51 protein-coding genes, 1 tRNA gene and 2 pseudogenes (2 of these 54 cut by a window edge) are annotated in these 56,227 nt (G+C 72.7%); 24 read left to right on the top strand and 30 right to left on the bottom strand.

Annotation, left to right across the window (positions count from 1 at the left end; translation table 11 throughout):
- Positions 1-396, bottom strand: partial view of a DNA polymerase beta superfamily protein gene (locus EV567_RS06635; protein ID WP_130437718.1) — the 5' portion only. 333 nt of this gene lie to the left of the window's left edge; the window shows 396 of its 729 coding nt (coding positions 1-396); it begins with the start codon at positions 394-396; its stop codon lies off the left edge, out of view.
- A 317-nt stretch (positions 397-713) separates the two neighbouring features.
- Here EV567_RS06635 and EV567_RS06640 point away from each other — a divergent pair, with 317 nt between their 5' ends.
- From EV567_RS06640 to EV567_RS06675, 8 genes are all read left to right on the top strand, one after another.
- Positions 714-1,646: a hypothetical protein gene (locus EV567_RS06640; RefSeq protein ID WP_130437719.1), complete on the top strand. Its 933-nt coding sequence runs from the start codon at positions 714-716 to the stop codon at positions 1,644-1,646.
- Positions 1,647-1,706: 60 nt separating this feature from the next.
- A complete protein-coding gene (locus EV567_RS06645; RefSeq protein WP_130437720.1) occupies positions 1,707-2,861 on the top strand; it encodes an FAD-binding oxidoreductase in 1,155 nt (384 codons plus the stop codon).
- Entirely contained in the window at positions 2,858-3,157 is a 300-nt protein-coding gene (locus EV567_RS06650) for a (2Fe-2S)-binding protein (RefSeq protein WP_130437721.1), read from the top strand. Before EV567_RS06645 ends, EV567_RS06650 begins: the two co-directional genes overlap by 4 nt.
- On the top strand, positions 3,150-4,577 hold the full coding sequence (locus EV567_RS06655; protein WP_130437722.1) for an NAD(P)/FAD-dependent oxidoreductase: 1,428 nt from the start codon (positions 3,150-3,152) through the stop codon (positions 4,575-4,577). Before EV567_RS06650 ends, EV567_RS06655 begins: the two co-directional genes overlap by 8 nt.
- Positions 4,578-4,638: 61 nt before the next feature.
- Positions 4,639-5,535 carry a dihydrodipicolinate synthase family protein gene (locus EV567_RS06660; RefSeq protein ID WP_130437723.1) on the top strand — a complete coding sequence of 299 codons (897 nt, stop codon included), beginning with the start codon at positions 4,639-4,641 and terminating at the stop codon, positions 5,533-5,535.
- Positions 5,536-5,560: 25 nt separating this feature from the next.
- A complete protein-coding gene (locus EV567_RS06665; RefSeq protein WP_130437724.1) occupies positions 5,561-6,562 on the top strand; it encodes a proline racemase family protein in 1,002 nt (333 codons plus the stop codon).
- A complete protein-coding gene (locus EV567_RS06670; protein WP_130437725.1) occupies positions 6,559-7,257 on the top strand; it encodes a GntR family transcriptional regulator in 699 nt (232 codons plus the stop codon). The genes EV567_RS06665 and EV567_RS06670 overlap by 4 nt, the downstream gene beginning before the upstream one ends.
- A gap of 132 nt (positions 7,258-7,389) precedes the next feature.
- Positions 7,390-8,676 (top strand): NAD(P)/FAD-dependent oxidoreductase, encoded by a 1,287-nt coding sequence (locus EV567_RS06675; RefSeq protein ID WP_130437726.1) that lies wholly within the window; start codon positions 7,390-7,392, stop codon positions 8,674-8,676.
- 68 nt (positions 8,677-8,744) lie between these two features.
- Here EV567_RS06675 and EV567_RS06680 read toward each other — a convergent pair whose 3' ends face one another.
- The 8 genes from EV567_RS06680 to EV567_RS06715 all read right to left on the bottom strand — a co-directional run bounded on the left by EV567_RS06680 (position 8,745) and on the right by EV567_RS06715 (position 15,676).
- Complete coding sequence (locus EV567_RS06680; protein ID WP_130437727.1) at positions 8,745-9,926, bottom strand: tryptophan dimethylallyltransferase family protein; 1,182 nt, start codon at positions 9,924-9,926, stop codon at positions 8,745-8,747.
- 294 nt (positions 9,927-10,220) lie between these two features.
- Positions 10,221-11,564 (bottom strand): cytochrome P450, encoded by a 1,344-nt coding sequence (locus tag EV567_RS06685; protein ID WP_130437728.1) that lies wholly within the window; start codon positions 11,562-11,564, stop codon positions 10,221-10,223.
- A 9-nt stretch (positions 11,565-11,573) separates the two neighbouring features.
- Complete coding sequence (locus EV567_RS06690; RefSeq protein ID WP_130437729.1) at positions 11,574-12,167, bottom strand: ATP/GTP-binding protein; 594 nt, start codon at positions 12,165-12,167, stop codon at positions 11,574-11,576.
- Positions 12,142-12,519, bottom strand: a complete 378-nt coding sequence (locus EV567_RS06695) for a DUF742 domain-containing protein (RefSeq protein WP_130437730.1) — start codon at positions 12,517-12,519, stop codon at positions 12,142-12,144. Before EV567_RS06695 ends, EV567_RS06690 begins: the two co-directional genes overlap by 26 nt.
- On the bottom strand, positions 12,516-12,917 hold the full coding sequence (locus tag EV567_RS06700; RefSeq protein WP_130437731.1) for a roadblock/LC7 domain-containing protein: 402 nt from the start codon (positions 12,915-12,917) through the stop codon (positions 12,516-12,518). Before EV567_RS06700 ends, EV567_RS06695 begins: the two co-directional genes overlap by 4 nt.
- The gene (locus EV567_RS06705; protein ID WP_130437732.1) at positions 12,914-14,095 is read right to left on the bottom strand and encodes an ATP-binding protein; all 1,182 of its coding nucleotides are present in this window, start codon (positions 14,093-14,095) and stop codon (positions 12,914-12,916) included. Before EV567_RS06705 ends, EV567_RS06700 begins: the two co-directional genes overlap by 4 nt.
- A 438-nt stretch (positions 14,096-14,533) precedes the next feature.
- Positions 14,534-14,618, bottom strand: a tRNA-Leu gene (locus tag EV567_RS06710).
- A gap of 119 nt (positions 14,619-14,737) precedes the next feature.
- Complete coding sequence (locus EV567_RS06715; protein WP_130437733.1) at positions 14,738-15,676, bottom strand: beta-ketoacyl-ACP synthase III; 939 nt, start codon at positions 15,674-15,676, stop codon at positions 14,738-14,740.
- Positions 15,677-15,979: 303 nt separating this feature from the next.
- On the opposite strand from EV567_RS06715, the gene fdhD reads away from it, so the two are divergent.
- Entirely contained in the window at positions 15,980-16,828 is an 849-nt protein-coding gene (gene fdhD, locus EV567_RS06720) for a formate dehydrogenase accessory sulfurtransferase FdhD (RefSeq protein WP_130437734.1), read from the top strand.
- Positions 16,829-16,856: 28 nt separating this feature from the next.
- On the opposite strand, the gene EV567_RS06725 is transcribed toward fdhD, so the two are convergent.
- Entirely contained in the window at positions 16,857-17,384 is a 528-nt protein-coding gene (locus EV567_RS06725; protein ID WP_207228693.1) for an isochorismatase family protein, read from the bottom strand.
- Between the two features lie 19 nt (positions 17,385-17,403).
- Positions 17,404-18,459, bottom strand: a complete 1,056-nt coding sequence (locus EV567_RS06730) for a bile acid:sodium symporter family protein (RefSeq protein WP_130437735.1) — start codon at positions 18,457-18,459, stop codon at positions 17,404-17,406.
- A 142-nt stretch (positions 18,460-18,601) separates the two neighbouring features.
- On the opposite strand from EV567_RS06730, the gene EV567_RS06735 reads away from it, so the two are divergent.
- The 3 genes from EV567_RS06735 to EV567_RS06745 all read left to right on the top strand — a co-directional run bounded on the left by EV567_RS06735 (position 18,602) and on the right by EV567_RS06745 (position 22,523).
- Positions 18,602-19,468, top strand: coding sequence for a LysR substrate-binding domain-containing protein (locus EV567_RS06735; protein ID WP_130437736.1), 867 nt, complete (start codon positions 18,602-18,604; stop codon positions 19,466-19,468).
- A 281-nt stretch (positions 19,469-19,749) separates the two neighbouring features.
- Positions 19,750-21,576 (top strand): long-chain fatty acid--CoA ligase, encoded by a 1,827-nt coding sequence (locus EV567_RS06740; protein WP_130438291.1) that lies wholly within the window; start codon positions 19,750-19,752, stop codon positions 21,574-21,576.
- A 110-nt stretch (positions 21,577-21,686) separates the two neighbouring features.
- Positions 21,687-22,523, top strand: coding sequence for an aldo/keto reductase (locus tag EV567_RS06745; RefSeq protein ID WP_130437737.1), 837 nt, complete (start codon positions 21,687-21,689; stop codon positions 22,521-22,523).
- Positions 22,524-22,632: 109 nt separating this feature from the next.
- Here EV567_RS06745 and EV567_RS06750 read toward each other — a convergent pair whose 3' ends face one another.
- The 3 genes from EV567_RS06750 to EV567_RS06760 all read right to left on the bottom strand — a co-directional run bounded on the left by EV567_RS06750 (position 22,633) and on the right by EV567_RS06760 (position 26,392).
- Positions 22,633-23,559 (bottom strand): trans-aconitate 2-methyltransferase, encoded by a 927-nt coding sequence (locus EV567_RS06750; RefSeq protein WP_130437738.1) that lies wholly within the window; start codon positions 23,557-23,559, stop codon positions 22,633-22,635.
- A 160-nt stretch (positions 23,560-23,719) separates the two neighbouring features.
- Positions 23,720-25,450 carry a glycoside hydrolase family 6 protein gene (locus EV567_RS06755; RefSeq protein ID WP_130437739.1) on the bottom strand — a complete coding sequence of 577 codons (1,731 nt, stop codon included), beginning with the start codon at positions 25,448-25,450 and terminating at the stop codon, positions 23,720-23,722.
- A 51-nt stretch (positions 25,451-25,501) separates the two neighbouring features.
- Positions 25,502-26,392, bottom strand: a complete 891-nt coding sequence (locus EV567_RS06760; RefSeq protein WP_165430319.1) for a cellulose-binding domain-containing protein — start codon at positions 26,390-26,392, stop codon at positions 25,502-25,504.
- Between the two features lie 267 nt (positions 26,393-26,659).
- Between EV567_RS06760 and EV567_RS06765 the strand changes: the two genes are divergently transcribed.
- A complete protein-coding gene (locus EV567_RS06765) occupies positions 26,660-29,575 on the top strand; it encodes a glycoside hydrolase family 48 protein (RefSeq protein ID WP_130437740.1) in 2,916 nt (971 codons plus the stop codon).
- A gap of 256 nt (positions 29,576-29,831) precedes the next feature.
- On the top strand, positions 29,832-32,486 hold the full coding sequence (locus EV567_RS06770; protein WP_130437741.1) for a cellulose binding domain-containing protein: 2,655 nt from the start codon (positions 29,832-29,834) through the stop codon (positions 32,484-32,486).
- 25 nt (positions 32,487-32,511) lie between these two features.
- Here the strand turns inward: EV567_RS06770 and EV567_RS06775 are convergent, their stop codons facing one another.
- Positions 32,512-33,276: a class I SAM-dependent methyltransferase gene (locus tag EV567_RS06775; RefSeq protein ID WP_130437742.1), complete on the bottom strand. Its 765-nt coding sequence runs from the start codon at positions 33,274-33,276 to the stop codon at positions 32,512-32,514.
- 54 nt (positions 33,277-33,330) lie between these two features.
- Positions 33,331-33,636, bottom strand: coding sequence for a 4a-hydroxytetrahydrobiopterin dehydratase (locus EV567_RS06780; protein WP_130437743.1), 306 nt, complete (start codon positions 33,634-33,636; stop codon positions 33,331-33,333).
- Between the two features lie 148 nt (positions 33,637-33,784).
- On the opposite strand from EV567_RS06780, the gene EV567_RS06785 reads away from it, so the two are divergent.
- Positions 33,785-34,609, top strand: a complete 825-nt coding sequence (locus EV567_RS06785; RefSeq protein WP_130437744.1) for a helix-turn-helix domain-containing protein — start codon at positions 33,785-33,787, stop codon at positions 34,607-34,609.
- Positions 34,610-34,616: 7 nt separating this feature from the next.
- On the opposite strand, the gene EV567_RS06790 is transcribed toward EV567_RS06785, so the two are convergent.
- A complete protein-coding gene (locus EV567_RS06790; protein ID WP_130437745.1) occupies positions 34,617-35,069 on the bottom strand; it encodes a hypothetical protein in 453 nt (150 codons plus the stop codon).
- A 246-nt stretch (positions 35,070-35,315) separates the two neighbouring features.
- On the opposite strand from EV567_RS06790, the gene EV567_RS06795 reads away from it, so the two are divergent.
- Both EV567_RS06795 and EV567_RS06800 read left to right on the top strand, forming a co-directional pair.
- On the top strand, positions 35,316-36,179 hold the full coding sequence (locus tag EV567_RS06795) for a helix-turn-helix transcriptional regulator (protein WP_130437746.1): 864 nt from the start codon (positions 35,316-35,318) through the stop codon (positions 36,177-36,179).
- Positions 36,180-36,270: 91 nt separating this feature from the next.
- Positions 36,271-37,089, top strand: coding sequence for an SAM-dependent methyltransferase (locus EV567_RS06800; RefSeq protein WP_130437747.1), 819 nt, complete (start codon positions 36,271-36,273; stop codon positions 37,087-37,089).
- Between the two features lie 82 nt (positions 37,090-37,171).
- On the opposite strand, the gene EV567_RS06805 is transcribed toward EV567_RS06800, so the two are convergent.
- The 6 genes from EV567_RS06805 to EV567_RS06830 form a co-directional block, all read right to left on the bottom strand.
- A complete protein-coding gene (locus EV567_RS06805; RefSeq protein ID WP_130437748.1) occupies positions 37,172-37,597 on the bottom strand; it encodes an OsmC family protein in 426 nt (141 codons plus the stop codon).
- A gap of 192 nt (positions 37,598-37,789) precedes the next feature.
- Positions 37,790-38,824: an alpha/beta fold hydrolase gene (locus tag EV567_RS06810; RefSeq protein WP_130437749.1), complete on the bottom strand. Its 1,035-nt coding sequence runs from the start codon at positions 38,822-38,824 to the stop codon at positions 37,790-37,792.
- 252 nt (positions 38,825-39,076) lie between these two features.
- Positions 39,077-39,745 (bottom strand): 1-acyl-sn-glycerol-3-phosphate acyltransferase, encoded by a 669-nt coding sequence (locus EV567_RS06815; protein WP_207228695.1) that lies wholly within the window; start codon positions 39,743-39,745, stop codon positions 39,077-39,079.
- A 151-nt stretch (positions 39,746-39,896) separates the two neighbouring features.
- Positions 39,897-40,508 carry a TetR/AcrR family transcriptional regulator gene (locus EV567_RS06820; protein ID WP_130437751.1) on the bottom strand — a complete coding sequence of 204 codons (612 nt, stop codon included), beginning with the start codon at positions 40,506-40,508 and terminating at the stop codon, positions 39,897-39,899.
- Between the two features lie 313 nt (positions 40,509-40,821).
- On the bottom strand, positions 40,822-42,894 hold the full coding sequence (locus EV567_RS06825) for a phage holin family protein (protein ID WP_130437752.1): 2,073 nt from the start codon (positions 42,892-42,894) through the stop codon (positions 40,822-40,824).
- A gap of 108 nt (positions 42,895-43,002) precedes the next feature.
- The gene (locus EV567_RS06830) at positions 43,003-43,404 is read right to left on the bottom strand and encodes a hypothetical protein (protein ID WP_130437753.1); all 402 of its coding nucleotides are present in this window, start codon (positions 43,402-43,404) and stop codon (positions 43,003-43,005) included.
- Positions 43,405-43,489: 85 nt separating this feature from the next.
- Here EV567_RS06830 and EV567_RS06835 point away from each other — a divergent pair, with 85 nt between their 5' ends.
- Both EV567_RS06835 and EV567_RS06840 read left to right on the top strand, forming a co-directional pair.
- Entirely contained in the window at positions 43,490-44,263 is a 774-nt protein-coding gene (locus tag EV567_RS06835) for an MBL fold metallo-hydrolase (RefSeq protein ID WP_165430320.1), read from the top strand.
- A 35-nt stretch (positions 44,264-44,298) separates the two neighbouring features.
- Positions 44,299-44,952 carry a DedA family protein gene (locus EV567_RS06840; RefSeq protein WP_130438294.1) on the top strand — a complete coding sequence of 218 codons (654 nt, stop codon included), beginning with the start codon at positions 44,299-44,301 and terminating at the stop codon, positions 44,950-44,952.
- 142 nt (positions 44,953-45,094) lie between these two features.
- Here the strand turns inward: EV567_RS06840 and EV567_RS06845 are convergent, their stop codons facing one another.
- The 4 genes from EV567_RS06845 to EV567_RS06860 form a co-directional block, all read right to left on the bottom strand.
- The gene (locus tag EV567_RS06845; RefSeq protein WP_207228696.1) at positions 45,095-46,306 is read right to left on the bottom strand and encodes an MBL fold metallo-hydrolase; all 1,212 of its coding nucleotides are present in this window, start codon (positions 46,304-46,306) and stop codon (positions 45,095-45,097) included.
- Positions 46,303-47,550 carry an aminotransferase class I/II-fold pyridoxal phosphate-dependent enzyme gene (locus EV567_RS06850; protein ID WP_130437754.1) on the bottom strand — a complete coding sequence of 416 codons (1,248 nt, stop codon included), beginning with the start codon at positions 47,548-47,550 and terminating at the stop codon, positions 46,303-46,305. The genes EV567_RS06845 and EV567_RS06850 overlap by 4 nt, the downstream gene beginning before the upstream one ends.
- A 212-nt stretch (positions 47,551-47,762) precedes the next feature.
- Positions 47,763-48,767: a hypothetical protein gene (locus tag EV567_RS06855; protein ID WP_130437755.1), complete on the bottom strand. Its 1,005-nt coding sequence runs from the start codon at positions 48,765-48,767 to the stop codon at positions 47,763-47,765.
- A 212-nt stretch (positions 48,768-48,979) separates the two neighbouring features.
- Positions 48,980-49,810, bottom strand: a complete 831-nt coding sequence (locus tag EV567_RS06860) for an RNA polymerase sigma factor SigF (protein ID WP_130437756.1) — start codon at positions 49,808-49,810, stop codon at positions 48,980-48,982.
- 263 nt (positions 49,811-50,073) lie between these two features.
- Here EV567_RS06860 and EV567_RS06865 point away from each other — a divergent pair, with 263 nt between their 5' ends.
- Together EV567_RS06865 and EV567_RS06870 are read left to right on the top strand one after the other, a co-directional pair.
- Positions 50,074-50,454, top strand: a complete 381-nt coding sequence (locus tag EV567_RS06865) for a DUF2795 domain-containing protein (RefSeq protein ID WP_130437757.1) — start codon at positions 50,074-50,076, stop codon at positions 50,452-50,454.
- A 107-nt stretch (positions 50,455-50,561) separates the two neighbouring features.
- On the top strand, positions 50,562-51,110 hold the full coding sequence (locus tag EV567_RS06870; RefSeq protein WP_130437758.1) for a type 1 glutamine amidotransferase domain-containing protein: 549 nt from the start codon (positions 50,562-50,564) through the stop codon (positions 51,108-51,110).
- A 218-nt stretch (positions 51,111-51,328) separates the two neighbouring features.
- Here the strand turns inward: EV567_RS06870 and EV567_RS06875 are convergent.
- A pseudogene (locus tag EV567_RS06875) lies at positions 51,329-51,574 on the bottom strand (DUF6158 family protein); the annotation flags it as partial.
- Between the two features lie 58 nt (positions 51,575-51,632).
- Between EV567_RS06875 and EV567_RS06880 the strand changes: the two are divergent.
- On the top strand, positions 51,633-52,736 hold the full coding sequence (locus EV567_RS06880; protein WP_130437759.1) for a Vms1/Ankzf1 family peptidyl-tRNA hydrolase: 1,104 nt from the start codon (positions 51,633-51,635) through the stop codon (positions 52,734-52,736).
- Positions 52,737-52,766: 30 nt separating this feature from the next.
- Here the strand turns inward: EV567_RS06880 and EV567_RS06885 are convergent, their stop codons facing one another.
- Entirely contained in the window at positions 52,767-54,386 is a 1,620-nt protein-coding gene (locus tag EV567_RS06885; protein ID WP_130437760.1) for an ABC-F family ATP-binding cassette domain-containing protein, read from the bottom strand.
- A gap of 150 nt (positions 54,387-54,536) precedes the next feature.
- Here EV567_RS06885 and EV567_RS06890 point away from each other — a divergent pair.
- Positions 54,537-55,133 (top strand): annotated as a pseudogene (locus EV567_RS06890) (phosphatase PAP2 family protein); the annotation flags it as partial.
- A 119-nt stretch (positions 55,134-55,252) separates the two neighbouring features.
- Positions 55,253-56,104, top strand: coding sequence for a class I SAM-dependent methyltransferase (locus EV567_RS06895; protein WP_130437761.1), 852 nt, complete (start codon positions 55,253-55,255; stop codon positions 56,102-56,104).
- A 66-nt stretch (positions 56,105-56,170) separates the two neighbouring features.
- On the opposite strand, the gene EV567_RS06900 is transcribed toward EV567_RS06895, so the two are convergent.
- Positions 56,171-56,227 carry the final stretch of a gas vesicle protein K gene (locus EV567_RS06900; protein ID WP_130437762.1) on the bottom strand. It continues 228 nt past the right edge of the window, so 57 of the gene's 285 nt are visible here — the last part of the coding sequence; the start codon falls outside the window, past its right edge; its stop codon occupies positions 56,171-56,173.

The raw sequence follows: 56,227 nt of genomic DNA on the forward strand, positions 1-56,227 counted from the left end.
GCGGAACTGCTGGGTGGCGTAACCGAGATAGGCGTCGCGGATACGGCGGGCGCTGAGGAACGTCCCGCGGATGGCGACGAGTTCGTCGCCGAGCGGGGTGCGTGTCTCGTACAGGTCGTCGGGCAGCCAGACGAGTTCCATGACGGTGGGGTTGCCGCCGAGGGCGAGCCGGCACCACTTGGCGGCCTCGTGCAGGGTGCGGTCGGGCGCGGTGCTGACGTGGGACTCCTTCGGGCCGTGCAGGCCGAGCAGTGCCTCGGTGGGGGCCGCGAACATGCCGAGCCGGTCCACGTCGGATCCCGCGTGCGCGAGTCCGTAGGCGGTCGAGCCGACGACGCCGGACAACAGGATGTTCGGGACGGTCACGTCGTGGACGGTCCCGCTCTGGACGGTCATGGGAGCCCCCGGGTGGTGATCGGCCGCCCCGGCCCGGACGTGGACGGCGGGCGGGAGCGGCAGGCGACGGAACCGACATGATGCCCTGGCGACGGGCCCGTCCACCTGGCATTTACGGGCCGGGACGGCGGCCGCCCCGGCGAACGTCCACGCCGAAGCGCCCGGGCCCGCCCCGGGCGCCTTCCGTCACCCGGATGACCCAGTGCGCTGGTGACGCGGCCGGGCCGGTGGTGCGGTGGGAGGGCAGGGGGGCAGCCGCCACGCCGCCCGGCGCGCGCGGACGCGTCCGGCACCCGTTCCGTCTCCAGGAGGCACCTGTGACCACCTCTCGCCCGTCCCGCCCGTCACACCGGTCGCACCGGAGCACGGTCCGAGCGGCCCGTCCCGCCCGTCTTCTGACCGGCGCCCTCGCCGCCGGGGCGCTGCTGGTCACGGCGGCCTGCTCCGGTGGCGGCGACGACACGACGGCCGAGTCGGACACCGCGGCCTCCGCCGTGGCGGAGCGGCCCGTCGCCGAGCAGCCGATCGCCCGCCAGACGAGCCCGACCGCCACGGGCACGCCGTCGGGCAAGCAGTCCGGGAGCCCGTCGCCCGCCGCGAGCCTCACCGAGTCCGGCGCGGAGACCGCGCTGATCACCGAGGCCGATCTGGAGGGCGACTGGAACCAGGTGGACGACGCGCAGGACTGGCGCGACTCCCTCCTCATCGGCCAGGTGGACGTGAACGACTTCATCTCGGGCAAGGCGGACGCCTCCCAGTGCCAGCGCCTCATCGACACGCTCTACGACGAGGACCTGCTGGGCGACCCGTCCGGCGCGTCGGCGCTCAGAGGATTCCAGCAGGGGCAGTCCCGGCTGCTGTACCAGGTGGCCGCCTACGACCAGGCCGACCTGGAGAAGTCGATGGACTGGCTGGCTTCGCTGCCCGACAACTGCGACCAGTTCACCGTGACGGGCGGAAACGGCGGCAGCCGTACCGTGCAGGTCGTCGAGGCCTCGGTGCCCAAGGTGGGCGACGACGTCAAGGCGCTGACGATGACCATGAAGGGGACGACGGACGGCGACCCCGTCACGCTCACTCTGGACGTCGCCGTGGTGCGGATCGGCGCCGACGCCATCACGGTCACCAACGGCGGGCTCGCCGGCGTCGATCACGCCGCCACGGTGGCCGCGGTCCAGCAGGGCACGCCGCGACTTCAGGACGTGCTGGCCGGCCGCAGCCCGCAGTCCACTCCGAGCGGGATCAACTGACTTCCCGCTTCGGGTTCCTGAGGCATTCCGGCGCGCTGGACCATGTGACATATTACTGGCGTGACCAACCATCCCAGGGGTGACGTCGTGGTCGTGGGCGCCGGCATGGTGGGCGCCGCCTGCGCGTTCTACGCGGCGCGCGCCGGCCTGGACGTCGTCGTGGTGGACCGGGGTCCGGTGGCCGGCGGTACGACGGGAGCCGGCGAGGGGAACCTCCTCGTCTCCGACAAGGAGCCCGGCCCGGAACTCGAACTGGCGTTGTTTTCCCTGAGGTTGTGGGGTGAGCTGGCCGAAGAGCTGGGCGCGGCGGTGGAGTACGAGCCGAAGGGCGGCCTCGTCGTCGCCTCCACGCCCGAGGCGCTGACGGCCCTCGCGGAACTGGCGGCCGGGCAGCGTGCGGCGGGGGTGCGGGCGACCGAGGTCGATGCCGGTGAACTCGCCGACCTGGAACCTTGTCTGGCGGCGGGCCTTGCGGGCGGCGTCTTGTATCCGCAGGACGCGCAGGTCATGCCGACCCTGGCGGCAGCCCATCTGCTGCGGGCGTCGGAGGCCCGGCTGGAGACCGGCCGGACGGTGACGCGGGTGCTGCGCGGCCCTGACGGTCGCGTACGCGGCGTAGGGACGGACCGGGGCGATCTCCTCGCGCCGATCGTGGTGAACGCGGCCGGCGCCTGGGGCGGCGAGGTCGCCGCGCTCGCGGGCGCCGGACTGCCCGTGCTCCCCCGCCGCGGCTTCGTCCTGGTCACCGAGCCGCTGCCGCGCCGCATCCGGCACAAGGTGTACGCCGCCGACTACGTGGCCGACGTCGCCAGCGACTCCGCCGCGCTCCAGACCTCGCCGGTCGTCGAAGGCACCGCGGCAGGGCCCGTGCTGATCGGCGCGAGTCGTGAACGGGTCGGGTTCGACCGGTCCTTCTCCCTCCCGGTGGTGAGGGCGCTGGCGGCGGGCGCGACCCGTCTCTTCCCGTTCCTCGCCGACGTCAGGGCGATGCGCACCTATCTGGGCTTCCGCCCCTACATGCCGGACCACCTGCCCGCCGTCGGACCGGACCCGCGCGTTCCCGGCCTCTTCCACGCCTGCGGTCATGAGGGCGCGGGGATCGGACTCGCCCCCGCCACCGGGCGGTTGATCACCCAGGTCATGACCGGGGAGGCGCCCGCCCTGGACCTGGCGCCGTTCCGCCCCGACCGCTTCGCCGAGGAGGCCGCCTCGTGAACCCGCTGGATCTGGTCCGGGCCCGGCCCGGCGCCCCGTTCACCGTGACCTTCGACGGCCGGGTCGTGGAGGCGCTGCCGGGACAGACGATCGCGGCGGCCCTGTGGTCGGCGGGCGTCACCTCGTGGCGCACGACCCGCCGTGAGGGGCGGCCCCGTGGTGTGTTCTGCGGGATCGGCGTGTGCTTCGACTGCCTGGTGGCGGTGGACGGCCGCCCGGGTCAACGGGCGTGTGTGACACCGGCCTTGCCGGGCGCGGACATCCGCACGCAGGAGGGGACGGGTCACGATGGCTGAACGCGCCGCGGTGCTCGCGGTGATCGGGGCCGGACCGGCCGGGCTCGCCGCCGCGCTCGCGGCCGCCGCCCGGGGCGTCCAGGTCGTGCTGGTCGACTCCGCGGCCGAGGCGGGCGGGCAGTACTACCGGCAGCCCGCCCGAGCGCTCGGCGCCCGCCGCCCGCAGGCGCTGCACCACCAGTGGCGCACCTGGGAGCGCCTGCGCGAAGGGCTCGCCGCCCACATCGCCGCCGGACGCGTCACGCACCTGAGTGACCATCATGTGTGGTGCGTGGAGCGCCGGTCGGCCGGCTTCGAGGTGCACGCGCTGGTCGGCGCACGGCAGGACGAGTCGGTCGCCGTCCACGCGGACGGGGTGCTGCTGGCGACGGGCGCCTACGAGAAGGTCCTGCCGTTCCCGGGGTGGACCCTGCCCGGCGTGGTCACCGCGGGCGGCGCCCAGGCCATGCTGAAGGGCGGGCTCGTGCTGCCCGGCCGTGCGGTGGTCGTGGCCGGGACCGGCCCCCTGTTGCTGCCCGTCGCCACCGGCCTCGCGACGGCCGGCGCCCGGGTCGTGGGCCTGGTCGAGTCGGCCGACCCGAGGGACTTCGCCCGCCGGGCCCGCGCGCTGGGCGGCCAGGCCGCAAAGCTCGTCGAGGCGGCCGGTCACGCGGTCCGGCTCGCGTCGCGGCGCGTGCCGGTGATGACGCGGCACGCCGTGCTGGAGGCGCACGGCCGAGATCGCCTGGAGGCCGTCACCGTCGCCCGGCTCGACTCGGCAGGACGGGCCTTGCCCGGCTCCGGGCGGCGGCTGCCCTGCGACACCCTCGCCGTCGGCCACGGACTGCTCCCCCACACCGACCTCGCCGAAGGGCTGGGCTGCCGTCTCGAGGGGCCGAACGTCCATGTCGACGACGAGCAGCGCACCGACGTCCCCGGTGTCTGGGCCGCCGGGGAGGCCACGGGCGTCGGCGGCGCGGCCCTGTCCCTCGCCGAGGGCCACCTCGCCGGACGGTCCGCCGCCGCCCGGCTCCGAGGCGCCGCCCCCGACCTCCGGGGACGGGCCGCGCCCGCCCGGGTACGCGCTCGGCAGCGGTCCTTCGCGGCGGAGTTGGAGGGCGCGTACGCGGCGCCCGTGCGGTGGGAGGAGTCCGTGACCGACGCGACGGTCGTGTGCCGGTGCGAGGAGGTGACCGCCGGCGCGGTCCGCGAGGCCGTCGGCTCGCTCGGCGCGGGCGACCTGCGCACCGTGAAGCTGCTGACGAGGGCGGGCATGGGCTGGTGCCAGGGCAGGATGTGCGAGCCCGGAGTCGCGGGCGTCGCCGGCTGCGGACTCACGCCCGCACGACGCTCGTTGGCCCGCCCGGTGCCCCTCGGAATCCTCGCCGCGCCGCCACCCGGGACGGCCCCGCCGGACGGTACGGCGCCACCGCCCGGATGACCCTTCACCGCCGCCCGATCGACGAGCCAGTGCAGTCCCGACCGAGAAGAGAGGCCTTCGTATGACCGCCCCGACCGCCCGCCCCTGGCGCGGCGTCCTCGTCGCCACCGCGCTTCCCCTCGACGACGACCTCCGCGTCGACCACGACCGCTACGCCGAGCACTGCGCCTGGCTCGTCGCCAACGGGTGCGACGGCGTCGTGCCGAACGGCTCGCTCGGCGAGTACCAGGTGCTCACCCCCGAGGAGCGCGCCGAGGTGGTGAAGACCGCGGTCGCCGCCGTCGGCGGGGAGCGGGTGATGCCCGGCGTCGCCGCGTACGGCTCGGCGGAGGCGCGCCGCTGGGCCGAACAGGCGCGGGAGGCGGGCTGCGCAGCGGTGATGCTGCTGCCGCCCAACGCCTACCGCGCCGACGAGCGGTCGGTGGTGGCGCACTACGCCGAGGTGGCGAAGACGGGCCTGCCGGTGGTGGCGTACAACAACCCGATCGACACCAAGGTCGACCTCGTGCCCGAACTCCTCGCCCGGCTGCACGGGGAGGGACTGATCCACGGGGTGAAGGAGTTCTCGGGCGATGTGCGCCGCGCCTACCGCATCGCCGAACTCGCACCGGAACTCGACTTGTTGATCGGCGCGGACGATGTGCTGCTGGAGCTGGCGGTGGCCGGGGCGAAGGGCTGGGTGGCCGGGTACCCCAACGCGCTCCCCCGCGCCTCGGTCGAGCTGTACCGGTCCGCCGTGGCGGGGGACCTCACCGCGGCGCTGCCCTTGTACCGGCAGCTGCACCCGCTGCTGCGCTGGGACTCACGGGTGGAGTTCGTGCAGGCCATCAAGATGTCGATGGACGTCGTCGGCCGGTACGGCGGCCCCTGCCGGCCGCCGCGGGTCCCGTTGCCGCCGGAGCAGGAGGCGGCCGTCCGGGCGGCCACCGAGAAGGCCGTCGCCGCCGGGCTCGCGTGACCGCCGTTCCCAGAAGGGAGTTCCCATGCGCAGCAGACTCGTCCTGCACGCCGTCGACTCGCACACCGAGGGCATGCCCACCCGGGTGATCACCGGCGGGATCGGCACGATCCCCGGGGCCACGATGAACGAGCGCCGGTTGTACTTCCGTGAACACCGGGACGAAATCAAGCAGTTGCTGATGAACGAGCCGCGCGGCCACTCGGCGATGAGCGGTGCGGTCCTCCAGCCGCCCACCCGGGCGGACTGCGACTGGGGCGTGGTCTACATCGAGGTCTCCGGCTATCTGCCGATGTGCGGTCACGGCACGATCGGGGTGGCGACCGTGCTCGTCGAGACGGGCATGGTGGAGGTCGTCGAACCGGTGACCACCATCCGTCTGGACACCCCGGCGGGGCCGGTCGTCGCCGAGGTTGCGGTCGAGGACGGGGCGGCCCGTGCGGTGACGTTGCGCAACGTGCCCTCCTTCGCCGTCGGCCTGGACAGGAAGGCGACGCTGGCCGACGGCCGTACGGTGACCTACGACCTCGCGTACGGCGGGAACTTCTACGCGATCCTTCCGCTGGAGGAGTTCGGGCTGCCCTTCGACCGTGCCCGCAAGGACGACATCCTGAGGGCCGGGCTGGCGTTGATGGAGGCGATCAACTCCGAGGCGGAGCCGGTGCATCCGGAGGACCCGTCGATCCGGGGCTGCCACCACGTGCACCTCTACGCGCCCGGTGCGACCGCCCGTCACTCTCGGCACGCGATGGCCATCCACCCGGGCTGGTTCGACCGCTCGCCCTGCGGCACGGGGACCAGCGCGCGCATGGCGCAACTGCACGCGCGCGGTGAACTTCCCCTGCACACCGAGTTCGTGAACGAGTCGTTCATCGGCACGCGCTTCACCGGGCGGCTGCTCGGGACGACGGAGGTGGCCGGGCGTCCGGCGGTGCTGCCCAGTTTCACGGGCCGCGCCTGGATCACCGGCACGGCCCAGTACCTGCTGGACCCGACCGACCCGTTCCCCGCCGGGTTCGTGCTGTGACCGGCGGAGCCTCCGGCGCCGTACGGCCCGCCGCACCGCGGCTGCCCGTGCTCGGGGGGCGTCGCAGCAGTTACCGCGAGCGGGTCGCCGAGGCGCTGCGGGCGGCGCTGATCGCCGGTGAACTGCGTCCCGGTCAGGTGCACTCGGCGCCGGCGCTGGCCGCCCGGTTCGGCGTGTCGGCGACGCCCGTGCGGGAGGCGCTGCTCGACCTCGCCAAGGAGGGCCTGGTCGACGCGGTCCCCAACAAGGGGTTCCGGGTCACCGACGTCTCCGAGCGGCAGCTCGACGAGTACACGCACGTCCGGGCGCTCATCGAGATCCCCACGGTGGCCGCGCTGGCGACCGGCGCCGACCCGGTGGAGCTGGAGGCGCTGCGTCCGGCCGCCCGGGAGATCGTCGCAGCGGCCGCGGCGGGTGACCTCATCGCCTACGTCGAGGCCGACACCCGCTTCCATCTGGGCCTGCTCGCCCTCGCCGGCAACGCCCACCTGGTCGAGGTGGTCCGCGACCTGCGCGGCCGGGCCCGGCTGTACGGCCTGACCGCGCTCTCCGCGTCGGGCCGTCTGCCGGCCTCGGCGGAGGAACACCTGGAGCTGCTGGACGCGTTGATCGCCCGAGACGAGCGGGCCGTGCGCGAGGTCATGACACGGCACCTGGGACACGTCCGGGGCATGTGGGCGTCCGCAGAGTCCTGACGGCGCGCATCGCCCAGCTCCCCGGCCGCCACCCCCAACTCCTGTGATCTTTCTCGCGGGTTGCTGTAGACAGGGGATGGGCAGGCACTGCGCGTGTCCGGTGAAGGCGGTGTCGTTCCAGTGGGGGAAGTCGTGCGTGTGTGTCTCATCGGTGCGGGTCTGTCGGGACTGGCGACGGCACACGCGCTCAAGTCCGCGGGCATCGGGTTCGTCTGCCTGGAGCAGGCGCCCGACGTCGGCGGCATCTGGCGGCGGCCGCAGGCCGGGGAGCGCGGCCCGGGCTATCTGTCGCTGCACCTCAACACCGCCAAGGACCTGACCGGTTACGCCGGTTTCCCGATGCCGGCCTCCTACCCCACCTACCCCCGGCACAGCGACGTCGCCGCGTACCTGCGCTCCTTCGCCGAGTGGTCCGGCGTCCTGGACCACGTCGAGACGGGGACGACCGTGGAGTCCGTACGGCAGGAGGCGGACGGGACGTGGACCGTCGGCAGCCTCGACGCCGGCGGCGCGCGCGCCTCGCGGAGCTTCACCCACGTGGTCGTCGCGTCGGGGCACAACTCCGAGCCGTCCCTGCCCGCTCCGCCGCCCGGCTCCGAGACGTTCACCGGCCGGATCCTGCACGCCCTCGACTACCACGACGGCGCCGAGTTCGCGGGCCAGGACGTCGTCGTCGTGGGGCTCGGCGCGTCGGCGGTGGACATCGCCGCAGACCTCTCCCGGCACGCCGCGCGGACCCTGCTCTCGGTGCGCCGCGGGCTGCACGTCCTGCCCAAGCAGCTGTTCGGTATGCCGCTGGACGAGATCGCCCGCGCGCCCTGGTGGTCCGCCATGTCCCTGGCGGAGCAACGGCGTTTCGTCGAGCAGGCGCTGCTCGTCATACGCGGCCGGCTCGCCGACTACGGGCTGCCCGAGCCCGACCACCCGCTCTTCGCCTCGGCCGTCACCATCTCGGACGAGCTCCTCAGTCGCATCCGCCACGGCGCGATCACGCCCAGGCCCGCGATCGAGCGTTTCGACGGCGACCGGGTGGTCTTCGCCGACGGCACCTCGGAGCGGGCCGACGCCGTTGTCCACTGCACCGGCTACCGCATGTCCTTCCCGTTCCTGCCGGCCGGCTGCCCCGTCGGCACGCAGGGGTCGGTCGAGCTGTACAAGCGGGTCGTGGCCGCCGACCGGCCCGGGCTCTACTTCGTGGGCCTGGTAAGGCCGTTGGGCTCCATCACCCGGCTCGTGGAGGCCCAGTCGCGGTGGATCGCACGCCTCGTCACGGGCGAAGCCGTCCTCCCGGAACCGGAGGTCATGCACAAGGAGATCGCCACCCACCTCGCGGGCATCGCCGGTCAGTACGGCCAGACGGAGGGCGCGTCGATCCAGGTCAACGTGGAGCCCTACCTGCGGGAGCTGGGCGAGGTGTGAGCGGGTGAGGCGGTGAGGGGAGCGGTGCGGCGGTGTACGGCTCCCCTCCGGGCCCTGCGCTGCGCGCGTCAGCCGGTCGCCGTGGCTGCGGTGACGGGGCGGGGGGTGGCGGGCGGGCGGACGTCGTACGCCTCCGAGGAGATGTATGTGGTCACGCGCGGGGGGCGGCCCCGCTGGTGGGCCAGCGCCAGGTAGGCGACGAGTCCCACCCCGTCCTCCAGGGGGCGCGAGGTGACGGCGGCCAGGGCCCTGGGCAGCGGAGCGGGGTCCATGCCGTAGGCGCGCAGGACGTCGGTGGCCCGGGAGAGGGACTCGCCGTCATGCGCCGCGTAGCCCCGGACCGGGACGTGCAGGGTGAAGCCGGTGGGACGTCCGACGCTCGTTTTGGTGAAGGCATGACATGTCAGGACGGGACGGCCGGTGAGCCGTTCCTCTCCGTCGGGGCCGGTCTCGACGGCGCCTAAGAGGTCGTCGCCGAAGACGCTCTCCCCGAGCCCCGAAGCCGTGCGCAGGAACCGCTCGATCTCCGCCGGGCCGGGGCCGGCGTCCATCCGGGACAGGCCGGCCGCCTCGGCGACGGAGAGGCGGTCGTGACGCAGGTAGACCTTGACCCGCGGGCTCTCCCAGTCGCCCAGGTCCAGGGCGAGGAAGGGGTAGCCGTCGGCCGGGGGCAGAGAGGCGAACGCCTGCCCGTGACCGAGCCGGTCCAGGGCCTCGCGCACCGTCTCGGCGCAGTGCTCGGCCCCGTTGGCGGCCGGGTTCAGGTACACCTTCAGCATGGGAATGCCGCCGGGGCGCAGCTCCAGGGCGCACCACAGGGCGAGGGCTCCCTGCGGCGCGGGCGGCAGGAAGAGGTCCTCCAGCTCGTCGAGCCGGTCGGTGGAGAAGCCCCAGCGGTAGGCCATGTCGCGGATGACGTCGAGTCCGACACGGCCGTTTCGCGCCAGGTCGGGGGCCGCGCAGCCGGGTTCGACGAGGACGCGCAGGGCGCAGGCGCCGTCCGGGAGGAAGGAGAGCGAGTACTCGACCGGCGTGTGGTCGTCGGAGAGGCAGGTCCGCGACGGCGGCGGAAGGTGCAGCGGCCGTTCGGCGACCGGTCCCAGCGCCTCGGCGAGCAAGGCGGCGTAGGTCTTCGCGTCGACGGCGCTCAGCCCGGCGACCCCGCACAGGCGGGCCAGTTGGGCGGAGGTGAGGGAGCCGAGCGTCGAAGTGTCCGTGCCACGAGACTCGTCGAGCGTGGGGGCGGTCACCTTGCCTCCCCGTGAGCGGGGGGGCGGGCATGAAGATACCCGCCGGTCGGGGCGGGTATCTCGCTGTCCTGCGTGTGGAGTTGAGCCCGTCGGGTGGGGGCGGCGACGCGCCCCCAGGTTATGTGGGGCGCGGGCTGGGGCCGTCCGGAGTCGGGTCTGACGGCTTCGGCGTCGAGGCACATGAGGTCCACGACACCTCCTTCTTCTCGTGAGCAACACGGGTTCCGCGTTGCTCACTACCCCCGCCGTTGAAACTTCATGCAGTTGTCGGGAAGGCTGTGGATGTCGTCTGAATCACTTCGTCAGCCAGTTGAGGAACTGGCTCCACATTCCTCCTCGTTCACCCCTGCGGCCGGTGCCCGCCGTGGGCGCCGAGGGCGCCTCGGTGCGGGTCTGCGCGACCGGCCGGCGTACCGGCTGGACCGGGGTGAACCGCGCGGGCAGAGTGGTCAGACCGCGACTGAACGCCCCCGGACGCCACGTCAGACTGTCCTCGGGAACGGAGAGTTCGACGTCCGGCAGCTGGTTGAGCAGGTTCTCGATGGCGGCGACGGCGATGTGCCGGGCGGGGTCCTTGGAGGGGCAGGCGTGCGGGCCCGCGCTCCACGCCAGGTGCGCCCGGTTGCTGCCCGCCTGCCGGGCCGCCGTCAGCGCCGGGCCGGTGTTGGCGGCGGCGAAGCTCACCAGCACCAGGTCGCCCGCCGAGAGCTTCTGGCCGGCGAACTCCATGTCGGCCACCGGGTAGTGGGCCGCGTAGTTCGTCATCGGCGGGTTCTCCCACAGCGTGTCGTCCAGCGCCTCCTCGATCAGTCCGCCCTTGTAGGCGTACCGGTCGTCGGTGAGCAGCCGGTGCAGGGTGTTGCCGATGAGGTTGACCAGCGCCTCGGCCCCCGCCCCGAGCAGCAGGGCCAGCTGGTGGACCATCTCCTCGTCGGTGAGCGCGGACTGATGCTGCATCAGCCACGAGGTGACGTCGTCACCGGGCTTGGCCCGCTTGAGCGCGATGAGCTCGCCGACCGCCTCGAACAGCACTGCGATCGCCTTCTCGGCGTTGACCCCGTCGAACATGCCGGAGATGCCGAAGAACACGCGGTCGCCGATGTCGGCGGTGCAGCCGAACAGTTCGTTGAACACGAACAGCGGCAGCTGCCGGGCGTAGCCGCCGACCAGGTCGGCCGAACCGCGTGAGCTGAACTGGGAGATGAGGAAGTCGGAGATCCGCTCGGTGGACTGGCTCAGCCGGCGCGAGTCGATGCGCGCCATGCTGTCCGTGATTGCCTGACGCAGCCTCAGGTGTTCGGCGCCGTCGCTGAACATGCAGTTCGGCCGGTACGACAGGAGAGGCACCACGGGGCTGTCCGGGGCGATCTTGCCGTCGTTGAAGTCACGCCAGCGGCGGGAGTCCTTGCGGAACGAGGCCGAGTCCTGCAGGAGGTGCAGCGCGGTGGCATAGTCGGTGACGAGGGTGGCCTCGACGCCGGGGGCGAGCTCGACGGGCGCGGTGGGCCCGAAGTGCCGCAGGTAGGCGTAGTAGGCCTGCGGGTCGGCGGCGAACTCCGGCCCGTGCAGCGGCACTGCGCCGCCGCTGTTGTGCGCCGGGCACCCGGGCGGGGGCGCCGGAGCGGTGGGTCGGTCCATGTGTTGCTCCTAGTGGGCACGGTCCTGCAGATGGCGGACGAGAGTGATCAGCGCTTCGGCCGACGACTGCTCGTCCCGCGCGTCGCAGGTGACGACGGGGGTGTCGTCGAGCAGGTCCAGCGCCTCGCGCAGGGCGTTCTCGTCCCGCAGGGGGCTGCCGTCGAAGTGGTTGACGGCGATGGCGTAGTCGAGGCCGTACTGCTCGATGAGGTCGATCACGGCGAAGGAGTCCGCGAGCCGCTCGGGGTCGACCAGCACCAGCGCGCCGAGCGCGCCCCGGGCCATGTCCTCCCACATCTGCACGAAGCGCTGCTGGCCCGGCGTTCCGAACAGGTAGAGCACGACCCGGTCGCTGATGGTGAGGCGGCCGAAGTCCATGGCGACCGTGGTGGTGGTCTTGCCCTGGACGCCCTTGAGGTCGTCGACGGACTCGGCGGCCCGTGTCATCGTCTCCTCGGTGGACAGCGGCTCGATCTCGGAGATCGCGCCGATGAACGTGGTCTTGCCCACCGCGAAGTGGCCGACGACGAGGATCTTCACGGCGGTCTGCGTCGCGCCGCCGCGGACGTACGCCTGCTCATCCAAACTTGGCCCTGAGACCATTCAGCACCTCCTCCAGGATCTCCCGGTCGGCGAGGGGCGCCCGCTGCACGGGCGGGCGGGTGACGAGGTAGCCGCCCTCGGTGAGGGCGGCGAGCAGGATCTTCACCACGCCGAGGGGCAGTTGGGTGTGCCCCGCGATCTCGGCGACCGAGAGGTAGCCGGCGGAGCACAGGTCGAGCAGCTTCTGCTCCTCCGGGGAGAGCCGCGTGGGCCGCTGCCGGTGGTCGGCGGTCGCCGTGACCAGGGTGATGAGGGAGAGCTTCTCCTCGTCGGGCAGTCCGCGTCCTTTGGTGATGACGTACGGACGCACTAACTCCGGCGTCTGCGGCTCGAGTTCACCGAAACCCGTCATGAGCGGGCGCCGAGGTTCTCGCGCGGCGGTGTCGTCAGGGCCTTGCCGAGCTGGCCGACGAGCTGCTGCATCCGGAAGGTGATGTCCGCCATGTCGACGTCCGGGGAGGCCGAGACGCCGAGGTAGGCGCCCTCGCCGGCGGAGATGAGGAAGACCCAGCCCCCGTCGAACTCGACCAGGGTCTGCCGCCACCTCTGGGTGGTGTCCTCGCAGAAGAAGGCGAGGGAGCGGCTGAGCGACTGCACGCCGCTCATCGCGGCGGCGACCCGGTCCGCGTCGTCCTTGCCGAAGTCCTGCGTCCGGGCCATCAGCAGCCCGTCGGCGGAGATCAGGACGGCGTGCAGGGCCCCGGGAATCTCCAGGGCGCTGTCAAGCATCCATGACAGATCGTCGTTCACGAGAACTCATGCCCTTCGTTTCTCGTACCGCGTGTGCTGCTCGTCTGTTCCGCGTTGTCCGCAGGGGTGGCCCGTCGGCCCGACTGGGTGCCGCGCTGGAACGCGCCCATGATCGCCGCCGTCTCCGCGCCCGAGCGGGCGGAGGAGGGGGTGTTCGACGCGCTGCCGGGGACGATGGCCATCGGCCTCTTGCGGCGCCGCTTGGGCAGTCCGTCGGCGGTGGTGCCGGTCGCGGTGGGTACGGGTTCCGGCCCGCCGCGGGTGGGGGCGGGGGCGGGGGCCGCGGTGACGGCCGGGGCCGGCTCCTTCTGCTCGGGCGCGCTGGTGAGCAGGTCGTGCGGCAGGAGGAGGACCGCACGTACGCCGCCGTAGGGCGAGGAGGAGTCGACCGACACTTCGAAGCCGAAGCGTTCGGCGAGGACTCCGATCACCGCGAATCCGAACTGGGGCGGGTTTCCGAGCCCCGAGACGCCGGAGACGCGTTCGCTCGACAGGAGTTTCTCCGCGCGAGCCCGCTCCTCGTCGTTCATTCCGACACCCGCGTCGTCCACGACGATGCAGATCCCCTTGGGGACGGTGCGGATGTTGATTTCGACGACGGTGTCCGGGCTGGAATAGCTGGTGGCGTTGTCGAGCATTTCGGCGAGGGCCAGCGCCACCGGTTCGACGGCGCGGCTCGTGATGCCGAAATCGACCTGCGAGAGGATTTCCACCCGCCGGTAGTGGCGGATCCTGCCCTGTGCGCTGCGGACCACGTCGTACACGGAGGCCACGTCGCGCTGGCGGCCGAGCCAACCGTCGCAGAGCACCGCGATGGACTGGGCCCGGCGGCCGAACTGGGAGTTGGTGTGGTCGATCTCCAGGAGGTCCTGGAGGATGACCGACTCGCCGTATTTGTTCTGCAACCGGGAAACGATCAACTGCTGTTCCGCGGCGAGGCCCTGAAGGGTCCGCATCGCGGACTTCAGGACGGTTTTCGTTGCCTCTTCGGCTCTGTCCTGGGCTGCCTCGACGGATTTCGCGTACCCGTTCTCCAGCTCGGTGTGCTGAGCCCTGAGATCTGCGAACTCCTGCCTTAACGCGCGCGTGGCCCTCCGCTGGCGAACAAGGAGGGCGACTGCGACGATCACGGCGACGAGGAGAGCCCAGAATACCGGGTTCTGTATGTAATCAGTCATAAGACTCTCTTCAGGCGACTGACGGCCAGTGCTGAATTCCCGTCAACGCGGGTGGACCGGCGGACCGCCCGCAGCGGGGTCAACGCCCGGACCGTCCCCGTAGTCGAGGATGTCGTCTTCCACCCATCCGCCCGCTCTACAAGCGCCGTGATCGTATCACCACAAGATGCGATCAACGACCGCCAACATACGCGCCCTTGACGCTCATTGACGGCCCGTCAGACAGCGCGCCGACAGCTTCGCGACAGGCCGCGCCGCCCGGAAGCGATAAACGGGGTTCCGCGGCATAACAACGCTCTGCGGCGTAACGGTGTTCTGCGACGTAACAGCGCTCTGCGGCATAACGGTGTTCCGCGGCATTCGAGGAGATCGGCGGGCGGCGGGCGCACACACGACAAAACCCGCACCGGGTGCACCCCGATGCGGGTTTGTGATGAGTGTCCGAGGGGGGACTTGAACCCCCACGCCCGATAAAGGGCACTAGCACCTCAAGCTAGCGCGTCTGCCATTCCGCCACCCGGACAAGGTGTCTGCCGCCCGTGCGGGTGGTCCCCGCGGCGACGAGGACAACCATACCAAGCTTTGGGAGTGCGTTTCACCTGCGTATTCACCGGCCCGGGGCCCCGCCCCGCCGGGGGCCGATCACGGGCAGCGGACGACCTGTCCCGCGTACGACAGGTTCCCGCCGAAGCCGAACAGCAGGACCGGGTCGCCGGTGGAGAGCACGCCCTGCTCGACCAGCTTGGAGAAGGCGAGCGGGATGCTCGCGGCGGAGGTGTTCCCGGAATCGGTCACATCGCGCGCGACCACCGCGTTGACGGCGCCGATCTTCTGCGCGAGGGGTTCGATGATCCGCAGGTTCGCCTGGTGCAGGACGACGGCGGCGAGGTCCTCGGGGGTGAGCCCCGCCCGCTCGCACGCCTCCCGGGCGAGCGGTGGCAGCCGGGTCGTCGCCCAGCGGTAGACGCTCTGCCCCTCCTGTGCGAACCGGGCGGGCTGCCCCTCGATGCGCACCGCGTTCCCCATCTCGGGCACCGAGCCCCACAGCACCGGCGCGATGCCCGGCTGCTCGGACGCCTCGACCACGGCGGCCCCCGCCCCGTCGCCGACGAGGACGCAGGTGGTGCGGTCGTTCCAGTCGGTCACCTCGGACATCTTGTCGGCCCCGATCACCAGGGCGCGGCGCGCGGCCCCGGCCCGGACGGTGTGGTCGGCGGTGGCCAACGCGTGGGTGAAGCCGGCGCACACCACGTTGACGTCGATCACCGCCGGACCCGGGATGCCGAGGCGGGCGGCGACCCGGGCGGCCATGTTGGGCGAGCGGTCGACGGCCGTGGAGGTGGCCACCAGCACGAGGTCGATGTCGGCGGGGGTGAGCCCGGCCGTCGCGAGGGCCTTGGCGGCGGCGTGCGCGGCCAGTTCGTCTACGGGCTCGTCGGGGCCCGCGATGTGCCGCGTGCGGATGCCCACCCGGCTCGTGATCCACTCGTCACTGGTGTCGACCATGCCCGCCAGTTCCTCGTTGGTGAGCACCTTGGCGGGCTGGTAGTGGCCGATGGCGGTGATGCGCGAGCCGTTCATGAGCGGGTCCCCCTCGTTGCCTTGGGTAGCGGGATCCACCAGTCTGGTGAGTGACTCGCGGGTACGGGGACGCGACAAGCGACAGGAAACACGAGCCGGGCTTGTCGGTTTCCCGCTAGGGGCTGTCCGGCGGATCAAGTCGCAGGAAAGCAACGGGACCGTTCGGCCCAGGTGGGCGTGCCAGCCCCCGCGTCTGCGGCATGATCCGCCGGACAGCCCCTGACCTCCGGGCCGCGACCCGCGCTCGGCGTGCAGGACAATGAGATCGTCAGGGTCACGTACAGAACCGGGGCTGATCACGCCATGGGACGAGTCACCGAACGACGCAAGGTGCTCCGCATACGGGACGGGGCGCTCTCCACCCGGCCGGACACGCTCGTCGCGGAGGAGCCGCTGGAGATCCGGCTCGACGGCCGGCCGCTCGCCATCACCATGCGCACGCCCGGCGACGACTTCGCGCTGGCCGCCGGCTTCCTGGTCAGCGAGGGCGTCCTGGCCGAGGCGTCCGATCTGCTGAACATCGTGTACTGCGCCGGGGCGACGGCGGACGGGACGAACACGTACAACGTGGTGGACGTGAGGACGGCGCCGCACGTCGTCGTCCCCGACATCACCCTGGAGCGCAACGTCTACACCACCTCCTCCTGCGGTCTGTGCGGCAAGGCGAGCCTGGACGCGGTCCGTACGACGGCCCGCTGGCCCATCGCCGACACGCCGCCGCTGCGGGTGGAGCCGGAGCTGCTGTCGGCCCTTCCGGACCGGCTGCGCGCGGCCCAGCGGGTCTTCGACCGGACCGGGGGGCTGCACGCGGCGGCGCTGTTCTCGGAGGACGGGGAGCTGCTGGACGTGCGGGAGGACGTCGGGCGTCACAACGCGGTCGACAAGCTGGTGGGCCGTGCCCTGCGGGACGGCGCGCTGCCGCTGTCCCGCACCATCCTGCTGGTGTCGGGCCGGGCCTCGTTCGAGCTGGCCCAGAAGGCCGTGATGGCGGGCATCCCGGTGCTCGCGGCGGTCTCGGCGCCGTCCTCGCTGGCGGTGGACCTCGCGGCGGAGACCGGGCTGACGCTGGTGGGCTTCCTGCGGGGCTCCTCCATGAACGTGTACGCGGGTGAGGACCGCATCGCCCTGCGGAGCACGGCCGACCGGGGCTGAGCGGCCCCGGAGGGTCCTCGCGCCGTCGTCATCCCGTCCCGAACGTCACCTGCCCCGCGGAGGCCACCGTGCCCAGACGGGGGAAGTCGAGCCGTACCGACGCCTCGTGCTCCGGTTCGGTGAGGGCGGACATGGCGTCCTCGACGAAGACGAGGTCGTAGCCGAGGTCGCTCGCGGCGCGGGCCGTGGACTCCACGCCGAGGTTGGTGGCGATGCCGCCGAACACCAGCGTGGCGACACCGCGCCGGCGCAGCCGCTCCTCCAGGCCCGTGGCGTGGAACCCGCCCAGGGTCTGCTTGACGACCTCGATGTCGCCGTCGCGCGGCAGCCCTTGGGCCAGCGAACTGCCGGGCGGCTGCTCGGCGACGCCGGGCCGTTCGACGCGGACGAGGACGACGGGAGCCCCGGCCGCACGGAACCTGCCCGCCAACTCCTCGGCGGTGGCGAGCACTTCGGCGCCCTTGCGGGGCGCCAGGGGCAGCGCGAGGATCCGGTCCATCAGGTCGACGAGGACGAGGGCGGTGCGCGCGGGGTCGAGCACGAGGGGTGCGGTCATGACGGAACGTTATCCGTCGTCAGCCGTCCGCACCGGAAATCCCGGTCAACGGCTGTGTGAACTGGTCGCGTTCGGGTTCCGGCAGCGGGTCGCGGGCCCGGCGCTTGGCGATCACCGCGCAGACCATGAGCTGCATCTGGTGGAAGAGCATCAGCGGCAGCACCGCCAGTGAGGCGTGCGCCCCGAACAGCACGCTCGCCATGGGAAGCCCCGAGGCGAGGGACTTCTTGGAGCCGGCGAACTGGATCGCGATCCGGTCCGCGCGGCCGAACCGCAGCGCCTTCGCGCCGTACCAGGTCAGCGCGAGCATCACGGCGAGCAGCACGGCCTCGACGACCACCAGAGCGCCCAGCCGGCCCACGCCGACCCGGGTCCAGACGCCCTGGACCATGCCCTCGCTGAACGCGGTGTAGACGACGAGCAGGATGGAGCCCCGGTCGACGTATCCGAGGACCTTCTTGTGCCGGGCGACGAAACCACCGATCCAGCGCCGCAGCACCTGCCCCGCGACGAACGGCACGAGCAGTTGCAGCACGATCTCGACGAGCGAGTCCGCCGAGAAGCCGCCGCCGGTGCCGCCGAGCACCGCGGCGGCCAGCAGCGGGGTGACGACGATCCCGGCGAGCGAGGAGAAGGACCCGGCGCAGATCGCCGCGGGGACGTTGCCGCGGGCGATGGAGGTGAAGGCGATCGACGACTGGACCGTCGACGGGACGAGGGTGAGGAAGAGCAGACCCTGGTAGAGCGGGTCGGTCAGGACCACCGGGACCAGTCCGCGGGCGGCCAGGCCGAGCACCGGGAACACGACGAACGTGCAGGCCAGGACGGTGACGTGCAGTCGCCAGTGCTTCAGGCCGTCCAGCGCCTCACGGGTGGACAGCCGGGCGCCGTACAGGAAGAAGAGGAAGGCGATCGCGGCCGTGGAGGCGCCGGAGGCCACGTCGGCGGCCGTCCCGCGCGCCGGGAGGAGCGCGGCGAGGCCCACGGTCCCCAGCAGCAGGAGGATGTACGGATCGATCGGCAGACGGCTCGGCAGTCGGCTCGGCCGGCGCAGGCGTTTCACGGTGCTCCACATGCTCTTCTTGCTCTGCTTGCTCTTGACTCTTCTCGCCCTGACCATCGTGCCCTCCGTCGCCGTGATCGGGAATCCGGCACACCCCTCTGACTGCCATCGCGGTTCGTGATGACCGCTGCCTGCCGGGGGTACCGTGATCGGTATGTACGACCCCTCTCACCTGCGCACCTTCCTCGCGGTGGCCCAGACGCTGAGTTTCACGCAGGCCGCTCGCCGGCTGGGGCTGCGCCAGTCCACGGTGAGCCAGCACGTGCGCCGGCTGGAGGAGGCGGCCGGGCGGACGCTGTTCTCCCGGGACACGCACTCCGTGGAGCTGACCGAGGACGGTGAGGCGATGCTCGGCTTCGCCCGCCGGATCCTGGAGGTGCACGAGCAGGCGACGGCGTTCTTCACCGGCACCCGGCTGCGCGGCCGGCTCCGCTTCGGCGCCTCCGAGGACTTCGTGCTGACGCGGCTGCCGGAGATCCTGGAGGGCTTCCGGCACGACCACCCGGAGGTGGACCTGGAGCTCACCGTGGAGCTGTCCGGCACCCTTCACGAGCAGCTGGCCGCCGGGAAGCTGGACCTGGTGCTGGCCAAGCGGCGCCCCGAGGACGGCCGGGGCGAGCTGGTCCACCACGACGAGCTGGTGTGGATCGGCGCGGAGCGGCTGCGCCTGGACCCCGACCGCCCGGTCCCGCTCATCGTCTACCCGCCGCCCGGCATCACCCGGGCGCTCGCCCTGGAGGCGCTGGAGCGACAGGGCCGGGCGTGGCGGATCGCGTGCACGAGCGGCAGCCTCAACGGGCTGATCGCAGCGGCCCTGGCCGGGCTGGGCGTGATGGCGCACTCACGGGGCCTGATCCCGCCCGGGCTGGTCCGCGTGCCGGAGCGGTCGGGGCTGCCGGAGCTGGGCCGGGTGGACTTCGTCCTGGTGCACGGCCGCCGCCGCCCGTCCGCACAGGGCGCGGCGGACGCCCTGGCGACGGCGATCCTCGCGGCCGGCGACCGGCTGCGGCGCCGCACCTGAGACGGGAGCCTCAGGCGCCGTACGGCAGCCGTGCAGGGCCGCACGAGAGCCGCTCGGGGAGTCGGACGGCGTGACCGGAACGGGAAGATTCGGTGGAGGTTACGGCACCGAAACTTACTCGGACGTCAGCTTCCTGTCCGACCCTTCCCCATGTGGGCCCTTTTTCCGGCACTGACCGGCGCAGACGAGAGCATCGCTCGCTTTTCCACCCCCTCCCGCACCCGTCGGGGGTGGGGTAGCTTTCACGGCGCTGTGGGGCATTGAGAAGCGGGGTGCGGGATTTGCGCGAGTTCTCCAACCCTCCCTTGGCGCTGGCGCCGCCGGTGGGCGGACTGGCCGACGTCGTCTTCGAGCACGCCCAGGAGGACCCGCAGCACATCGCGCTCGGCCGCAAGGACGAACGGGGCGAGTGGCGGGACGTCACCTCCGCCGAGTTCCGCGACGAGGTCCTCGCGCTCGCCAAGGGCCTGCTCTCGCAGGGCGTCCGCTTCGGCGACCGCGTCGCGATCATGTCGCGCACCCGGTACGAGTGGACCCTCTTCGACTTCGCCCTGTGGACCGTCGGCGCCCAGGTGGTGCCGGTCTATCCGACGTCCTCCGCCGAGCAGTGTTTCTGGATGCTGCACGACGCGGAGGTCACGGCCGCCGTCGTGGAGCACGAGGACCACGCGATGACGATCGCCACCGTCATCGACCGCCTCCCCGCGCTGCGCAGACTCTGGCAGCTCGACTCCGGCTGTGTGCAGGAGCTCTACGAGGCGGGCGCCGGGCTGGACGACGACGTGGTGCACCGGCACCGGGAGGCGGTCACGCCCGACTCGGTCGCCACGATCATCTACACCTCCGGCACCACCGGCCGCCCCAAGGGCTGCGTCATCTCGCACGGCAACTTCATGTTCGAGGCGGACACGGTCATCGAGCGCTGGGAGCCGGTGTTCCACTCCCGCCGGGGCGACGAAGCGGCCACCCTGCTCTTCCTGCCGCTCGCGCACGTCTTCGGGCGGATGGTGGAGGTCGCCGCGATCCGCGGCCGGGTCCGCTTCGGCCACCAGCCGCAACTGCACGCCGCCGCCCTGCTGCCCGATCTCGCCGCCTTCAAGCCGACCTTCTTCCTGGCCGTGCCGTACATCTTCGAGAAGGTCTTCAACGCGGCCCGCCGCAAGGCGGAGCGGGAGGGGAAGGCCGGGCCGTTCGAGAAGGCGGTCGGGGTGGCCGTGCAGTACGCGGAGGCCGTGGAGGCGAAGGCGTGGGGCACGGGGCCCGGTCCGTCGGCGGGTCTGCGCGTGCAGCACCAGCTGTTCGACAAGCTCGTCTACTCCAAGGTGCGCGCCGCGATGGGCGGCCGGGTCCGGCACGCCATGTCCGGCGGCTCGGCGATGGACCGCACGCTGGGGCTGTTCTTCGCCGGCGCGGGCGTGCAGATCTACGAGGGCTACGGCCTGACCGAGTCGACCGCGGCCGCGACCGCCAACCCGCCCGGGCGCACCCGGTACGGCACCGTCGGCCAGGCCATCCCCGGCATGACCGTGCACCTCGCGGACGACGGGGAGATCTGGCTGCGCGGGGGGAACGTCTTCCAGGGGTACCTGAACAATCCCAAGGCCACCGACGAGACGCTGCACGACGGCTGGCTGGCCACCGGCGACCTGGGCTCCCTCGACGAGGACGGCTACCTCACCATCACCGGCCGCAAGAAGGAGATCCTCGTCACTTCCGGCGGCAAGAGCGTTTCCCCCGGGCTGCTGGAGGAACGTGTTCGGGACCATCCGCTGGTGAACCAGTGCATCGTCGTCGGCAACGACCGGCCGTTCGTCGCCGCTCTGGTCACCCTCGATCAGGAGGCCGTCGAACACTGGCTGCAGATGCGGGCCAAGCCGCAGCTGGCTCCGGCCGATCTGGTGCGCGACGCGGACCTGGAGGCGGAGGTGCGCCGGGCCGTCGTCGCCGCGAACACGCTGGTGTCGCAGGCGGAGTCCATCCGCACCTTCCGCATCCTCGCCCAGCCGTTCACCGAGGAGCACGGCCTGCTGACACCGTCGCTGAAGCTGAAGCGCAAAGCCATCGAAAACGCGTACGCCGACGAGGTCGAAGCGCTGTACCGCACCTGAGGCTCCCCGCAGACCCGCCGAAGCGGATTCCGGAGTCAGGAATGCATCACGCCTCGTGATCGTTGACGATGGGAGACACTTTTGACGGACAACCGAAGGATCAAGGGCTCGTGAGCAGCAAGGTATCCCCGATCACCCTGAACAACGGCGTCGAGATGCCCCAGCTGGGCTTCGGCGTCTGGCAGGTGCCGGACGACGAGGCCGCCCAGGCGGTCAGCACCGCGCTGGAGGCCGGGTACCGCAGCATCGACACAGCGGCGATCTACGGCAACGAAGAGGGCACCGGCAAGGCGATCGCCGACTCCGGCCTGCCCCGCGAGGACATCTTCGTCACCACCAAGCTCTGGAACAGCGACCAGGGGTACGACGCGACGCTCCGCGCGTTCGACGCCTCCCTCGACAAGCTGGGTCTGGACTACGTCGACCTGTACCTGATCCACTGGCCGCTGCCGGCCAAGGACACCTACGTCGACACGTACAAGGCGTTCGAGAAGCTGCTCGCGGACGGCCGCGCGAGGGCGATCGGCGTCTCCAACTTCCTGCCGGAGCACCTGGAGCGGCTGATCGAGCAGACGTCGGTCGTCCCGGCGGTCAACCAGATCGAGCTGCACCCGCACCTGCAGCAGCAGGCCTCGCGCGACTTCCACGCGAAGCGGGGCATCGCCACCGAGGCCTGGTCGCCGCTCGGCCAGGGCAAGGGCCTGCTGGAGGTCCCGGCGATCGTCGCCATCGCGCAGAAGCACGAGCGCACCCCGGCCCAGGTCGTGCTGCGCTGGCACCTCCAGCTCGGCAACGTCGTGATCCCGAAGTCCGTGACGCCGTCGCGGATCAAGGAGAACATCGAGGTCTTCGACTTCAGCCTGGACGACGAGGACCTGGCCGCGATCAGCGCCCTCAACGAGGACCGGCGCATCGGCCCGGACCCGGCCACGTTCGACGTGGTCTGAGACCGGCCGCCGGCGCCAGGCCGCCGGCGCGGCGAGCACCACCGTGGCCGGCCCGGAAGCATCCGGGCCGGCCACGGGTGCGTCCGGCGACACTGTTTTCGAAATCCGCCTACCCAGGCTTGACCGCCGTGTGGACGGTGTGGGCCGCCAGGAGGAACACGTCCGGCCGCTGGTGCAGGCTCGCCGGGTCGCGCGGGTCGAGGAGCCGGTCCAGCGCGGCCCGGTCCTCGGGGGCGAGAGCCTCTTCGGAGGCGTCGCGCCAGCGCTCGAACTGCGCGACGGCGTAGGCGCGGGCCGGTTCGGAGGCGGGGGCGGGCAGGTCGAGGAGGAAGCTGCGGCTGCGGGCGTGCTTCAGGCCCGCCCCGCCGAGCAGTGCCGGCCAGTCCTCGACCTCGCCGACGGCGCCGGACAGGTCGGCCCGCATCCGGGCGAACCACTCCTCCTGCACGGCGTCGAGCCGCGCCTCCAGACCGGGGCGGCCGAAGCCGAGGTCGCGGGGCAGGAACCGGGACGGCAGCCCGCCCTCCATGATCGCCAGCATGCCGCCGGGCGCCAGCCGCTGAGCGAACGCGGTGAGGGCGGCCCGCTGGTCGCCCAGGTGGTGCAGACTGCGGCCGGCCCAGATCAGATCGGCCGGGTAGTCCAACTCGTCGAGTGCTCCCGGGAGTTCACCGGCCAGGGTGTCGAACCGGTCGCCGTGTCCGAGGCGTTCGGCGCGTGCCCTGGCCCGCTGGAGGAGCGGCTCGGAACCGTCGACGGCCAGGACCCGCGCGCCGGGGAAGGTCTCGGCGAACAGGCAGGAGACCACCCCGGGACCGCTGCCCACGTCGACGATCAGCCCCGGCTCGGTCACCTCCGTGCCCAGCCAGGACAGCGCCCGCTCGTACAGGGGCGTGAACAGCTCGGCCTGGGCCTCCAGATGGGGGGCCATCTCCGCCCAGTCGATCTCGGTGCCGCTCCCCGGCCCGGCGGGCCCGTGCCGGTGCCCCGGAAGGCCGTGGTGGTCGTGCTGGTGGTGCCGCTGCTGGTGCGCCATGGTGGTCAGCCTCTCGTCCGCTGTGCCGACAGCGTGCGCCGACGCACCGGGAGAAGGCCACCCGTGTTGCCGTTACGGCAAAACGGGGGTCCGTAGCGCACCGGCACGCCCGGCCGTTCCCGGAGAGGGGAACGGCCGGGCGCGGACTGCGCTCAGACGGCTACGGCAGCGGCGGGTACGCGTTCTGCATCAGCTGCTGGAACTGCGCCGAGAACCACTTGCCGGACAGCGGCGCGTCCGGAAGGGCGCCCGACATGTTGTTGTTGTTGCGCGGGTTGCCCTTGTACGTCGGGTCGCACATCCGGTCGAAGCCCTTGCCCTCGTCGTTCGGGATGAGCGAGCTCGACCCGTCGGACTCACCCGGCGGCTTCATCCACACGTAGGCGTCGATCCCGGCGGCCGGGGCCGCCTTCGGGCGCTCACCGAGGCCGGCGCCGGCCTGGTTGCACCAGTTGCCGGTGTTGAAACGGCGGTCGTAGCGGCCGCCGTCGACGTAGGCGTCGACGGTTGTCGTCGGCCCCGGTCCGGCGGGCCGGGCGGAACCGCCCCAGCCGTTGCGGGAGGTGTCGATCAGCATGCCGATGCCGGAGTTGAAGCCCGCCGTCACCAGCTGGTTGCGGAACGCCTGGGCGAAGGACAGCTCGTCGACGTAACGGTTCCAGTCGACCCACTTGGACTCGCGGACCGACTTGCCGCCCGCGTTGTCGTTGACGGTGAAGTTGTTCTCCTTCAGCGCGCTGTAGTTGGCCGTGTTGGTGATGAAGCCGTGGACGTCGTTGACCGTGGCGCCCTCCGTCGTCGCGGCCTCCTTCATCAGGGCCGCGCTCGGTGCGAAGTTGTCGTCCCAGCCGATCCAGCCGTGGTGGCCGGCGTCGATGTAGTTGTAGACGTTGGGCACGTCGCCGAGCTTGTTCAGGGCGTAGCCGACGCCCTTCTGGTAGTTGCCGTTGGCCTTCATCACGTCGCACTGCGGGGTGGCCGTGACCCGGCTCCCGGTGTTGGTGACGAGGTTGGGCAGCGAGTCGATCTCGATGGTGGTGACGATCCGCAGCGAGGCGTACTTGGGGTCGGCGAGGATCGTCTTGATCGGGTCGATGTACTGCGTCTTGTACTTGTCGATCTCCGTCGGGCCGAGCTCGCCGTTGGAGGCGAGGGCCGCGCAGTCGCGTCCGGGCAGGTTGTAGATGACCAGCTGGACGACGAGCTGACCGCTGCCCTTCTGGCGCAGCGCCTCGTCGAGGTGGGCACGCAGGCCCATCTTGCCGCCTGCGCCGTTGATCGCGGCGATGCGGTCGAGCCAGACGCCGGTGGGCTGGTTGGAGATGCGGCTGCCGCCCGGCTCGGCGGCGGCGTTGGCGGCCCATTCGGGGTTCACGTACACCTTGGCGCCGGTGTAGGGGTTGTCGACCCTGCCGGGGGTGCCGGGGTCGGTGGGGCCCGGGTCGGTCGGGCCCGGGTCGGTGGGGCCGCCGCCGTCGACGTTGCAGGTGACGCCGTCCAGGGTGAACGTGGCCGGGACGGCGTTGCCGCCGCTGTAAGCGCCCTGGAAACCGAAGCTGACCGAAGCGCCGGTCCCCAGCGAGCCGTTGTAGGTCTCGTTGGCCGCGGTGACCGCCGCGCCGGACTGGGTGACCTTCGCGTTCCAGGCGTTGGTGACCCTCTGGTTCCCGGCGTACGACCACTTCACCGCCCAACTCGACTTGGCGGCCGAGTTGTTGGTGACGGTGACGTTGGCAGTGAAGCCGCTTCCCCAGTCGTTCTGCACCTTGTAGTCGACGGTGCAGGGCGCGGCGGCGAGGCCCGAGGCGCCGGGGACGACCGCGAGCGCCGTCCCGGAGGCGCCGGCGACCAGTGCCAGCGCGGCGAGTATCGCTGTTCTGCTACGGCTCATGAGTGCGGGTTTCCTTCTCTCGTTCCGGGGGGTGTGGGGTGGTGGTGCGGGTCATCCGTTCAGGACGCGCAGGTGATCGCGCAGCCCGACGCCGAAGGCGGTGGGCGTCCCGTTGCAGTCGCTGATCAGAGCGGGTCCCGTGGAGCAGTTCCGGATGTTCCAGGTCCAGCCGAGGCAGGACAGCCGGTGTTCGTCGAACCACCGCATGACCTGGTCGACGAACCCGTGCGAGCAGGTGTTCTCGCCGATCTCACCGGCGACGAGCGGCACCCGGTCGGCGACGGGGGCCGGCGTGGAGTCCCCGCAGGCCTCGGTCGCAGGCCGCGGCATCTTCGACGGCCCCGTCGACGACGCCGCGATCAAGCACATGAACTCGCCGCCGCTGCGGTTGACGCCGAGCAGCCGGCGGGTGGCTCCGCTCGCGTCCACGAACCGGCTGCCGAGGACGCGCAGTGCGGGCGGCCGCCCGCCGTCGCCCGGTGGGGTGGTCGGGGACGATGTCGGGGTGGGGGTGGGCGTCGGCTGGGTGTCGACGTAGCAGGTCGCGCCGTTCAGCCGGAAGGTCACGGGTACGGCGTTGGCTCCCGCCCGGGAGGCGACGAACCCGGTGGTGACGCTCGCGCCGGCGCCGAGCGAGCCGTTGCAGCTCTCGTTCGCCGCGGTGACGGTGGCGCCGGACCGGGGCCACTTGGCGTTCCAGCCCTGGGTGACCTTCTGTCCGTTCGCGAGGTCGAAGCTCAGGCTCCGACCGTTCACCGCCGCCGCGTTGTCGGTGACTTTCACGGACGCCTGGAAGCCGGCGTCCCACCGTCCGGTGACCGAGTACTCCACCGTGCGGGCGGGCGCGGCTCCCTGTGCCGTCACGACCGGCAGCAGGGCGCCCGCGACGAGGGCGACCGTGCCGGAGACGGCTAAAAGTACTGAACGCGGGGGGTGTCGCATGAGCGACTCCTCACAGTTCGGGCGCGTCGTGACGGACGCGTCGACTGATGGAATCGCTCCCACTGGTGTCACCGAAGCTAGCGCCAAGCGTCGGCAAAGAACAGGGCAGTCGCTGACTTTCCCTCAACTTTTCGGGTCGAATCTTTTCGACTCTTCAAGCACCTTGACCGCACTCCAGGGTCTACGCACTATGGGAGCGCTCCCACTGGTTCAAGGCTTGTTGCTCCTCCCCCCACCTTCCTCGAGCCGCAAGGAGGAACCAGCACCATGGATCCCGCACGCGGACGCCGTGGGACGCGGCGCCTGTGGACCGCCCTGGCGGCGGCTTTCGCACTCCCCCTGGCCATGCTCAGCACCGGTACGACGCCCGCCCGGGCGGCGGCTCTCCAGTGCAGCGTGGACTACAAGGCCAACGACTGGGGCTCCGGTTTCACCGCGGAGCTCACCCTCACCAACCGGGGCACGGACCCCATCAACGGCTGGTCCCTGGCGTACTCCTACACGGGCAACCAGAAGCTGACGAACGGTTGGAACGGCACCTGGTCGCAGTCGGGCCAGACGGTCACCGTGGTCAACGCCCCCTACAACGCGACGGTCGCGGCCGGAGCGGCCGTCAGCGCCGGCGCGCAGTTCACCTACAGCGGCGCCAACGCCGCCCCCACCTCGTTCTCGGTCAACGGCACGCCGTGCACCGGCGCCCACCAGCCCCCCGTCACCGTGCTGACCAGCCCGGCGCCGGGCGCGGTCTACACGCAGGGGGCCGCGGTGCCGCTCGCGGCGACCGCCGCGGCCGCCGACAACGCCACGATCACCAAGATGGAGTTCTACGACGACACCACCCTGCTCGGCACCGACACCAGCGCCCCGTACACGCTGTCGGCCTCCGGGCTGACCGTGGGCAGTCACTCCCTGGTGGCGAAGGCCTACGACAGCCTGGGCGCGTCCGGGACGTCCACCCCGGTGGGCATCACGGTCGCCTCGGGACCGGCCGTGGTGGCCTCCGCCGGCCAGCTCACCGTGCAGCAGGGCGGAACGGGGTCGTACGACCTCAAGCTGTCGACGCAACCGTCCGCCAACGTGACCGTCACGACCGCCCGGACGAGCGGGAACACCGGTCTCACCGTCACGGGCGGCGCGAGCCTCACCTTCACCCCGTCGAACTGGAACACCGCGCAGCGGGTGACCATCGCCGGCAACGCCACCGGCACCGGTTCGGCGACCTTCGAGTCGACGGCGACCGGACACGCCAAGGCGTCCGTGACGGTCACGCAGATCGCCGGCTCCAAGGTGTACGACGCCCGCTTCCTGGAGCTCTACGGCAAGATCACCAACCCGGCGAACGGCTACTTCTCCCCCGAGGGCATCCCGTACCACTCGGTGGAGACGCTGATCGTCGAGGCGCCGGACCACGGTCACGAGACCACGTCGGAGGCCTACAGCTACCTGCTGTGGCTGCAGGCGATGTACGGCAAGGTGACGGGCGACTGGACCAAGTTCAACGGCGCCTGGGACATCATGGAGAAGTACATGATCCCCACCCACGCCGACCAGCCGACCAACTCCTTCTACAACGCCTCCAAGCCGGCGACCTACGCGCCCGAGCTGGACACCCCGAACGAGTACCCGGCGAAGCTGGACTCCGGCGTCTCCGTGGGCTCGGACCCGATCGCCGGTGAGCTGAAGAGCGCCTACGGCACGGACGACGTCTACGGCATGCACTGGCTCCAGGACGTCGACAACGTCTACGGCTACGGCAACTCGCCCGGCAAGTGCGAGGCGGGTCCGTCGGACACCGGCCCTTCGTACATCAACACCTTCCAGCGGGGTGCCGAGGAATCCGTGTGGGAGACGATCCCGCAGCCGACCTGTGACGCCTTCAAGTACGGCGGCAGGAACGGCTACCTGGACCTGTTCACCGGTGACTCCTCCTACGCCAAGCAGTGGAAGTTCACCAACGCCCCGGACGCGGACGCGCGTGCCGTGCAGGCCGCGTACTGGGCGGACGTCTGGGCCAAGGAGCAGAATAAGGGATCCGAGGTCTCGGCGACCGTGGGCAAGGCCGCGAAGATGGGCGACTACCTGCGCTACGCCATGTACGACAAGTACTTCAAGAAGGTCGGCAACTGCGTCGGCCCGGCCGCCTGCCCGGCCGGCACCGGCAAGGACGCCTCGTTCTACCTGCTGTCCTGGTACTACGCCTGGGGCGGCGCGACCGACACCAACGCGGGCTGGGCCTGGCGCATCGGCTCCAGCCACGCCCACGGCGGCTACCAGAACCCCCTGGCGGCCTACGCGCTCAGCAGCTACGCCCCGCTGAAGCCCAAGTCGGCGACCGGACAGGCGGACTGGACCAAGTCCCTCCAGCGGCAGCTGGAGTTCTACCGCTGGCTGCAGTCGAACGAGGGCGCGATCGCGGGCGGCGCGACCAACAGCTGGGCGGGCCGGTACGCGACACCGCCGGCCGGCAAGTCGACCTTCTACGGCATGTACTACGACCAGCAGCCCGTCTACCACGACCCGCCGTCCAACCAGTGGTTCGGCTTCCAGGCGTGGTCGATGGAGCGGGTCGCCGAGTACTACCAGCAGACGGGGAACGCGGCCGCCAAGGCGGTCCTCGACAAGTGGGTCGACTGGGCGCTGTCCAAGACCACGATCAACCCGGACGGCACCTACCGGATACCCTCGACGCTCCAGTGGTCGGGCCAGCCCGACACCTGGAACGCCTCGAGCCCCGGCGCCAACAGCGGACTCCACGTCACCGTCGCCGACTACACCGACGACGTCGGGGTGGCCGCCTCGTACGCCAAGACCCTGACGTACTACGCCGACCGCTCCGGTGACACGGAGGCGAAGACGACGGCGAAGGCGCTGCTGGACGGCATGTGGACCAAGCACCAGGACGCGCTCGGGATCGCCGTCCCGGAGACCCGCACCGACTACAACCGCTTCGACGACGGCGTGTACGTCCCGAGCGGCTGGAGCGGCAAGATGCCGAACGGCGACACGATCAACTCCTCCTCGACCTTCACCTCGCTCAGGTCCTTCTACAAGAACGACCCCAACTGGTCGAAGATCGAGAGCTATCTCGCGGGCGGCGCCGCGCCCTCGTTCACGTACCACCGGTTCTGGGCGCAGGCCGACATCGCACTGGCCATGGGCTCGTACGCGGAGCTCCTCGAATAGTCCCCGCCGAGCGCTCCGCGGGAGGAGCGGTGTTTCACACTGCCGGCCGGCTGTGGCTGGTCGCGCAGTTCCCCGCGCCCCTTTCGGGGCGCGGTCCTCACCGCGTCTTTCCCGGAACCGCTTGAGAGTTCCGCGTGCGCGGTCTCGTCACCGGACGACGAGGCCACCTCGCCGGGCGGCCCCCACCCGCACAGGGGGCCGCCCGGTCGTCGCACGTTCCCCTCCCCCACGAAGGCACCCAGGAAGGACCCCCACCGTGCGAAGAACCCGCGTCCTCACGGCCGTCCTCGCCCTCGCCGCCGGACTGCTCGCCGGCACCCCGCCCGCACTGGCCTCGGGCGCCGAGAAGACGACGGTCGCCGCCGAGTCGTACACCTGGAAGAACGCCCGGATCGACGGCGGCGGCTTCGTGCCCGGCATCGTCTTCAACCGCAAGGAGAAGAACCTCGCCTACGCGCGCACCGACATCGGCGGGGCGTACCGCTGGCAGCAGAGCAGCAAGACGTGGACGCCGCTGCTGGACTCGGTCGGCTGGGCGAACTGGGGGCACACGGGCGTGGTCAGCCTGGCCTCCGACCCGGTCGACCCGAACCGCGTCTACGTCGCCGCCGGGACGTACACCAACAGCTGGGACCCGGGAAACGGGGCCGTGCTGCGCTCCGCCGACCGGGGTGCGAGCTGGCAGCGCGCGGACCTGCCGTTCAAGCTGGGCGGCAACATGCCCGGCCGGGGCATGGGCGAGCGGCTCGCGGTCGACCCGCACCGCAACAGCGTGCTCTATCTGGGCGCGCCGAGCGGGAAGGGGCTGTGGCGGTCGACGGACTCGGGCGTCACCTGGTCGCAGGTGGCGAACTTCCCCAACGTCGGCAACTACGTGCAGGATCCGGGCGACACCAGCGGCTACGCCTCCGACAACCAGGGCATCGTCTGGGTCACCTTCGACGAGTCCACCGGCACGGCGGGCAGCGCGACGCGGACGATCTACGTCGGCGTGGCGGACAAGGACAACGCGGTGTACCGGTCGACCGATGCGGGCGCGACCTGGTCGCGGCTGGCGGGGCAGCCGACGGGACAGCTCGCGCACAAGGGCGTGCTGGACACCGTCAACGGCCAGCTGTACGTGGCCTACAGCGACAAGGGCGGCCCGTACGACGGCGGCAAGGGCCGGCTGTGGCGGTACACGACGGCGACCGGTGTGTGGACGGACATCAGCCCGGTGGCGGAGGCCGACACCTTCTACGGCTTCAGCGGGCTGACGGTCGACCGGCAGCGGCCGGGCACGGTGATGGCGACCGCGTACAGCTCCTGGTGGCCGGACACGCAGATCTTCCGCTCGACGGACAGCGGGGCCACCTGGACCAAGGCGTGGGACTACACCTCGTATCCCGAGCGGGCGAACCGCTACACCATAGACGTCTCGTCCTCGCCGTGGCTGACCTGGGGCGCGAACCCGTCGCCGCCCGAACAGAGCCCGAAACTGGGATGGATGACGGAGGCGCTGGAGATCGACCCGTTCGACTCGAACCGGATGATGTACGGGACGGGCGCGACGATCTACGGCACGGAGAACCTGCGGAACTGGGACACCGGCGGGAAGTTCGCGGTCAGGCCGATGGTGCAGGGGCTGGAGGAGACGGCGGTCAACGACCTCGCCTCTCCCCCGTCCGGGGCGCCGCTGCTCAGCGCGCTCGGTGACGTCGGGGGATTCCGGCACACGGACCTGACGAAGGTCCCCTCGATGATGTACACCTCGCCGAACTTCACCACGACGACGAGCCTGGACTACGCCGAGTCCAGCCCGAACACGGTGGTGCGCGTCGGCAACCTCGACTCCGGTCCGCATGTGGCGTTCTCGACGGACAACGGGGCCAACTGGTTCGCGGGGAGCGATCCTTCGGGGGTGAGCGGCGGCGGGACGGTGGCCGCGGCCGCCGACGGCAGCCGCTTCGTGTGGAGTCCGGAGGGCGCGGGCGTGCAGCACACGACCGGCTTCGGCTCGTCCTGGACGGCGTCGGCCGGCATCCCGGCGGGCGCGGTCGTCGAGTCCGACCGGGTGGACCCGAAGGTCTTCTACGGTTTCAAGTCCGGTCGGTTCTACGTCAGTTCCGACGGCGGCGCCACGTTCACCGCCTCGGCGGCCACGGGGCTGCCGAGCGGCGACAGCGTGCGCTTCAAGGCGCTGCCGGGCACGAAGGGCGACGTGTGGCTGGCGGGCGGGGCGAGCGACGGCGCGTACGGCCTGTGGCACTCCACGGACGGCGGCGCGAGCTTCGCCAAGCTGGCGAACGTCCAGGAGGCCGACACGGTCGGCTTCGGCAAGGCGGCCGCGGGCGCCTCCTACCAGACCCTCTACACCAGCGCGAAGATCGCCGGGGTGCGGGGCGTCTTCCGCTCCACGGACAAGGGCGCGACCTGGACCAGGATCAACGACGACGCCCACCAGTTCGGCTGGACGGGAGCCGCGATCACCGGCGACCCGCGGGTCTACGGCCGGGTCTACCTCGCCACCAACGGCCGGGGCGTGATCTACGGCGACACCTCGGACGCCGGCGGCGGGGGCGGCGGCACGGACCCGCCGCCGACCCCGGCCGGCGCCTGCGCGGTGACCTACACGATCACCAACCAGTGGTCGGGCGGCTTTCAGGCGGAGGTGAAGCTGACCAACACGGGTGCGAGCGCCTGGTCCGGCTGGAGCCTCGACTGGACGTTCCCCGACGGCCAGAAGGTCAACCAGCTGTGGAACGCCCAGTACACGCAGTCGGGTTCGTCGGTGACGGCGAGGAACACCACCTGGAACGGCGTCGTGGCGGCCGGTTCGTCGGTGGGCTTCGGCTTCACCGGCGACTGGTCGGGCAGGAACGGCGCACCGACGGCGTTCCGGGTGGGCGGCCAGGCCTGCACGGTGAGTTGAGCCGCTCGCGGTCCTGAACCGTCGGTCAGCCGCCTGACGAGGAGGGCGCGGCCGGCTTCCGGAACGCCCTGAGCGTGAACTCGGGGTCGGGGCGGGGGCGGTCCTGGTCGGGCAGCCGCGCCAGCCTCCCGGCGAAGACCTCGGCGAGGGGTTCGCCGGGGGGCAGGGTCAGGAACCAGCCGCGCCGCAGGTCGGCGATCGTGCGGCGCGGACTGCGGCCCTGCCCCCGGCCCGGGAAGCGCGCCCGCCCGGCCGGGACGAGGCCGCAGGCGAGGGCGTACGACGCGACGCGGGCCTCGTCGTCCCTGGCGTCGTGGGGCGGCCGGGAGACGAGGACGGCGTCGATGTCGCTGCCGACGTTGTGCGCTGCGGCCTTGTCGACCGTGGTGACGTAGACGCCGCCGGGCCGCAGCACCCGCGCGCACTCGGCGACTATCGCCCGCGCGTCGGCGTCGCTCGGCGCGAGGTGCAGCAGCCACACACTGCTGACGGCGTCGAACTCGCCGTCGCGGAAGGGAAGTCGGCGGCTGTCGGCCCGCACGATCGCGCCGGGCAGCCGTGCCGCGGCCTGCCGGACCATCGCGGCCGCGAGGTCCACGCCGGTCACCCGCGGAGCGTCGCGTCCGGCGCCGAGCCTGCGGGTGACGATGCCGGTGCCGCAGGCGACGTCGAGCAGACTGGCCGTCCCGTCCGGCAGCAGGCCGAGGACGGCTCGGGCGGCGGCCGCCGCCCGGGGCTCGCCGCCCCGCGCGGCGTCGTAGCGTTCGGCTTCCTCGTCGTAGTCCAGCACGCGCGCCCCCCGTATCCCCTTGTCCCCGGTGCCCGCCCCGTCCGCCGTCGTGCGTCAGCGCACCCCGTGGCCCGGGGCGAGATCCTCGACCCTGCGGGCGAGCTCGAAGTCGAGCTCGGTCAGGGCGCCGCCCGCGCTGTGGGTGTTCACCGCGAGCGTCACCGAGTCGTAGCCGAGGGTGAGGTCGGAGTGGTGGTTCAGCTCCTCCTGCACCTGCGCGACATGGATGACCAGGGCGGTCGCGGCGAAGTGCGAGGCCAGCCGGTAGGAGCGGGTGAGGCGGCCCGCCTCGACGGACCAGCCCGGCAGCTCCGAGAGGCGGTCCTCGATCTCCTTCAGCGACAACGGTTCGACGGCCATGGCCCGGCTCCCTTCCTGGATGTCGTGCGATGTCGCGGTGTCGCGTACCCGTCCAGCCTCCCACAGCGCCGCCGTGACGGCCCCCGCCCGAAGCCGCACCGGGCCGGCGGGCTCGTGGCGCGACGCTCCGTCGGCTACGGTCGGCGGCATGACCGTTGTCGCCTCCGACCCCGCCCAGGCCGTCGGCCCCCTGCTGCGGGCCTGGCGGGAGCGGCGGCGGGTGAGCCAGCTGGAGCTGGCGCTGCGCGCGGACTCCTCGGCGCGGCACATCAGCTTCATCGAGACGGGCCGCTCCCGGCCCAGCGAGGAGATGGTGCTGCGACTGGCGGAACACCTCGACGTGCCCGTGCGGGAGCGCAACTCGCTCCTTCTCGCGGCGGGTTACGCCCCCCGGTACCGGGAGACCCCGTTGGACGACCCGGCGCTGGACGCCCTGCGCACCGGCATGGAGCGCCTGATCCGCGGCTACGAGCCCTACCCGGCGCTGGTCGTGGACGCGATGTACAACGTGCTGGCGGCGAACCGCGGGATCACCCTGCTGCTGGACGGCCTCCCCGAGTCGCTGCTCACGCCCCCGCTGAACGCGATGCGCCTGACCCTGCACCCGGAGGGCCTCGCGCCGCGCATCCGGAACCTGCCCGAGTGGCGCGGCCATCTGCTCGCCCAGATGGAGCGCGACATCGCCCTGCACCGGTCGGCGCCGCTGCGGGCGCTGTACGAGGAGGTGGCCGCCTATCCGGCGCCGAAGACCGGGCCCGGGGCGGGGGGCTGCTCGGGGGGCGAAGGCGACGATCCGGTGCCGTACTTCGCGCTGCCGCTGCTGATCGAGCACGAGGGCCGGACGCTGTCGTTCATCTCGTCGATCTCCACGTTCAACACGCCCATGGACGTGACCGTCGCCGAACTGGCCATCGAGACGTTGCTCCCGGCCGACCCGGCGACGGTCAAGTACCTCCACCTGCTCGGAAACTGACTGTCAGTCAGTTGTCGCGCGCCTTCAGCGCCGTCTGCTGGAGTGCCGCGAAGCCGGCCACGACGAGGGCCTGCGCCACGGTCCACACCTCACCCACGAGGGTCGGTGAGAGCCACAGCGCGAGGGCGACGCAGCTGAGCACGGCCCAGCCGGCGTTGGCCTCGATCACCGCCCGCACGGGCAGCGCCGCGGGGCGGGCGCGGGTGGCGAGCAGGCCCACGCCGGCCGCGTACACCGTGAGGAACGCGCCGAGCCCGAGCAGTGTCGCGGAACCGACGCCGAGGAGCCGGCCGAGGGGCCCGGAGGCGGCGAGGTAGGCGAGGCCGTTGACGCCGGTCACCACCGCGTCCAGCGCGAGGAAGCGGCGCAGCGCGGTGTGCGGGTCGGCGGTGCGGGCGAGTGCGAGGAGCGCGGTGCGCCGGGCGGGGCGGACGGGCGCGGTGGTCTGGGTGGCGGACATGGCGGATCACCCTCCGTCGAGGTCGGGATGCGGCTGGGGCGGCGGGTCCGGACCGGAGTGCGCCGGCCCGGACCCGCTGCCCTTACGATCCCGTGCGGGGGAAGCGGGGTCGATTACTCCCGGGGTAATGCCGTCCGGGCGATCGCGGCGCATCCCGCCGGACGATCTTCCTGCCGTTCCCCCTGCGGACGGGAACCGGAACATGACAGACTGTCCGCGTGTCTCGACGCACAGGGGAGACGTGGCGTGAGTGAGCGGCGGCCCGCGCCCACGGTGGGCCAGGTGGTACTGGGCAGGCGGCTCCAGGAGCTGCGCGAGGCGGCCGGGCTGAGCCGCGAGGAGGCGGCCCGCGCTCTGCGGGTGGCCCCGGCGACCGTGCGGCGCATGGAGACCGCCGAGGTCTCGCTGAAGATCCCGTACGTGCAGGTGCTGCTGGACGCCTACGGCGTGCCGGCGCAGGAGGCCGACGCGTTCGTGGCGCTCGCCGAGGAGGCGAACCGGCCGGGCTGGTGGCAGCGGTTCCACGACGTGCTGCCCGAGTGGTTCAGCCTGTACGTGAGCCTGGAGGGCGCGGCCCGGCTGATCCGCTCCTACGAACCGCACTTCGCGCCGGGCCTGTTGCAGACCGAGGCGTACGCGCGTGCCGTGCTGGAGTCGGGGACGGTCGGGCGCAGGAGCCCGGAGGCGATCGAGCGGCACGTGTCGCTGCGGATGGCCCGGCAGCGGCTGCTGGAAGGCCCCGACGCACCCCATCTGTGGGCGGTGATGGACGAGACGGTGCTGCGCCGGCCGGTGGGCGCCGACCCGGCCGTCATGCGCGGACAGCTCGACAAACTGCTGGAGTTCGCGGAACGGGACCGGATCACCTTGCAGGTGGCGGAGTTCGCGGACGGCCCGCACCCGGGGACGTCCGCGCCGTTCTCCCTCTTCCGGTTCGCCGAACCGGAGTTGCCCGACATGGTGGTCACCGAGTACGTCTCCGGCGCGCTGTACCTCGACTCCCGCAACGAGGTGTCGGCGCATCTGGAGGTCCTCGACCACATCACGACGCACGCGGCGTCGGCAGAGCGCACGAAGGAGCTTCTGCGGGACGCCCGCGGAAGCCTCTGATCCGCAAGAGCCGCCCAGGGCCCGGCACGGGTCCCGCGGGCTTCGCACGGCCCTGACCATCCGTACCGCACGCCCGAGGAGACGACCCCGTATGACCGGATCCGAGTCCGAGACCCCCTTGCGCATCGACACCAGCCGGCCGCACCCAGCCCGGGTGTACGACTGGTGGCTGGGCGGCAAGGACAACTATCCCGTGGACGAGGAGCTGGCGCGCAGGATCCTCGCCGTGGACGGCACGGTGCTGCGCGGGGCGCGCGCCAACCGCCGGTTCATGCAGCGGGCCGTGCGTGCCGTCGCCGAGGCCGGGATACGCCAGTTCCTCGACATAGGCACGGGCATCCCCACCGAGCCGAACCTGCACCAGGTCGCGCAGGGCGTCGCCCCGGAGGCGAAGGTCGTGTACGCGGACAACGACCCGGTCGTGCTGCGGCACGCCGAGGCGCTGCTGCACGGCTCCCCCGAGGGCTCCACCCAGTACGTGCACGCCGACGTCCGCGACCTGGACGCCGTGCTGCACCGGGCCGCCGAGTCGCTGGACCTCGGGCGGCCGGTCGCGCTGTCGCTGGTGGCACTCACCCACTACCTGGGCGAGGACCCCTCGGGTGACGACGTGTACGGGCTGCTGAAACGGTACGTCGCCGCGCTCGCGCCGGGGAGTCACCTGATCCTCTCCCAGGTCACGCCTGATCTGAACCCGGAGGCCATCGAGCAGGCGGCGAACCACTTCCGGCGCAGCGGCACCCCCTTCCATCCCCGTTCGCTCGCGGAGTTCTCCCGCTTCTTCGAGGGTCTGGAGCTGCTCGGTCCGGGAGTGATCCCGGTGTCGGGCTGGCGGCCCGAGCCGGAGGACGTGACGCTCCAGGCGGAGGGCATCGTGCCGGTGTACGCCGGGGTGGCCCGCAAGCCCTGACGCCCTGGCGCCCTCCCGCGTGCCGGACGCGAGCCGGCCGGCCGTGCGGGGTGCGCGACGGCCGGCCGGGGCGGTCCGGGGCTCAGGCGAGCTTGGCGGACAGGGTGATCGTGGTGCCCGCGAGAGCCTGGCTGACCGGGCAGTTCTTCTTGGCGTCCTCGGCGGCGGCCACGAAGGCGTCCTCGTCGAGGCCGGGGACCGTGCCCTCGACGGTCAGGTGGATGCCGGTGATGCCCTCACCCGGCTGGAAGGTGACGTCGGCGGACGTGACGAGCCTGGTGGGCGGGGTGCCCGCGCCGGCCAGGCCGTGCGACAGGGCCATGGAGAAGCAGGAGGAGTGGGCGGCGGCGATCAGCTCCTCGGGGCTGGTCTTGCCGTTCGCCTGCTCGGCGCGCGACGGCCACGACACCGGCTGCCGGCCGATGCCGGAGGAGTCGAAGGTGACGACGCCGTTGCCCTCGAGCAGGTTGCCTTCCCATTCGGTGTGTGCGGTGCGCGTGGTGGCCACGGTTGTTCCTTTCGCGTGGGGGTCCCGTCGGACGGGTTCACGGGTGACGGGTTTCCGTGTTCCCATCCGATCACACTCGCCGTCGTCGCACCCGGAAGACCGGCCCACGGGCCGTGAACGGCGGCCGGCGTCCCCGGCGAGATTCACTGTATGACTCTGGTTCCGGGCACCGGTGTCCTGCCGGCAGTCACCTCAGTCTTCTCCTTCGTCGGGGCGGCCTTCACCGGCCGGGTCCGGTTGCGTGCTTTGCTGCGCGTCGTCGTCCTGCCGTGTGGCGAGCGTGCCGGAGATCCAGTCCGTGATGTACGCGCTCATGCCGTCGCTGTGCCGGACCCACCGGAAGTGGTCCAACCGGTGGTTGCCGGCAAGGGTCTCGGAGTAGTGCCACCGGCTCACCGGGGCAGCCGGGATCTTCTGCAGCAGATGGTCCGTCGCGCCGGACGGCGCCAGGCTGTCGTTGTCCACGCCGACCGCGAGGACGGGAAGCGTCAGCCGCGCGAGCGCCGCCTCGTAGTCGGTGTCGCTCCCTCGCAGCGTGTAGCGGCCGGTGCGGCCCTGTCGCGCCCAGTCCCGCATCACTGCCGTGGTTTGGGTGCCACCGAAGCCGAGCCGTTCCCCGGGCCAGTAGCCGAGCGCCGTGGCGAGCACTGCGAACAGCTGGCTGCCGACCAGGTTGCGGAGCCCACGTACCGAGCCGAACCCCCGCCACCAGACCGACCCGGCCGCCGTCAGCACGACGGCGTGCACCCCGGTGAGCCCGGTCGCGCTGCTGAGCAGCGCGAGCTGGCCGCCGAGGCTGTGCCCGATGAGTACCACCGGCGAACGCGGGAACGCGGCGGAGACCGCACGGGCGACCGCGGGAAGGTCGTCATCGACCATCTCCCGGTACCCGTACGCCACTCCGCGGCGCGCTACCGGGGTGCTCTCGCCCTGGCCACGGAGGTCCGTGACCGCTACGTGCAGGCCACCCTGGTGCAGCCCGCGGGCGAAGGGAGCGTAGAACCGCGCCCGCGCTCCCATCGCCGGTACCACGAGCGCCACCGGGGCGTCTGGCCGCTCCGCACGCAGTAGCCGGACCACGAACTCCGCGCCTCCCGACGACCGCACCCGTACGGACTCCTCGGCAGAACCGTCCTGCTCCCGCCCCGCCGACGGTCCCGCATCGTCCGTCTGCGCCTTCTCCGAGATCACCCTGTCCGGCGCCGTGGGTCGATCCTGATACGTCATCTTGGTGCTCGTCCTCTCATCGATGCCGACTTCAGGCCCAGGTGAATCCAGGGCCTAGGGCGGCCCGGTGGGGAAGGGGCGGCCCGCAAGGGCAAGCACGGTGGCCGGCCGCCGGTCGTCACCGACGACATTTCGCCGCCCTCCAGGTCGGTGAGGTCCCCGGACCCGCCCCGCTGTCCCTGACCGCGCGCCTTGTTGATCACAGAGAGCTGCTTGTCACTTCGCAGTAGCTTCGAAGAGAACAGGGCCGGGTCAGCCCTGCTCCTTCGCCCTCGCCGCGTACACGGGCACGTACTCCTGGCCGGAGACCTCTGCTATGGCCTGCACGATCAGGTCGGAGACAGCCCTTCGGGCACCGGCGTCAGCGGCGGAGCCCTCGTACAGGGAGAGATCGACGGGCTTGCCGAAGGTGACCTTGACCTTGGCCGGACGCGGAAGCACGCGTCCGGGCGGCAGGACGCGGTCGGTGCCACTCATGGCCACCGGCACCACAGGCGCTCCGGACTTGAGAGCCAGCCATGCCACGCCCGTCTTGGCCCGGTAGAGCCGGCCGTCCGGGGAGCGTGTGCCCTCGGGGTAGATACAGAAGAGGCCGCCGTCCTTCACCACCCGAAGACACGCGTCAAGCGAGGCTACCGCCGCCCGTTGGTTCTCGCGGTCGACTGGAACCTGCCCACTGCCTCGCATGAAGGACGAGACGATCCGCGTCGGCCACGAACCTCCCTGAAAGTACTCCGCCTTCGCCATGAAGGTCACCTGTCGGTCCAGCACCAGTGGCAGGAAGGTGGAGTCCACGATGGACAGGTGGTTGGACGCGAGAATGACGCCGTCCGACTGCGGCACATTCTCCAGGCCCACGGCTTCGAGCCGCGCCGCGGTACGCAGTACTGGCCCGGTCAGCCGCTTTAAGCGCTCATACATCAATTCGTTCCTCTACTGGATATGTGCCGGGCTCGCGGCGAGCGAACGCTGCAGCTGGGCTGCGCCACCAGCACAACGGTGCCGTCCAGTGCGACGATCACCGTCCCGGCCACGCTGACGAGAAGGGGGACCGAGCGTCGCAGTCGCCCGGTCATGAGGCCATCGGCCCGAGATGGGCGTCCAGCGCAGCTTCGATCAACCGGTCATGACTGTCGGAACCCCCGTTGCCGAGGGCGAGTTGCAGGCTGCCCCAGGACAACAGTTGGGCGATGCCGTGCAGGTTCGCCCACAGAGCAGCCGCGGTGACTGCCGCCGAAGACTCCAGCGCCTGTCCCCGGCACCGAGCGACGAGCTCGGTGAGGCGCTGGAACATCGGGAGCGTCGCCTCCCTCAGCCGAGGCCCGTCCGGAGTTGCCCTCTGCTTGCCGCTGTCGAGCAGGTCGTGACGGAACATCAACTCGAACATGCCGCGCCGTTCCAGTGCGTAGGTGACGTACACCCGCGCCAGCGCCGCCAACTCGTCACGCGGCACGGCAGTCCCTGCCGTGGCTGCGGCGGACCGCGCGCCGAGCTCCTCGAAGCCTTTGCGCGCGATGGCCGACAACAGCGCCTGGTGTGTCGGAAAGTAGCGCCGCGGCGCACCGTGCGACACACCTGCCCGGCGGGCGATCTCCCGAAGACCGACCGAAGCGGTGCCCTCAGACAGCACCAGCTCTACGCCGGCATCGACCAGTCTTTCCCGCAGGGGCACTTCACCATCCATAGACAGTGTCTACCAGGTATCCATAGACAGCGTCTACCGGCAACTCGTCTGCGCGGACCGAGGGCGGCCTGCGATGGCTCTCCGATCGGCGGCGGGCCGGCAGTTCTGCCCGTACCTGCTCCGGCCGCCGCTCCTTGCCCACGGCGTGCTCGACGAGCCAGCCGGTCAGCTCGTCCGCATCCGCAACACTGCACTCCCGAGCTTGCCGGGCACGAGCCCCTGCTCGTCTTTCAACAGCGTCCAATGCGCGGCCGTCGTTTGCGGCTGGTGACAGCGTTCTTACCGGCACCCCGGGTGGGACCCGCAAGGCCCCTCAGGCGGCCCGTTCGGGGGCCGGCTCCAGGGGCGTCTCGGGGGCGTTCCGCTCGCTCAGCCAGCGGCGCAGGACGCGGTGGACCTGTTCGGCGCCCACGAGTTCCTCGCCGTCCCCGACCGGGGCGGACAGGTCGAGCGGGGACAGCAGGAACGGTCTGGCCTGGGGGCCGCCGAGGCCGCCGTGCGAGCCGATCTGCTCCTCGAAGGCGAGCACCTCCCCGTCGGCGGGGTCGTGGAAGGAGTTGACCATGATGTCGGCGGTGTGCGGGAAGGCGTGCGTGCGGCGCACCGCGTCGGCGGCGCGCGGCCCGAACCCGGCGAGCGGTCCGGGTTCCTCGTCGAGCCGGTCGAGGGGTATCTCCGCGCCGAACGCGCCGAGCACGACCCCGCCGTGCCGCTCGCTGCGCACGAGGAGGAAGCCGATGCCGGGGTGGTTGGCGAGCGTGGACAGCAGGGCGGGGTGACGGGCGTCGATCTCCTCCTTGCTCATCCGGTGCGGCACGTCGGGGAAGGAGACCAGGCCCAGGTTGCCCGAGGCGAGGACGAGGGGCTCCGGGCCGGGGGCCGGGCGGTGTCCGCCGTCGGTCTCCTCCTCCGGTCTGCGCAGCGCCGCCCGGACGGCCGCGCGCGCCTCGGCCCCGCTGTGGGTGTGCCGCGCCCGGCGCGGGACGGGCAGACCGCAGCCGGCCCGCACCAGGTCGCCGAGGGTGAGGCCGTAGCGGGCTCGGAAGGTCTCCCCGGGGCTCTGCCCGTGGTCGGACAGGACGACGATCCGGTAGGGGCGGGGCGCGTGCTCAGCGACGTTCGCGATGAGCGCAAGGGACCGGTCGAGGCGGGCGAGGACCTTCCGCGCGTCGCGGCTGCGCGGGCCGGAGTGGTGCGCGACCTCGTCGTAGGCGACGAGGTCGGCGTAGACGGCGCCGCGGCCGGCGAGCATGTCGCCCATGACGGCGGCCACGACGACGTCGCGTTCGACGACGGTCGCGAAGGCGCGGACGAAGGGGTAGAGGCCGCCGCGCCCCACGCGCGGGCGCTGTCTTCGCAGCCGGGCGCGGGTGGACTCGACGATCTCGCGGACGACCTCGGCGACGAACGACAGCGCGGTGCGCACCGCGTTGGCCGGGTCGGAGAAGTAGGCGAAGTAGCCGGCCCGGGAGCGGGTGGCCGCGTCGCGGCGGCCGACGGCTATGGACAGGACGAGTGCCTGCTCTTCTGCGCCGCCGCCGAAGAGGTTGCCGCGGCTCGCGCCGTCGCCGGCGAGCAGTCCGGCGTCACCGGTGCGCTCGACCGCGCGGCGCTGGAGTTCGGCGGCGCTGGTGGGCCGGTTGCAGACCATGACCTCGCCGCTGTCCTTCTCGTACCAGCGGAAGGCGGGCACGTCGTGGTTGCTGCCGTGCAGGATGCCCAGCTGGCTCGCACCGGTCTGGCTCGACCAGTCGGTGTGCCAGAGCGTGAGGCGGTGGGTGGCGGCGTGGCCGGGGGTGTGTCCCAGCCAGCGGGCCGTCGTGGGCATCACCCCGGTCGCGGCCGCCGCGAGCAGGACGTCGTGGCCCACGCCGTCGAGCTGGAGGAAGACGGTGCCGGGGGTGGTCTCGCAGGCCGGGCCGCCCCGGCGGCGGCGCACGGACAGCCGGTGGAGGCGGTGCCGGTAGGCGTCGTCGTCGCGTACGGCGAGCGCGCCGCCGGTGGCGGAGGCGACGGCGGACATCACGGCGGCGACGATCACCGCCGTCTCCGGGGCCACCTCGCTCTGCCCGGAGGGGTTGAGCCGCAGCGCGAGCAGGAGCAGCGAGCCGTTGAGGAAGAACACCAGCAGGCCGAGGACGAGCGCCGGCACGAGCAGCAGCAGGCGCACCAGGACGGGCCAGACCAGCGCCGACAGCAGGCCGAAGACGCCGGCGCCGACGGCGGCCGTGACGGCGATCGTGGGAGAGTCGTCGCCGTCCGGCGACTGCAGCCGGAAGTCCGGCAGGACGCCCGCGAGCGCGAGCATGGTGACCGTGGACACCGCCCACACCGCGACGCTCCGACCGGCCTGACTGACGGCCCGCCGCCAACGCACTCCCCGCACGCCCAGCCACCTCACGTTCCGGCCCCGCCGCCCGGGGGACCGCCACCCACCTTGTCATACCGCGCGGAGGACGGTCCGGGGCCGGTTCCGGCGGCCGGGGGCGCAGCGTCAGCGACCGTCGTAGCCCGCCGTCGGCATGGACAGCCGGCGGTGGACGCGGGCCTTCATCTGGGCGTCGTAGGCGGGTTCCGCGAGGCCGACCGTCTCCACGCGGACCCCGCGCCGCTCGCACTCCTCGGTGAACTCCTCGACGGAGGACAGGGCGCTCTCCAGCACCCGGCGGCTGGGCGCGACGAACACGTCGACGCCGGGCCGGACGCCGTCCCACAGCACGCAGTGATCGGGGCGCAGCGCGCGCACCAGCAACTCCCGGCGGACGACGTACCCGTGTTCCTCGGCCCACCGCGCGCACATCGCGTGCTGGCCGCGGGAGTCCACCAGGAAGGGATCGGCGTCCAGTTCCTCGAGCGGCGTCAGACTCGCGATCGCCGTGACCCGCACCGGCCCCATGGCGTCCCCTCTCACCTCCGGGTTTCGCCGCCGACCCTACTCCTGCCCGTAGGCTTCGGGGGAGTCGCACGAAGGAGGCAAAGAGGTGCCGGTGGAGATCACCTGGTGGGGTCACGCCACCTGCACGGTCGAGGACTCGGACGTCCGTGTGCTCACCGATCCCCTGTTCGCCCGCCGGCTCGCCCACCTGCGCCGTCGCCGCGGCGCCGTGCCCCCGCCGGAGGCGTGGCGCGCGGACGTGGCGGTCGTGTCGCACCTGCACGCCGATCATCTGCACGTGCCCTCCCTGGCGCGCCTCGCGCCGGGCACGCGCCTGCTCGTGCCCCGGGGCGCGCCGCGCGCCGTGCCGGGGCTGCGCCGACTGACGCATCTGCGGGTGACCGAGATGGCGCCGGGCGACGAGACGGACGCCGGGCCGGTGCGGATACGCGCCGTGCCCGCGGAGCACGACGGCCGGCGGCTGCCGGTCGGACCGCACCGCTCCCCCGCGCTCGGATACGTCGTGGAGGGCGAGGCCAGCACGTACTTCGCCGGGGACACGGGCCTGTTCGAGGGGATGGCCGAGGAGGTCGGGCCGGTCGACGTGGCGCTGCTGCCGGTGGGCGGCTGGGGCCCGTATCTCGGCGAGGGGCATCTCGACGCGGGGCGCGCGGCTCAGGCGCTCGCGCGGCTCGCGCCCCGCAGCGCCGTGCCGGTGCACTACGGCACGTACTGGCCGATCGGGATGGACGCCGTGCGCCCCCATGAATTCCATGCGCCGGGCGAGGAGTTCGTGCGCCGGGCCGCGCAACGCGCGCCGGCGGTCGCGGTGCACCGGCTCGCGCACGGGGAGAGCGTGCGCCCGGTGGTCACGCCGTGACGCCGCCCGCCGCGTGGACGGCGCCGGCCGCGTGGATGTCGGCCGCGCTCAGACCCGAGGACGATCCGACGCCGCTGGCCGTCGTCGCGCTCCTGCCGACGGAGTCCACGCAGCAGGCGATCGGCTATCCGACGCTGTTCCTGCTGGTGCTGGCCGGCGCGCTGGTGCCGGTGGTGCCGACGGGCGCGCTGGTGAGCGGGGCGGCCGTGGTCGCCTTCCACCAGACGGCGCCCTTCTCGCTGCTCCTGGTGTTCGTGACGGCGTCCCTGGCCGCGTTCCTCGGGGACGCGGCGCTGTATTGGCTGGGCCGGCGCGGACTGGGCTCGAAGAACGGCTCGCGCTGGCTTGAGGCGATCCGCAACCGTGCGCCGGAGGAGCGGCTCGCGCAGGCGCAGGCCAAGCTCGCCGACCACGACGTGGCCGTCCTGGTGCTGTCCCGGCTGGTGCCGGCGGGCCGCATCCCGGTGATGCTCGCCTGCCTGCTGGCGAAGTGGCCGCTGCGCCGCTTCGCCCGGGGCAACCTGCCGGCCTGTCTGGCCTGGGCGCTCACCTACCAGCTGATCGGCATCCTCGGCGGCTCGCTGTTCCCGGAACCCTGGCAGGGCGTGCTGGCCGCGATCGCGCTGACCGTCGTGATCGGCGCGGCCCCCAGCGTGTGGCGCCGCCTGCGGCACACGGACCCGGCGTAGACCTCCGGTCCGCAGCGGCGGCTCAGGGCGACAGCTCCCCAGCCCCCGGGTCGTCCGTCCCCCTCATCCGGCCCGCACGTGCTGACGGCCCTCTCACCCTGTCTGGGGTGGGAGGACCGTCAGGGCGCGGACGACTTCTCGCTCAGGTCGCGGCGGGCCCTGGGCGGTCGAGCACCCGGGAGCCTCCCACCGGGAGGTCCCACAGGTCGGCGCGGGGGCGGCCCGCCTGCTGCCAGGCGGCGCGGACCCGGGTGAGGGGTTCGAGGACCGGTTCGGCGGAGAGGACGAACGTGCCCCAGTGCATGGGGGCCATCCGGCGCGCCCCCAGGTCCTGGACGGCCCGCACCGCCTCCTCCGGGTCGCAGTGGACGTCGCTCAGCCACCAGCGGGGATCGTAGGCGCCGATGGGCAGGAGGGCGAGGTCGATGCCCGGGTAGCGCTGCCCGATGCGGGAGAACCAGTGGCCGTAACCGGTGTCGCCGGCGAAGTAGAGGCGCTGCCCGTCGCGGTCGGTGAGCACCCAGCCGCCCCACAGGGAACGGCAGGTGTCGGTGAGGCTGCGCTTGGACCAGTGGTGGGCCGGGACGAAGTCGAAGCGGACGCCGGACAGTTCGGCCGCCTCCCACCAGTCCAGCTCGGTGACGCGGGTGAACCGGCGGCGCAGGAACCAGCGGCCGAGCCCGGCCGGGACGAACACCGGTGTGTCGCGCGGGAGTCGGCGCAGGGTGGGCGCGTCCAGATGGTCGTAGTGGTTGTGGCTGACGACGACCGCGTCGACGGGCGGCAGCGCCTCCCACGGGACGCCGACGGGTGTGACGCGGGCCGGGGTGCCGAGGATGCGACGGGACCACACCGGGTCGGTCAGCACGGTCAGCCCGCCGATCCGCACCACCCAACTGGCGTGCCCCGCCCAGGAGACGGCGACGGTGCGGGCGTCCACGGCGGGCAACGGGCCGGGCTCGAACGGCAGTCGGGGGATGTCGGCGAGGCCCTCCCGGCCGGGGCGTACGGAGCCTTCGCGGGCGAAGCGGGCCATGGCCTTGAGGTCGGGCAGCGGGGCGGTGAGCCGGTCGTGGAAGGAGCGCGGCCACACCCGCCGCTCCCCCAGCGGCCGGGGCTCGGCGAGCGGCGGCGCGGAGGGCGCCGGGGGCACGGGCGCCGCCGTCGGCGAGGGCTCCGCGGGGGCGGGGGGCGCCGAGGACGCCTGCGGGACGGCGGGCGGGGCGGGCAGGGGGCTCGCGGGGGACGCAGGGGCCGGGGGGTCGGCCTTCCGGGCGCCGCCGGGGGCGGTGGTGACGGTCGTGCCGGTGAAGGCGGTCGCACGGGTGGTGGTCGACTCGGACTGCTGCGTCATCGAGGAGGCTCCCATCGCTGAGCGTCGCCGCCGAGATCGTCGAAGACCGACCTCAGGTGGGTCAACGCGCGGTGCACGTGTGGCAGTTCCAACGGGGTGGGTGAGGTGAGGCTTTCGGTGCGCTGGGCGTCCGTGCCGCCCAGCAGCGCGCCGGTGGAGAGGCGGACGCGCAGTGCGGCGAGGTCGTCGCCGAAGCGGTGGCCGCCCGGCGCGGGCATGCCGAGCCGGGCGGTGAGGAGGTCCTCCAGATCCTGTGCGTCGTCGACGTCCCGCGCGGCGAGCGCGTCACGCAACGGGCCGAGGTCGACGTAGAGATGACGGCCGGCCTGCGGCGGCGGGGCGAGCGCACCGGCGGACACGACGGCGTCGTGCGCGGCGGCGGCCAGGCGTGCGTGCAGCCGTACGGCGTCACGCACGCGCGTGCGCACCGGCTCGGGCTCGGTCAGGGCATGGGCGGCGGCCGCGGCGACCGGGGCGGCGACACGGGCGTCGAGAGCGGTGAGGACGTCGAGCACGCGCGCGTGCAGGTCGTCCCCCGCCGCCCCGGGTGGCAGCCGGGCCACGGCGGCGGGCCAGCCCGTCGGCAGCAGCGCGCCGGCGAGGTCGCTGACGACGGTGACCCGGTCCGGCAGCATCTCGGCGGGGCTGACCAGCACGGTGGCGTGCGGGTCGTGCAGCGTGTCGCGCCAGGTCTCGTCGCTGACGAGGTGCAGCCCCTCGTCGGCGGCGGCCTCCACGGCCTCGTGCAGCACCTCGGGCGGGGCGACGGTGGCGGTGGGGTCGTCGGCGACGGACAGCACCAGCAGCCGGGGGTCGCCGCCCTCGGCGCGCACCCGCCGCACGGTCTCCAGGAGCGCGAACGGGTCCGGGACGCCGCCGCACTCGGCGGGCGTCGCCACGTGGAAGACGGGTCTGCCCAGCAGTCGCGCGTACGGCGCCCACCAGGCCGCGCAGGGCCTCGGCACGAGGACGTCCCCGCCGACCGCGGCGGTCAGCGCGAGCAGCAGCGCCGGGGCGCCGGGGCCGGCCACGATCCGCTCGGGGCCCGCGGGGGTGCCGCGCCGCTCCCAGTAGCCGCGGGCCGCGTCCAGGAGGGCGGGGCCGCCGCCGACGGGTTCGCCGTCGCCGTGGGAGGCGGCGGATGCGAGGGCCTCGGCGAGGCCGGGAGGTACGGGCAGACCGTCCCCGGGGAGCGGGGGGCCGTAGCGGACGGGCCCGTGGCCTTCCGGTTCCGTCCGCCGCATGAGGTCCTCCGCGCAGTCCGTCCCTGGTGCCGAGTGCCGTCGCCGGCCGGTCGCCACGCGTCCGCCGGCCGGGGCCGCTGTCCGCCCGTGCGCCGGATGGTGCGTGACATCTCGTACGGGGCCGGGTGTGCCCTCGCGCACCGAGTACCCCGTGTGCCGCCTTCCCATGGCCGCCTCGCCGGTGTTGCGCCGGTCACGGCGCGGGGGCGGCGTCAGAGGCGTCCCGCGGCGTCACGGCGGCGCAACCGGTGGACGGCGGCGCCGAACGCGCCGGCGATGAGGAGGGTGCCGGCGGCCAGTGCCGGCACGGAGTCGGTGAAGGCGCCACCCGCCCCGGCCCGCACCCCGTGCTGGACGGCCGCGCCGGCGCAGGCGTCGTCGCGCGGGCCTGCTCCGCGGGTGTGGTCGGGGCAGGGTGCGGGCCGGGGGGTCCCGCAGGGCCGGCCGCGCTCGGCGTCGGCTTCCTCGCCCTGGCCGGCGGCGCAGGGTTCGTGGCCGGCGCAGGGTTCGTCGGAATCGAGGGAGGTATCGGGGGCCTCGGGATCCTTGGCGTCCTGCGGGCCTTCCGCGCACGTCCCGCGCGAGCCGCAGGCGTCGAGGTGGTCCTCCTCGCAGGGCGCGGACGGCGGCGTGCAGGCTTTGCCCTCGCAGGGCGCCGACGGCGGCGTGCAGGCCTTGCCCTCGCAGGGCGCCGACGGCGGCGTGCAGGCCTTGCCCTCGGGACAGGCGGGCGCCCCGGCGTCGCTCCCGCCCTCGGTGATGTCGAAGCCGGCGCTCCACGGCGTGCCGCGTCCGCCCGGCGGGGCGGGGCAGACTCCGTCGACTTTCCAGGCGGAGCCCGCAGACGGCGACGCGGTGCCGTCGGGCGCGTCGGCAGGCGGATCGCCGGCCCCGTCCGCGTCCACCGGCACGGTCAGGGCCGTGGCGGGGGCGATGCGGGCGGTGCCCTTGTAGGCGGGGCCGGTCAGCTCGTCGCCGCCCGGCACGAGGGTGAGCGTGACGGTCCCGTCGGCGAAGGCCCGGGAGGTGGCGTCCACGGTTTCGGGCGCGGGACCGCCGAGGGGGTCGCAGGTCACCGAGACGGTGACGCTGCCACCCGGGGGGACGGCGGCCGGACCGATCTCCGCCGCCGGCTCCGCGGACGCGGCCGGGACGGCGCCGGACAGCACGGCGGCGCCCAGGGCGGCGACGGACAGGACACGGGCGGTGCGGCGCATGGGACGGCTCCTTCGGCCGGCGACTGCGGGGCACGACGTCCATGCCCCACAGCCATCACAGCCCGCCGACGGCCCCACCCGCGCGCGACCACCCGCCATTAGCGGGACCCACTCCCACCAACCGGGTGACTCCCCGGCGAGCCACCCGGCCCCCGAGCCCGGCGACAGCGCCGCCCCGCGAGGGGGGACGCGGCGCCCCGGTCTCGGCTCCCTTATGCCGCTTCCTTCAGGGCCTGTTCGCGGAGGCGTTCGCAGCAGCGGTTGATCAGACGGGAGACGTGCATCTGGGAGATGCCGAGCTGCTCGGCGATCCGGCTTTGCGTCATGTCCTGGAAGAAGCGCATGTAGAGGATCGTCCGCTCGCGTTCGGGCAGTGCGGCCAGCCCGGCCTTCACCGACTCCCGGTCGACGACCGTGTCCAGCGCGGGGTCGGGCGAGCCCAGGGCGTCGCCGAGGGAGTAGCCGTTCTCGCTGCCCGCCGTCTGCGCGTCGAGCGACAGCGCGCTGAAGCTGTCCAGCGCCAGCAGCCCCTCGCGCACCTCCTCCTCGCTCAGCCGGGTGTGCCGGGCGATGTCGGCGACGGCGGGGTGGTGGGCGGAGCCGGCCTGGGACAGCTCCCGGCAGGCGACCCGCACCCGGTTGCGCAGCTCCTGCACCCGACGCGGCACGTGCAGGGTCCACATGTGGTCGCGGAAGTGCCGCTTGATCTCGCCGGTGATGGTGGGCACGGCGTAGCTCTCGAACGCCTTGCCGAGCTCGGGGTCGTAACGGTCGACGGCCTTGACCAGGCCGAGGGCGGCCACCTGGCGGAGGTCGTCGGTGTTCTCGCCGCGGTCGCGGAAGCGGCCGGCGAGGCGGTCGGCCATGGGCAGCCAGGCCTCGACGATCCGGGCGCGGAGCGCGTCGCGCCGGGGGCCGGGCGGCAGGGCGGCGAGCCTGCGGAAGTCGTCGGCGGTGTCGGGGGCGTCATGGTGCGGGTGGCGCTTCGCGCTCCCCCGGTCGTGCACGAGGTCGGGCACGGGGTTGGGCACGGATGTACGCATGAACGTGGCAACTCCCTTGGAGTGCTTGGGTTGGCCGGTCACCGTGGAGATGCGACGCGGCACGACCGGAGGGGCCCGCCGGGGTCGCGAACTGCGGTGTCCCACGGACGTGCCTCCGGTCCGAAGCACTGATTCCGCGCCTGCCCCGGCCCCGGCCTCTCAAACACCCCGCCCGATCCGGCGCACATCGGCTCCAAGTGCCCCGTGTCGGCGTCCGCGCCTCGGGTACGCGGTGGGCCGACCCCGAAGATCTGGAGGGAGACATGCAGCGAGGCAGCGACCGGCTGAGTGTCCACCGGGACGACGAGATGAAGCACGAACTGCAGGGTCTGCTGAGGTCCGGGCACCCCACCCGGTCCGAGGAGTGGCACGACCCCGAGCCGTCCGCCGACGACGACCCCGAGGTGTGGGGCGGTCCGGTGGTGCCGGGCACGTCCCGGGCGTCGCTGGCGACCGTACGGCTGGAGCTGGCCCGCATCCTGGGCCGGGGCTCCTTCCCCGCGGGGCCGGAGGACCTGACGCGTGCCCTGCGCCGCAAGAACGCCCCGGACGGCCTCGTGGAGGCGGTGGGGCGGCTGCCGCGCGGTGAGCGTTACGCCACGGTGCAGGAACTGGCCGAAACCCTGGTCGGAAGCGAGCGGTGAGCGGGGCGGGGCCTCGCCGATGTGCCCGCAGTGGTGAATGGAACGAGCAGCGGCGGGCCGGGGCCCACGAGGCCGGCCGGCCCGCCGCGGAAGGACGGTGAACGAACATGCGTATCGCGTTTCTGACGGCTCCAGAGGGCGTCGAGCAGGTGGAGCTGACCGATCCGTGGCAGGCGGCGGTGGAGGCGGGTCACGAGCCCGTGCTGGTGTCGACCGACTCCGGTGAGGTCCAGGGCTTCAACCACCTCGACAAGGCGGACACGTTCCGTGTGGACGAGGTCGTCGGGGAGACGTCAGCGGACTCCTTCGGCGGGCTGGTGCTGCCGGGCGGGGTCGCCAACCCCGACTTCCTGCGCACCGACGACAAGGCGGTGGCGTTCGTCAAGGACTTCTTCGAGCAGGGCCGTCCGGTGGCCGCGATCTGCCACGCCCCGTGGACGCTGGTGGAGGCGGACGTCGTACGGGGCCGGACGCTGACCTCGTGGCCGAGCCTCAGGACGGACATCCGCAACGCGGGCGGCACCTGGGTCGACGAGCAGGTGAAGATCTGCGACCACGGGCCGAACAAGCTGGTCACCAGCCGCAAGCCGGACGACCTGAAGGCGTTCTGCGAGGCGTTCCTGGACGTCTTCGCCAAGGAGACCGAGGCGGCCTGAGACGCCCCGACGGCGGCCGGGTCGGGCTGGTCCGGTCGCCTCTCGACCACCCCGGGCGATGCTCCGCCGCCCTCGTGGCCCCGGTGGGTTCACTCCCCGCCGGGGCCCTCCTTCGTCCCGCGGCCCGGCCTGCCCGTACCGCCGGCCGAGCCCGGGCCCCACTTGCCGACCGGGGTGTCCGCGCGGCCTCCTCTGCCGCCGCTCTCCGTCGCCGTGTCACGTTCGCGGGCGCCGTCCCGGGTGCGGCTGGGGGCGACGAAGCGGTCCGGGTTGCGGCGCAGGTACTCGCCCTCCAGCTTCGCCATGCGGTCGTTGTGGGCGCGCAGCGCGTCGTTCGAGCCGTGCAGGAGGGTGTCGTGGCGCGTGCGGTGGATCGTCTCCAGCTCTTTCATCAGCTGCTGGTCGTCCAGCCGGTCCGGGTCGACTCCGGTCATCGTGGTGCCCCGCTCGTTGTGTTCGTCCATGTCGTCCGGGTACCCGCCCGGTGCGAAACGACCCCCGAGCGGCATCCGGGAGGGAGCCATGGATCTCGCCTTTCTGCATCCACTGTACGAACATTCCGGCCCCTGGGCCTCCGTCTACGTCGACACCTCACGGCACACCGAGAGCACCCCGCACGAGCGGCGTCTGACGGCCGCCGCGATGGCGCGGCAGCTGGCGGAGCAGGGCGCGGACGAAGCCACCTGCCGGGCGGTGGAGACTGCGATCGACGAGTTGCGCCGCTCCGGCGAACCGCACGGGCGGGCCCTGTTCGCCCGCGCCGGCGAGGTCGTCCTCGATCCGCCGCTGGCGCGTCCCCCGCAGGGCGACCACGCCGAGTGGGCGCCGCTGCCGCGGGTGACGCCGCTGCTGGAGCTGGCCGGCCAGGACCCCGTGTGCCTGGTGGCCTACGTGGACCGCCGGGGCGCGGACCTCGAGCTGCGCAGCGGACTGGGCCGGCGGGAGGCCGGCACGGTCACCGGCCGGCAGTACCCGATCCACCGCACGTCGTCCGCCGACTGGTCGGAGCGGCACTTCCAGCTGAAGGTGGAGAACACCTGGGAGCACAACGCCGGGGAGATCGCCGGCCACGTCTCCGCCTGCCAGGAGGAGACCGGCGCCGACCTGATCGTCCTGGTCGGGGACGACCGGGAGCGGCGGGCCGTGCACGAGCGGCTGCCGCAGCGGTTGCGGGACCGGGTCGTCGAGGCTTCGCACGGCGCGGGCAGCCGGCTGCTCGACGAGGACGTGGAGTCGGCCCGCGCCGAGCACACGCGCCGGCGGGCCGAGGCCGAGCGGGAGCGGTTCCTGGCCGCTCGTGCCCCCGACGGCGAGGGCCGGGCCGGGGCCGTGGAGGATGTGCCGGCGCTGGTCGAGGCGGCCCGTGAGCACCGGATCGACGAGCTGCTGATCCGCGCGGACGGGCCGGACACCCACCGTGAGGTGTGGATCGGCGAGGACGCCGACCAACTGGCGGTCCGGCGCACCGAGTTGAAGACACTGGGTGAGCAGAACTCATGGGCGGCCCGAGCGGACGACGCCCTGATCCGCTCGGCCGTCACCACGGACGCCCCGGTCCTGGTGCTCCCGCCGGAGTCCGAGGAGACCCCGGTGGGCGGCCTGGGCGCCCTGCTCCGCTGGAAGTGACCCCGCGCGGAACAGAGCCTGGTCACGGCACTAGCGCACTCGCTCCACGCGGCGTTCGTCCCAGACCGGGGTCGGGGTCTCGCGGACCCGGCCGTCCGTGCCGAAGACCAGGTAGCGGTCGAAGGAGCGGGCGAACCAGCGGTCGTGGGTGACCGCCAGGACCGTGCCGTCGAAGGCCTCCAGACCTTCCTGGAGGGCTTCGGCGGACTCCAGGTCGAGGTTGTCGGTCGGCTCGTCGAGCAACAGGGCGGTGACGCCCTGCAGTTCCAGGAGCAGGATCTGGAAGCGGGCCTGCTGCCCGCCGGAGAGCCGGTCGAAGCTCTGCTCGGCCTGGCCGGTCAGCTCGTAGCGGCGCAGCCTCGACATGGCGGCGCCCCGGTCCTGGGAGTGCTCGCTCCACAGGATGTCGAGCAGGGTGCGCCCCTGGAGTTCGGGGTGGGCGTGGGTCTGGGCGAAGTGCCCGGGAACGACCCGCGCGCCGAGCCTGAACTCCCCCGTGTGCGCCACGTCCTCGCCGGCGAGCAGGCGCAGGAAGTGGGACTTGCCGGAGCCGTTGGAGCCGAGGACGGCGACACGCTCGCCGTAGAAGACCTCCAGGTCGAACGGCTTCATCAGACCGGTCAGCTCAAGTCCCTTGCAGGTGACCGCCCTTACGCCGGTGCGGCCACCCTTGAGGCGCATGGTGATCTCCTGCTCGCGCGGCGGCTCGGGCGGCGGACCCGCCTCCTCGAACTTGCGCAGCCGGGTCTGGGCGGCGTGGTAGCGGGAAGCCATCTCATGGCTGACGGAGGCGGCCTGACGCAGGTTCAGCACCAGCTTCTTCAGCTGCGCGTGCTTCTCGTCCCAGCGGCGGCGCAACTCCTCGAAGCGGGCGAAGCGTTCACGCCGGGCCTCGTGGTAGGTGGCGAAGCCGCCGCCGTGCACCCAGGCGTCGGCGCCGGCCGGGCCGGGCTCCACGGAGACGATCTTCTCGGCGGCGCGCGAGAGGAGTTCGCGGTCGTGGGAGACGAACAGGACGGTCTTGCGGGTCTCCTTCAGCCGCTCCTCCAGCCACCGCTTGCCCGGCACGTCGAGATAGTTGTCGGGCTCGTCGAGGAGCAGCACCTCGTCGGCGCCGCGCAGCAGCGCCTCCAGCACGAGCCGTTTCTGCTCGCCGCCGGAGAGGGTGCGCACCTCGCGGAACTGCGCCTTGTCGTACGGCACGCCCAGCGCGGCCGTGGTGCACATGTCCCACAGCGTCTCGGCCTCGTAGCCGCGCACCTCGGCCCAGTCGGCGAGGGCCTGCGCGTACTGGAGCTGGGCGGCCTCGTCGTCGACGGTCATGATGGCGTGCTCGGCCCGGTCGACGGCCCGCGCGGCCTCCCGGATGCGGGGCTGGGCCACGGACACGAGGAGGTCGCGCACGGTCGTCTCGTCCCGTACGGAGCCCACGAACTGGCGCATCACGCCGAGTCCGCCGCTGACGGTGACCGTGCCGCCGTGCGGTTTCAGCTCACCGGAGATCAGCCGCAGGAGGGTGGTCTTGCCGGCGCCGTTGGGTCCCACGAGGGCCACGACGGCCCCTTCGCCCACCCGGAAGGACACGTCGCCGAGCAACGCCCTCCCGTCGGGGAGGTAGTACTCGAGGTGCGCGGCTTCCAGATGTCCCATGGGGACGCATTCTGCGGGCCGCACACGGCGGGCGGCAAACCGATATCCCCCGGACCCGGCAGCCCGCCCCGCTCTCGCGTGGGGGCGGCACGCCGCACGGGGCGGCCCGGGTGAGGCAGGAAACGGCCACCTCAGGGTACCCGCGGCCCTATGAGCCCAGACGTCGACCTGACCGCCTCCGAGCCCGGCCGCAGCGTGCTGCGCGACCGGCTGATCGCCCTCGACTGCCGTCTGTTCGAGTTCGCCGCCGAGCGGGACTGGCCGGGCGCGCAGCGGATCCTGCCCCGGCTGAGCCGCGGCGCGAACCACGGGGTGCTGTGGTTCGCCACCGCCGCCGTGATCGCGGCGAGCCGCACGCCCCGGGCCCGCCGGGCCGCCGTGCGCGGCATCGCCTCGCTGAGCCTGGCTTCGCTGGCGATCAACACCGTCGGCAAGCGCTCGGTACGCCGCCCGCGGCCGGTGCTGGACCCGGTGCCGCTGGTGCGCCGGCTGAAGCGGCAGCCGATCACCACGTCCTTCCCGTCCGGTCACTCGGCATCGGCGGCGGCCTTCGCCACCGGTGTGGCCCTGGAGTCGCCGGCGTGGGGCGCGGTGGTGGCGCCGGTCGCGTTCTCGGTGGCGGCGTCCCGCGTGTACACGGGCGCCCACTTCCCCGTCGACGTCGTCGCGGGCGCGACCCTCGGCGCGGGCGCCGCCTTCGTCGTACGCCGTCTGCTGTCGGCGCGCGAGGAGACGCCGGATGTCGGCGGGGAGGGGTCGGAAGGGGCGTCGGCCGCACCACGGTTGTCCGCATGACGGAATGAACTGTCTCAGCATGCGGCTGGCACCCTACAGTGAGGCCATTCCGGCGAGAGAGGGGAACGGCCATGCCGCGAGCACGGGAGACCGCCGTCTACACCCACGGGCACCATGAGTCGGTGCTGCGGTCGCACACCTGGCGGACGGCCGCCAACTCGGCCGCCTATCTGCTCGGCTCGCTCACGCCCGGGATGCGGATCCTGGACGTCGGCTGCGGGCCCGGCACCATCACCGCCGACCTGGCCGCCCTGGTCCCCGACGGGCACGTCACCGCCGTCGACCACGCGCCCGGCGTCCTGGACCGGGCCCGGGCGACCGCCGCCGAACGCGGCCTGACCAACGTCGACTTCGCGGTCGCCGACGTGCACGCCCTGGACCACCCCGACGACACGTTCTGCGTGGTCCACGCGCACCAGGTGCTCCAGCACGTCGGTGACCCGGTGGGCGCGCTGCGCGAGATGCGCCGGGTGACCCGGCCCGGCGGGCTGGTGGCCGTGCGCGACTCGGACTACGCGACGATGACCTGGTACCCCGCGTCGGCGGGACTGGACGACTGGCTGGAGCTGTACCGCAGGGTGGCCCGCGCCAACGGCGGGGAGCCCGACGCGGGGCGCCGACTGAAGTCCTGGGCACTCGCCGCCGGCTTCACCGACGTCACCGCCACGTCGGCGACCTGGACGTTCAGCACCGAGCAGGAGCGCGCCTGGTGGAGCGGCCTGTGGGCCGACCGCACGGTGGCCTCCGCCTACGCCGCGCGCGCCGTCGGCGGCGGACACGCCACCGAGGCGGAACTGCGCGCCGTGGCCCGGGCCTGGCGGGAATGGGGGCAGCGGGAGGACGGATGGTTCAGCGTCCTGCACGGAGAGATCCTGTGCCGGAAGGACGCGCAGGAGGGCACGGGCGACGCGAAGGGCGCCTGACACGCGCGGCGCCCCGGACCGCGGGGTACGGGGGCCGCTGACGCAGGCGCCGAGCGGCCCCCTGAGTCACTCCCGGGGCAGGAGCGGGCCGAGCGGCCCGAGGTCCAGATTCAGGTCCTCGGG

The organism is Streptomyces sp. BK239 (assembly GCF_004217285.1).
Lineage (GTDB): Bacteria > Actinomycetota > Actinomycetes > Streptomycetales > Streptomycetaceae > Streptomyces.

Excerpts from the sequence above, each read along its gene's own strand:
- EV567_RS06655 (WP_130437722.1), top strand. The coding sequence starts at position 3,150 with ATGGCTGAACGCGCCGCGGTGCTCGCGGTGATCGGGGCCGGACCGGCC.
- EV567_RS06660 (WP_130437723.1), top strand. The coding sequence starts at position 4,639 with ATGACCGCCCCGACCGCCCGCCCCTGGCGCGGCGTCCTCGTCGCCACC.
- EV567_RS06665 (WP_130437724.1), top strand. The coding sequence starts at position 5,561 with ATGCGCAGCAGACTCGTCCTGCACGCCGTCGACTCGCACACCGAGGGC.
- EV567_RS06685 (WP_130437728.1), bottom strand. The coding sequence starts at position 11,564 with ATGGACCGACCCACCGCTCCGGCGCCCCCGCCCGGGTGCCCGGCGCAC.
- EV567_RS06690 (WP_130437729.1), bottom strand. The coding sequence starts at position 12,167 with ATGGTCTCAGGGCCAAGTTTGGATGAGCAGGCGTACGTCCGCGGCGGC.
- EV567_RS06695 (WP_130437730.1), bottom strand. The coding sequence starts at position 12,519 with ATGACGGGTTTCGGTGAACTCGAGCCGCAGACGCCGGAGTTAGTGCGT.
- EV567_RS06705 (WP_130437732.1), bottom strand. The coding sequence starts at position 14,095 with ATGACTGATTACATACAGAACCCGGTATTCTGGGCTCTCCTCGTCGCC.
- EV567_RS06715 (WP_130437733.1), bottom strand. The coding sequence starts at position 15,676 with ATGAACGGCTCGCGCATCACCGCCATCGGCCACTACCAGCCCGCCAAG.
- fdhD (WP_130437734.1), top strand. The coding sequence starts at position 15,980 with ATGGGACGAGTCACCGAACGACGCAAGGTGCTCCGCATACGGGACGGG.
- EV567_RS06725 (WP_207228693.1), bottom strand. The coding sequence starts at position 17,384 with ATGACCGCACCCCTCGTGCTCGACCCCGCGCGCACCGCCCTCGTCCTC.
- EV567_RS06730 (WP_130437735.1), bottom strand. The coding sequence starts at position 18,459 with ATGTGGAGCACCGTGAAACGCCTGCGCCGGCCGAGCCGACTGCCGAGC.
- EV567_RS06735 (WP_130437736.1), top strand. The coding sequence starts at position 18,602 with ATGTACGACCCCTCTCACCTGCGCACCTTCCTCGCGGTGGCCCAGACG.
- EV567_RS06750 (WP_130437738.1), bottom strand. The coding sequence starts at position 23,559 with ATGGCGCACCAGCAGCGGCACCACCAGCACGACCACCACGGCCTTCCG.
- EV567_RS06755 (WP_130437739.1), bottom strand. The coding sequence starts at position 25,450 with ATGAGCCGTAGCAGAACAGCGATACTCGCCGCGCTGGCACTGGTCGCC.
- EV567_RS06760 (WP_165430319.1), bottom strand. The coding sequence starts at position 26,392 with ATGCGACACCCCCCGCGTTCAGTACTTTTAGCCGTCTCCGGCACGGTC.
- EV567_RS06765 (WP_130437740.1), top strand. The coding sequence starts at position 26,660 with ATGGATCCCGCACGCGGACGCCGTGGGACGCGGCGCCTGTGGACCGCC.
- EV567_RS06780 (WP_130437743.1), bottom strand. The coding sequence starts at position 33,636 with ATGGCCGTCGAACCGTTGTCGCTGAAGGAGATCGAGGACCGCCTCTCG.
- EV567_RS06785 (WP_130437744.1), top strand. The coding sequence starts at position 33,785 with ATGACCGTTGTCGCCTCCGACCCCGCCCAGGCCGTCGGCCCCCTGCTG.
- EV567_RS06790 (WP_130437745.1), bottom strand. The coding sequence starts at position 35,069 with ATGTCCGCCACCCAGACCACCGCGCCCGTCCGCCCCGCCCGGCGCACC.
- EV567_RS06800 (WP_130437747.1), top strand. The coding sequence starts at position 36,271 with ATGACCGGATCCGAGTCCGAGACCCCCTTGCGCATCGACACCAGCCGG.
- EV567_RS06810 (WP_130437749.1), bottom strand. The coding sequence starts at position 38,824 with ATGACGTATCAGGATCGACCCACGGCGCCGGACAGGGTGATCTCGGAG.
- EV567_RS06815 (WP_207228695.1), bottom strand. The coding sequence starts at position 39,745 with ATGTATGAGCGCTTAAAGCGGCTGACCGGGCCAGTACTGCGTACCGCG.
- EV567_RS06820 (WP_130437751.1), bottom strand. The coding sequence starts at position 40,508 with ATGGATGGTGAAGTGCCCCTGCGGGAAAGACTGGTCGATGCCGGCGTA.
- EV567_RS06830 (WP_130437753.1), bottom strand. The coding sequence starts at position 43,404 with ATGGGGCCGGTGCGGGTCACGGCGATCGCGAGTCTGACGCCGCTCGAG.
- EV567_RS06840 (WP_130438294.1), top strand. The coding sequence starts at position 44,299 with ATGTCGGCCGCGCTCAGACCCGAGGACGATCCGACGCCGCTGGCCGTC.
- EV567_RS06845 (WP_207228696.1), bottom strand. The coding sequence starts at position 46,306 with ATGACGCAGCAGTCCGAGTCGACCACCACCCGTGCGACCGCCTTCACC.
- EV567_RS06850 (WP_130437754.1), bottom strand. The coding sequence starts at position 47,550 with ATGCGGCGGACGGAACCGGAAGGCCACGGGCCCGTCCGCTACGGCCCC.
- EV567_RS06855 (WP_130437755.1), bottom strand. The coding sequence starts at position 48,767 with ATGCGCCGCACCGCCCGTGTCCTGTCCGTCGCCGCCCTGGGCGCCGCC.
- EV567_RS06860 (WP_130437756.1), bottom strand. The coding sequence starts at position 49,810 with ATGCGTACATCCGTGCCCAACCCCGTGCCCGACCTCGTGCACGACCGG.
- EV567_RS06865 (WP_130437757.1), top strand. The coding sequence starts at position 50,074 with ATGCAGCGAGGCAGCGACCGGCTGAGTGTCCACCGGGACGACGAGATG.
- EV567_RS06870 (WP_130437758.1), top strand. The coding sequence starts at position 50,562 with ATGCGTATCGCGTTTCTGACGGCTCCAGAGGGCGTCGAGCAGGTGGAG.
- EV567_RS06880 (WP_130437759.1), top strand. The coding sequence starts at position 51,633 with ATGGATCTCGCCTTTCTGCATCCACTGTACGAACATTCCGGCCCCTGG.
- EV567_RS06885 (WP_130437760.1), bottom strand. The coding sequence starts at position 54,386 with ATGGGACATCTGGAAGCCGCGCACCTCGAGTACTACCTCCCCGACGGG.
- EV567_RS06895 (WP_130437761.1), top strand. The coding sequence starts at position 55,253 with ATGCCGCGAGCACGGGAGACCGCCGTCTACACCCACGGGCACCATGAG.